Below are 57,671 nucleotides of genomic sequence, written 5' to 3' on the forward strand. Positions count from 1 at the left end.
TCAGGATGACATGTCCGGTTTTACAAAGCTCCCTTGTAATTATCCAGCAACCATTTTTTTAACACCGAGTAGTCGTTCTCCAGAGCTACGCTCTTCTTATTCTTTTCTAAACACACCGCTAATCGCTCCGGTATTTCAACCTCCTCACCGATTACCGGTTCTATGACATCCCCAAACTTGGCGGGGTGTGCGGTTGAAAGCATTACGAAAGGAGTATCTTTCTGTTCTCCGAAATAGCCATTAGCTGTTTCCCGGTACTCTTCAACCGCTAAATGTGCAACAGCGGTATGAGGATCCATCACATAATCTGTTTTCTCATATACCTTTTTTAAAGCCGCCCGGGTTTCATCATCCGAAAAAGAGGTCCCCCATATCGTCTTTTCCATTTTATGATGATTTCCATTAAAAAGATAATGCATCCGCTCAAAATTACTGGGCCTCCCCACGTCCATAGCATTGGATATTGTCTGTTTTGAGTCTCGGGGATTAAAAGAACCTGTTTCCAAGTACTCAGGAACAATATCATTGGCATTTGTGGCAGCTATAAAACCTGCTGCAGGCATACCCAGCTTTGCTGCCATTAATCCGGCTGTCAGATTTCCAAAATTCCCGCTAGGTACACACAATATAGGTGCGCTGTTACCCCGCAACTGCGCAAGTGCATATCCATAATAGAACATCTGGGGAACAAGACGGGCAATGTTAATCGAATTAGCAGAGCTCAACAGCAACTGTTCATTTAACGAACTATCAGAAAAAGCTTGTTTTACCATCCGCTGGCAATCATCAAAAGTACCGTCCACTTCGAGTGCCGTTACATTTTGTCCGGCCGTTGTAAGCTGCTGTTCTTGAATATGGCTGACTTTACCAGCGGGATACAACAGACACACCTTTATCCCTTCTACACCTAGAAATCCCTGTGCCACTGCACTCCCGGTATCCCCGGATGTGGCAGCAATTATCACCAAATCCTGCTCGCTCTGTTCTCGCAGAGCAGCAAAAGCACGAGCCATAAACCGGGCACCAAAATCTTTAAATGCCAGTGTTGGCCCGTGGAAAAGCTCCAGCACATAACGTTTTTCATCCAGTTGAACCAGGGGAGCTTCAAAATTGATGGCATCATTAATAATATTATGCAACGCATTATCGCTCAGCTCATCAATAAAAGGCCGGGCCATTGCATAGCTTATTTCCTGCAGGCTTTTGGTTTTAATACTATCCCAAAATGACCCCGGAAATGAAGGCCACGCTCCGGGTATGTATAAACCACCATCCGGGGCGAGACCTCGTAATGCTGCTTGTGCAAATGAAACCGGTTCAGCCTCTCCCTTTGTACTAACAAACTTCATACTCACTTCTCCTCCAGTATTTGAGGTCCTTGCTCATTCACTTTTGAAATATAGCACTCATTCTCTAACCCTATCTTGTCAAAAGCACCTTGCATTCTTTTCCCCGCCCTAACTGCTGTTCCTCTTGTCGATGAAAGAGCAAAAACAGAGGGGCCGGAACCGGAAATCCCGCTCCCCAAGACATCGGCATTTATTGCAGCCTCTTTAACCTTGTCAAAACCCGGTATTAATACCGAGCGTACCGGTTCAATAATCTCATCATGCAGAGAACGGGAAATCAATCCGTAGTCTCCTTTTAATAAGCCTGCGACCAATCCCCCTACATTTCCCCATTGGGTAACCGCCTTTTTAAGGGGAATATCTCTGCGCAGTATTTTACGTGTATCTTCCGTCTTAATTTCAATTTGGGGATGCACTACCGTGGCAAAAAGAGGTTTTGGACATTCGAGAGCAAAAACGTCAGCTGACTCTTGATCCCGGATAAATACCACGCCGCCCAGCAGCGAAGGAGCTACATTATCGAGATGTGCTGTTCCACAAGCCACCCGCTCTCCTTCGGCCGCGAATTGCAGCAATTCCTTATCCTCGAGTGGTGATCCCAATAATCTATTTACCGCTACTACCGCCCCAACAGAGCTTGCGGCACTCGATCCCAATCCACTGCCAAGGGGCATTTTTTTGTGGATCTCCAGTTCTATACCAAACTCACATTCCAAATAATCCAGCAACATCTGGGCAGCCACACCTGCAGTATTTTTCTCTACCGAGGTAGGTAGCATCCCGTTAGCCCCGGTAACGGTGACAATTTCGAGTTTTGAGGAGCTCTCAACGCGCCGTGCAATAATTTCGTCGCCGGGACTTTGCAAAGCAAACCCCAATACATCAAAGCCACAGCTCACATTTGCTACAGAAGCTGGTGCAAAAACTTTTACTTGTTCTAAACCTTTTTTCGAATCCATGTTACCACTCTTTTCTAAATGAAGGGGCGTTACTGATGCGTAAGATATCGGCAATAATACCACTGGCCGTTACATCAGCTCCCGCACCGGGGCCTTTCACTACAATGGGACTATCCTGATAATGGCGTGTCTTAAAAGCCACAATATTATCACTGCCGCTTAAGCCATAGAAAGGATGGTTAGGCCCAATCTGTTCAAGCTTTACCGTAGCCTCTCCATCCTCGTACCGGGCGATATAACAGAGTTTATTGTTGTTTGATGCCGCTTCCTCATAGAGATTGGAAAAATCGTCATCATGTTTTTCAAGGACCTCAAAAAACTGCTCTACCGTCTCAACAGAACGGGCATCTTTAGGAACAAGGTTTTCAATATCTATATTCTCAAACTCGAGCTTAAACCCTGCTTCCCGGGTTAGAATAAGCAGCTTCCGGCCTACATCCTGTCCATTAAGATCTTCGCGGGGATCGGGTTCGGTAAATCCTTTTTCACGGGCCGTACGGACAACCTCGCTAAAAGGAGTACTTCCATCATAGGTATTGAAAATATAGCTCAACGTACCCGAGAGAACTCCTTCAATACGCATCACATCATCACCGGTCAGGATCTGCTCTTTGAGTGTTGCCACAACCGGCAATCCCGCTCCTACATTCGTCTCATAGAGGTAGGCTACATTATGTTTAAAAGCCAGCTCTTGCAGCTTTTCATACGTCGCCAGCGAACTGGAGTTCGCCTTCTTATTTGCCGTGACAATTGAGATATTAGATTTCAGTACCTTATCGTAGGCTGCAGCGATTTCCTCACTGGCAGTACAATCGATAAAAATACTGTTCGATAAATTCAATCCGGCCATCTCCTCAATAAAGTGATCGATATCAGCCTCTTCTCCCTCGGCCGTCAATCGATCTTCCCATTCATCAATTGCAAGACCTTCGGCGTCAATCAGAAACTTTTTACTGTTTGAGATTCCCGTGATTTTAAGCTCCAGGTGATATTCATCCAACAGCTGTTTCATCTGTCTTTGCATGAGATCCAGCAGCTTACCGCCGATAAGCCCCACCCCGATAAGAAAGAGGTTAACTGTTTTAACATCTGCCATAAAGAAGGCATCATGGAGCGTATTCAACGTTTTTCTCTCATTCTTACGATCAACAACAATAGAGATATTACGCTCCGAGGAACCTTGAGCCGTTGCTACAACATTTATACCATTTTGGCCCAGCGCCTGGAACACACGCCCCGATATCCCCGGCACATGGCGCATATCATCACTGACGACCGCCACAATAGAGAGATCCTTTTCTACCCTTACCTCATCAATAATATCATCCCGAAGCTCATATTTGAATTCCGCTTCGATAGCCTGTTGGGCAGTTCCTGCCTGATCCGGCAAAACAGCCACACAGATCGTATGCTCTGATGAAGCCTGGGTGATCATAATAATATTGATACCGGCATCGGCCAGTGCACTAAACAGCCGAGCTGAAATACCGGTTACCCCAATCATTCCGCTCCCGCGAACCGTGAGTAAGGTAATGTTATCAATTGAAGAGATACCCTTTATCACCGATGGACCGGGATGCGACTCATTACTAATGGTTGTGCCTTCCTCTTCTGGCTTAAAGGTATTTTTTATTTTGATAGGGATGGAAGCCTTCATCGCGGGCTGTAGCGTAGGCGGATATACTACCTTTGCACCGAAATGTGAGAGCTCCATCGCCTCTTCATAGGATAGGTGCGGTATCACAAAGTAACGCTCCACTTTCCCCGGATCGGCCGTCATGAGCCCTTCAACATCAGTCCAAAGTTCTATCGCATCTGCGTTTAAGGCGGCACTGATTAACGATGCCGTATAATCCGATCCTCCCCGTCCCAAAGTAGTAGATACCCCGGATGAGGTAGATGCCACAAAACCGGTAACTATTTGTACAGAATCCGGGGTTGATTTATCAAAATAGGTGCGGATATTCTCGTACGTTTCTTCAAACAGCACTCGCGCCGACCCAAACTGCTGATCGGTTTTAATAATCTCTCGGGCATCCACATAATCCGAGGAGATACCGGAATCTTTCAGATAGTCGCTAATGATAAATGCGGAGAAACGCTCTCCAAAGCCAAGCACAAAATCGCGCGTACGATCCGTTAACTCCCGCGTCAACGATACTCCATGCAGCACATCAGCCAGTTCGTTAAACATCATCTTGAACTGGGCCAGCGTAGCACTCTGGTTTTGAATACCAATAAGCTCTTTGATTACGCTATTGTGCCGTTTCTCAAGCTCTTTAATAATTTCCTGGTACTTTTCTCCCTTTGATGCTTTTGTAATTGCTTCCTCAAGCAGATCGGTCACTCCTCCAAAAGCAGAAACCACCACTACCAAGTGATGGTTTTGCTTCTTCTTAGAGATGATACTCTCTACTTGTTGTATAGCATCAGCGGATCCTACTGAGGATCCACCAAACTTTAGTACTCGCATATTTTTCAGTTAATAATTTAATAGATATTTAACGGAGTGCATCTTCCAGTTCCAATGAGGCATCACTATCGGCGTCACGATACTTGACGATCATCGGACATGCAACATTTAATCCTTGTTCTTGAGCCCAGTCTCCGCTCATTGGTCGGGTCCCCGGTACTACTACTGCTCGTTCAGGGATGTCGGCCCCTTTGCCCAGCACTTCTTCGTTTACGCAATCATACACGGGAATAGATTTTGAAAGGGTTACGCCGGGAGCTATTACTGCTCCCTTTTTTACCAAAATACCTTCAACTACAACTGAGCCCGCCCCAATAAAGCAGTCATCTTCAATAACTACAGGAGATAAGCCAACCGGTTCAAGTACGCCGCCCAGCTGCACCCCAGCCGACAGGTGTACATTCTTACCAACCTGGGCACAGGAACCAACCAAGGCATGGCTGTCGATCATAGATCCTTCATCTACATATCCCCCAACATTGATGTAAGCCGGAGGCATAATAATAACACCGGGAGCTACATAAGCCCCTCGCCGTACCGACGACCCGCCCGGCACCAGTCGCACTTCTTGGTTAGCTGAAAATCGGCGTGGCGGCAGATTATGTTTATCAACAAAGCCATCATAAATACCAGAATATTCGGTATTCTTTCCATCTCCAAAGGAAGCCAAAATAGCTTCTTTCACTTCTCGGTTCGCTTCCCAACCATCTCCTTTGGGTTCTGCAGCCCGAACTTCACCGGTTTCCAGTTTATCTAATACGTCTTCCCAATTCTTATCACTCATGAGTTAATAAAATTTAAATCCAGGTTAAATATATTTTTAGGCAACTGCGGTACTTACAACATACCGTCAGATAGTAACAGTTAGTAATTATGAATTTTACTTATTTGTCTTAGTATACCACTGCTGAATCATGTTATCAGCATTTTTAAGCAGACTTATATCATCTACTTCTTCAGTGGTCAGTGGAGAGCGTAACCTCGCATTTTCAATCCATCCCTTTTCCTGCAGCAATACTTTTGCCGGTACAGGATTGGACCACTTGAATAAGGTATCCGTACACTCTTGCCATAAGGGTAACAGCTCCGGACCACGCCCATCAAGACACCAGTCTACATACTGATGGGTTTCTTTAGGCCATACATTGGCTGCTACCGAAACCAAGCCATTGCATCCTGCCATAGCAAAGAATGGCAGCAGACCGTCATCCCCGCTATAGAAGGCAATATCTTCCGCCGTTTTTCGGTACTGCTGAAAATCGTCGATGCTGCCGCTGGCTTCTTTTACGGCCTTAAAATTTGGATGTCCGGCCAGTTCTTTCAATACGAGCAGGCTCATCTCTGTGCCGGTGCGTGATGGCACATTATAAAGCATACAGGGGCGTTCGGCTGTATCCAAGAGTGACTTAAACCACTTCACCTGCCCCTTGGGACCGGGCTTAGCGTATAAGGGAGTAACCAATAAAAATGAATCCACTTCAAAGTCGTGGCAATACTCCATCCATGCGATCTGGTTTCGGAGATTGAATCCCCCTACTCCCACCATAATGGGTACTTCTATATTTAAGCTCGTTGCCGTTTTTACGACCTGCTTCTTATCCTCGAGACCAAGGGCAAGCCCTTCTCCGGTACTGCCAAGAACCAGCACACCGTTATCGGCTTCATCCTGGCGATGGATAAGGGAAGCAAGTCCATCAAGATCAACATCCCCATTTTCTTTCATAGGGGTAACAATTGCAGTATAAAGTTGCGTATCAGTTAGACTCATAATTGTTCCATTACATTATCAAAGATAGTTGAAAGACGGTGAAAGCCGGGCTCTACCTCCCCTTTCACCAATTGTTCAGCTGCCCAAACGGCACCTTCAGCAAAAATTTTTCGATCATGTGCTTTGTGTTCCAGTTTAATCGATTCGGTATCAGTAGAAACTTCCAGCTGATGAATTCCTTTGATATCCCCTTCACGCGCAGAGGTAATATCAGCTTCTTTACCCAGCCACTCTTCCCATGATATCGCAGTACCACTGGGAGCATCCTGTTTATGAACATGATGGACCTCATGGATATGAAAAGAGGGAGCGGTCAATACCGATGAACTCCGCCCTATAACATTAAGACATCGGCGCACAATATTCATCCCCAAACTAAAATTTGATGCCCGAAGCCATTTCACATTTTCCTGTTTCAACTTATCATCCAAATCGCTTGGCCACTCATATCCGGTTGTGCCCCATGCAGCAGGTATCCCCGACTCTAGCAGTGGCTCCATCAGGTCTTCCACGGCCGGACCCGGCACAAACAAAATTGCCGCATCTGCTTGTTTAAGCTTCTCGGCAGTAGGTTTGTTTGTAGAATCAAAGGGGCCCACAATTTGGTCTTTGGCCAATACATCCAACACTTTACCACCGGTTTTCCCGGTTCCAATAACAGCAAATTTCATATCTCGAATTCAGTTAATCTCAAAAATGAACAATAAGTATAACCTTTTGCAGATCGATTTTCATACCATTTGCGCATATCCCCCAATATAATGTAGATTCAGGCGTAATCATTTAACAAAATCAGCTTATGTTTAATATTCTTGCAACTCCGGTTTTTACAAACGACGCCGTTGTGCTGGGAATTCTCCTGGTAATTTTGGCCGCAATCTTTGTCACCTCCAACAGCGACAACCCCAAATGGCAAAAGTTCTATACCTTTGTCCCCTCATTGTTGCTCTGTTATTTTATCCCCTCAATATTAAACTCACTGGGACTGATATCCGGGGAAGAATCTAATTTATATTTTGTAGCTTCGCGATATCTACTGCCGGCCAGTCTGGTCCTGTTAACTATTAGTATTGATTTTAAAGGAATAATCAACCTTGGCCCTAAAGCTATTATCATGTTCCTTGCCGGAACTGTTGGGATTGTCATTGGCGGCCCACTTGCATTAATCACCGTAAGCTATTTTGCTCCTGAAATGACTGCCGGCGCCGGTCCCGAAGCTTTGTGGCGCGGACTTTCTACCGTTGCAGGAAGTTGGATTGGAGGTGGTGCCAACCAAACGGCCATGTTTGAAGTTTTTAACCCCAGCGCCGATCTATTTTCAGCCATGGTTACCGTCGATATTATTGTTGCCAATATCTGGCTGGCCTTTCTATTGTACGGTGCCGGAATCTCCGAACGTATTGATGCATGGTTTAATGCTGATGCTTCTCCCATTACGGAATTGCGTAAGAAAATTGAGGACTACAAAGACAGTATCGTAAAAATTCCAACCCTCGCTGACATTACTACCATTGTTGCCGTTGCTTTTGCAATTACTGCGGTGGGCCACCTCGGTGCTGATTTCATGGCCCCTTTAATAGGAGAAAACTTTCCTGAACTCAGCAAGCTCAGTCTTGACTCCCGGTTCTTTTGGATTATCGTCATAGCTACCACCGGTGGTTTGGTGCTCTCCTTTACTCGTGCGCGCAAACTGGAAGGTGCCGGAGCATCAAAAATTGGCAGCCTTTTCCTCTATGTTTTAGTCGCTACTATCGGAATGAAAATGAATGTGCTGGCAATTTTTGAAAATCCGGGCTTCTTCCTGATTGGCCTCTTCTGGATCATTATTCACGTCATAATTCTCTTTATAGTGGCAAAACTTATCAATGCCCCCTTCTTCTTTATAGCCGTTGGCAGTCAGGCCAACGTAGGAGGCGCTGCCTCTGCTCCCATTGTTGCTTCGGCCTTCCATCCGGCCCTCGCCCCCGTTGGTGTACTGCTGGCCGTACTGGGATACGCACTTGGAACCTATGCCGCCTGGCTCTGTGCGATATTAATGAAATATGCCAGTATGATATAGTATCAGAGGGAGAGTAGTGCCCAATTGCTTCTCTCCTTCCGTTTACAAATTCTGTACAATTCTTTACTGATTAAGGGGAAGAGAGTCCGTATATTTGGGACCTAATTGCAATACTAGTATTCCCCACACTGCTTCATGCGTATCCTCAAATTTATTGGTGCTTTTGTTGGCACTTTTGTGCTCATCTTTTTCTTGGCTTTCGGCTTTAATCTTGATGCTCTTACTACCCTCTTCAAAAACAGTGGGGACCTGCAGGAAGGTCAAGAGTGGGTAACCCAAGCGACATCCCTTCGTGGATTGACAGATTATATTGGCGAAAATCCACAGCATTCAGCTGTTGTCTCACAATCGGCTCTTAATCCTGACACTACTATTGCTTACAGTGAGGATGCGCCCCATACGATGGGAACCTTGTCCAACTTTTTTCTGATCACCACCTATGCCCGACTGGTAGAAGAAAGGAAAATTGATCCCGATTCGCTTATTTCAATAGATCACATTGATCGTTATCAGCTACCGTATATTGATGCCTCCAATCACGAAAATGCTAAAGCGGTATTATCTGATGAAGGATATATCAATGAACAAAACGAGGCCCCGCTGGAGGCCTTAATAAAAAAGGCCATTATTTATAATGACCTGGCTATTTCTGACTATCTCTATCAAAAGCTGGGTACTGAAGAGATAAACCGCACTATTTCGATGTTGGAGTTGCAACAGACTGATACCCCCGTACCTTTTTCCGGATTATATATCACCTTGCATCCCGGATTGCACGGAAATAGTTTCGAAACGCACTTCAAGAAATTAAAGAATCTCCCTGATAGTACTTTCCGCGATTCTGTACTGAATACTACACGAAAGTACATCGATAACACTGCTTTCCATGAAAAAGTAAACAGTCGGTTTTCTGAGCAACAAGGATTGGGCGTTGGTTTTACGGAACGACGTGATTTACTACACCTTTTCCCAAAATCAACAGCCACAGAACTTTCGCACTTGATGATAGAGCTCGAACAAGACAGCTTACTCTCCCCCGCTGTTTCAAAACGTGTAAAGGAGATTATGAGCTGGCCGTATAATGAGCAAAGTCTGAATAGCGATTTTAAGTATTACGGGGCCATTTATGACAATCGGCTCGGTCTCCTCAACGGTATCGATTACGGAGCTTCCGTTTACTCGGGCGAACCCTTTGGACAAGCGGTTTTCTTTGATTCGCTGCAAGTAGCCTTCTGGTTTCATATGAGCAGCAACCTGATGCACCAGGATTACCAGCAACGGCTAATGTGGGATCCGGCCCTGCGAACAGCTACGCTTCAGGAAATCAATAATTAGTTTATATTACTGCCATCAACATTCATATAAAACTATATTGGTTATGGCTAAATCTGGAAAAGTAAATGAAACCGTACGCGGTGGAATAACATTGGGAACGGCACTGGCTGTCACAATATCGTGGTCGCTTAACAAATCCATTTTATGGGCTATTATTCACGGTCTACTCAGCTGGTTCTATGTAATTTATTACGCATTTTTCTTATAACCTATTGGCAATATCTCCTAGATGAACAGTTACAAGTTTCTTTACCTTTTTTGGCTTCTTCCCCTGTCATTTCTTTTTCTAATTGGGCAACAGAGCTTGGTCTATTATGGCATTAATGATACCTTTGAAAATGGTACCAGCTATACCGCAGAGGTTGTAGACTTCGACCTCAAACAAATTGCTGCCCAAACAAATGGCTATATTATTCTTCGGTTCGAAACCAACAAGGGTGAAGAAATTGAAAGAAAACTTTCTCTGCCTGTAGAAATGGCTGGAGAACTTCAGCAAATTCGGGTCGTTCCGGTTCGTTACAATCCTGGAGGTTGGCAAGAGATTCTACTATTACCGACTATTGAGACCCAAAAGAGTTTGGTATGGACAAATGCCCTTATGGCTTTTGTAGCACTGCTTATAACATTTGGTATTTCCATAACCGCCCATCGCTTTGCTAACAAAAAGTTAACAGAAGAAGACCAAGAACTGGTTATTGAAAGAATTGATTAAGTTGTTATGACGACGGAACAGTCTCAGAAAGGCACCCTTTACCTTGTCCCCAATACCCTTGGTAAAACCCCCGAAAACAATACCATCCCCGATTATGTGTTAAATATCATCCGTCAGCTGGATGTGTTGATTGTCGAGAACGTTCAAACGGCCTCGCGCTATCTGCAATGGGTAGGAGATACCATTCCCGAATATGAAATTGATTTCTTTGTACTAAATAAAAAGACTCCAATACAGGAGATTATCTCTTTTATAAAACCACTCAAGCAGGGAAAAGATGCGGGATTAATTTCAGAAGCGGGATGTCCGGTTGTTGCCGATCCGGGATCAGAGCTTATTAAGTTAGCCCATGACAATGACATCACGGTTTCCCCATTAGTAGGTCCTTCTTCAATACTGCTGGCCCTGATGGGATCCGGGTTTAACGGCCAACAGTTCAGTTTTCACGGGTATCTGCCTATCGACAAAAACAAAAGACAGTCTGCTATTACCCAACTCGAAAAGGAATCCCAAAAAACAGGCAGCACCCAAATATTTATGGAGGCGCCCCATCGTAATGATGCAGTTAAAAAGGATGTAATAAGATTGTGTCAGCCGCAAACCCGATTTTGCACGGCAACAAATCTTACCCTGCCTGATGAGCTTATTATCTCTAAAAAGATTTCGGAATGGCGAAAAGATGCCGGTCTCTCTATACACAAAGAGCCTACCATCTTTTTGATCTATGCATAAAAAAGCCCACTCTGAAAAGAGCAGGCTTTCGTAATTAATTAACTACCAATACAGATCCTAAGCTCCGGCATCTTCAAGCACGTGAACGATATGATCATGATGTTTGACACTGGCCTGATCTTTAGCTGACCAACCTCGATTATCGACAACACTTACATCGCTGTGATGTTGAACTAACAGTTGGACAATCTCATCGTGGCCATTATTTGAAGCCCAATACAAGGCATTGGTTCCACGATTATCTCGAATATTAACATCGGCCCCATGCTCCAATAGCACCTGTACGACATTGAGATGCCCGTGTTTGGCTGCCTTCATTAATGCAGTGCGGTTGTGTTCGTCCGAAGTATCAACATCTTCTCCGTGTTGCAGACGTTGCTTAACGTCTATCATATCTCCACTCTCTGCTGCTTCTAGAAAAGCGTTTTCTTCCATATCTCATCTCCTTCATTAAGTTGAGGTGGGTGTTACTAGTATTGTAACCGATTCCATGATCAGAATCAACTTTTGAAGCAAAATCAAAGATCATTATCAAAAGAAAAAGGGGCACCGAACGGTCCCCCTTGTAACCCATAATTAATTACCACCCACTTACTCTAAGCCAAGCACCTCTTTGCCTTGTTCAAAGGTAACATCAACAGGAATAGACTGTTCAGAGAGACGATCTAATGATTTCTGAAGCTGACCTCCAACTTGTCCATACTTTTCTACAAAATCGGCAACGCCTTCGTAGTCTCCATCTCCCTGCATGGTCAATATCTTATTTGACAACGAGTCGGTGGCCTCGGCAATCTTATCAAAATTCACCCTATAGGTTTTAGATTGTTCATCATAGGTAAATGCTCCCATTTCTTTAAAATAATTAAACCGAATAAGGTTAGCTTTACCATGTGCACTGGATGATCCAAACCGAATAGACCGAAATATACTTGCCATAAAAGTCACATAATTATCTTCGATCGCCCCTTCGGTAACCATATCATCTTTTCGTAACTCCGATACCATATAAAGTCCCAGCACGTCGGCTTTCCCTTCTTCCAGGGCCGATGCATGCTCTTTAAGGGCCTCACGCACTGTTCCCTTCTCGTTAATAGTGTTTTTAATTCCCAATCCGTGGGCCACTTCGTGGAACATCGTGTTACCAAAGAAAGCATCGAAGGTAATGTACTGGCGCTGGTCTTCGGCGATCAATACTTCAGAAATAGGCTCTAAAATCTTATCGTATTTAGCACGCATTGCATTTTTCAACTGCAAACGACGGGTGCCTTTTTCGAGCTGTACCTCTTCGTCGTTGGGCAAGTTAATGGCAATGGTTTTAGATCCGGCATTTGCATCCCCGGCATAATAGATGGCATCATAGGCGTTGAGGTCAGAATCACGGCCCGGCGTCTCCTGCTTGTACTCCGCGTCTACCGGCAGGCCTTCCTGCAGATCAGGTAGCACTTTGGTATACTTTGATAACCGCTCACTCCACTCCTTATCTTTGATCAACACAAAGGTTTCGTGTGCAGCTTTATATCCAAACAGCTGATCTTCATAGGTTTCAATAGGCCCGATGACCACCTCAATGGTATTGTCTTTCATATCCATCCAGGCCATATCACTGGCACGGTAGTTATCGGTAAGCAAGGCTTCGGCACGAAGATTTAGATATTTTTTCAGCCCTTCGTCTTCGGCCAGCTTTGCGGCTTCTTTCAGCTTTTGGGCCGCTAACTCATGCTGTTCGGCAAATGCTTCATGGTAAGGTACCGTTTTCAGATCTCCTTCATCATCACGGCGAACCAGAGTGTACAGATCATCTTTTGTCTCAGAACCCCAATTATTAAATTCTTCCTTTGTCATATCGGCCGGATAAAAATTTGCTCCTTCCGGCTTGGGTCCTACTCCCTCAACAAAGGGCTCGTTGCCATTCAGCCGATCCCAGGGTCCATAATTTATTTCAGCAAAGCGTTTCTCTTTGGCATTATTCAGCCTTGCCATCAATTTTTCTTTATCCCCGTAGGCTTCCATCCAAAAGACTTCTTCCATCGCTTTAGCTGCATCAATAAGCAGAGGAATCATCTCTCGCTGATTCTCACTAAGCGTAGAAAGATCGGCTTCAAGGGTATATTCGGTATATTGGCCAAGCCTCTCGTCGATTGTCATTGAATCGGCAACCTGATCAGTTGAAGAGCTACATGCGACCAGAAAATACAGCGCACAAACAACACAAACATTAGAAATAGTATCCGAAGATATCATAGGTATTAAGGTAGTTTTAATGGTAATTAATCGCTTGTTTAGGTATTAGATTACGTTCTTTCAGCTCTCTCAATATTAATTCGGTCATATCACTTTTGAAAGGAAACTCGTACCGAATATCCAACACATAGGCCTTTACCCGGAGCTTGACTATAAAATTTTCTTCATGCACCTCGTTGAGCATAATCACAGAAACCGGCTTCTGCAGATAGACATACCGAGATGAAACTACGGCCTTGTAGGCAATACGCTTAACTGCCTCAACATCAACATCCATTGGCAAAAATATTTCGGCCACAACCATGCAATCCAGTGCACCGGCGTTCGCGTTTGAAACAGCTTTATTCATGAGCTCCCCATTGGGGATAGAAACAATAGAATCATCGGGTGTAACAACGCGACTCGAACGTAGCCCAATGGCTAACACCTCACCGTAATAATTTCCAACCTCAATCTTATCTCCCACCTGGAAGGGACGATCGAGGATAATCATAAACCCGCCAAAAATATTTTTAAGGATATCCTGTGCCGCAAACCCCACAGCAATACCTACAGATGCCAATACTGTAAGTACCGTACCAACCGGTGGGTTAATAACACCGGCAATAATCACATATAAAGCAAACACCCAGATAAAAAGTCGGAATACCGGCACTGTCCGTTTAATACCCAGTCGGTAATTCGTGAAACGTTCCGAAAGGTTATCCAGGATTATTACCACCAGTTTATTTGCAAAGTAGGTGATTATAAGTAAAATGATGATGCCCAAGATAGAACCGAAAGAAATTAGATTTTTGAATTCCTTAAGAGTGCTTTCTGCATCATCTGGTACAGAAGCTGTGGTATCATCTGTAGCCTTGCTTGTCCCTGCGGTATCAACCTGTATGGGACCAACAATTGTTACCGTATCTTGCTGCTGCTGAAATGATGCTATATTTTTTGCCGAAACACTGCCGAACGTTCCTAAAAGCAGCAGAAATAAACTCAATAATATTCGTTGCATATCCATAATCTTACACCAAGTGTATAATATTCCGTTCTTTAAGTACGCGTATAATCTGTCGGTACATCAGATGATTAATAGCATACATGCCTTCTTTTTCGACCAACAGCCCGCGTGATTGCAACCGATTAATCATTAACCTGCTCTTTTCTTTTGTGGTATGTGAAACCATAGATAACTGTTCATCGGTAAGTGTATCGTGCAGTACAAAAGCCGCCAGTGTAAATAGCACTTGTGGGTTCAAATCCTCAATCATTTCCAGCGAAGTCACCTCTAACGGCTGTATATAGCAACACCTATCATCGAACTTACGAATTGATCGAATCCAAAAAATCATTGCCACCGAAGCATTACCCTCGGCCAGTTCAGTCAACTTTTCAAAGTAATCTTCCTGTAAATACTTTTGCTCTTTATCTTCATCGTCCATTAGTTTTAGATAACTGCGTGACTTAGTTGTCTCATTGTCAGCTTCAAAATGCAAGGTGTAACCGCTGGAGCGATGACGATTCAAAATCACTCTTTTTATTTGTGTTGCATCAAGCACATCGGTGGTAGTAAAATGCGAAAAGTACTCACTCAACTGTACTGTTTTATCCAAAAAACGCCACGCATAACGAGAACAACTGGCAATCCAGAACACCTGATTTTTTGTCTCAGAAATTAAATAGCAAAACTTTTCAATTGCTTCGTATCCATTTAAATTACGTACAAAGCAGTTTTGTATATTTTCAATGCACACAACTTTGTGATCCGACCATCCAGTAATTTTTTCAACAATCTCTTGAATAGATTTCACTCCACTGATATCAAGTTCATCAGCCAACAGTTCTACCAGCTGTTGTTCGCTCCAAATTGTGTCTTGCAGGGTAATATGGATCGTCTTGCTACCAGTTATTTCAGACTCAATCGTTAAATTTAGAAAGGTAGATTTTCCACTACCCTTTTCCCCCACTACAGCTAATGTAGCCGGAAACGACTGCTGCCATTTCTCATAGGCCTTCTTAATAATACCCGATGAATCCAGTAGCTGTACATAAAACCGTTGATCGGCGACCGCATCAAAGTTAAAAAGCCGCTGATAAATATAAGGCAGCTCTCTCATTTTCTGATCAGTATCCGATAAGTATGTAGCAATATCAGCGCGCTTAGTTTCCTGGATCTCTTTTTTCATAAACCCAAGAAATAAGGCCACGGTCTCTACTACTGTCTTAATCTTGCGCCATCCAAACCGACTCCATAAGGCCAATTGATCCTGGACACGCGCCATCCGAGACTGAACTACTGTCTGCCAACCCTTTGTCGTTTCTTTGGCTTTGTACTTGGCATTCAATAATTGCAGCTCATTGCGGTCACCTTCATGTACTATTCCCAGCAACAGCTGGGTAAACGAGGTATGTCCTTCCGCGATGGTATTCATAATTTCGCGATGTTTCTCAACTGACCTACTTTGTATATCCTCGACGATTTTATTCAGCCTTTGTAAAGCCTCCGAAGCTGCCTCTTGGGCCTCAGCTTTCTGTTCTTTCTGACTGTTTTCTTCTACAGGTATTGCCGAATCTAAATTTACATCGATCACACTTGAAATATCATGGATATCCTCCAACAGCTCCGATATGAATTCAGCATATTGTTCTTTTAGCGGTTCAACAGCATTTACCACCTGCTCTCGTATCGATCGAACCACCAAGAGGCGCCAATCTATTGATTGATGATCTAGTTTCGGAGGGTTTTCCTGCAGGTCTATATCATACAGCAACGTACCTTGCTGCGATGTCTGGTTGGCTCTCAATAATAAATCATCAAAAAAGTGTTCAACCTTTCTCGCAAACACCTGCTGTTCAATCTCCTTTCTTAAACGGTTACTCATCTGTTCATCCACCAGCTTCATCAGCTTTGGCTTAAGCTGGCTGACCTGCTTTGCAGACGTTTCTTGTTTATCCCCCTGTAAAAGCTCTTGCAATTCATTAAGCGGATTAATGATAACATCTGCAAAATAAGATTGCAGGTCATCAGAAAACGTTGAACAACGATCAACAATATCTTGGTGCAGGTTATAGAACTCGGAAATCAACTCAGTACGTCCATACAACAATTTTTGTGCCTGACTCCATGAGTCCCCTTGCGATTGCAACTTCTGATCCACCTCTTTGCTACGGTATCCGATGCGAGCTTCACGATAATAGGCAGATCGGCGTTCTATGGTACCTGTCCGTTCGGCAGCTTCTTTAATTTCGGATTCCAGCCGATCGATGTCATCAGCTACTGTTTGCGTAACCTGCTCCTTTCCTTCTTTAAGTTTTTTCTCCAGCTTTTCTGCCAAGGCTACCCACTCTTCTACCATTATTTCTTCTTCAGCAGATGTCCGAGCAACCAGCTGATCTTCAACTTCTGAAATCATCTGCAGCTGTATCCGTTGTAACTGTTGATGCCACCCCACAATTATATCTGCTTCCAGCAAGTGATACCTTACTATCCCCTGTAAAGGAACAGCCTGCTGCCAATTTTCCGGGACGGACTGTACTGCGTGTTTCACTCTTTTAGCCATAGCTACGTACAGTGAATCCCCATCTTGTACCACAAACCGCTCTTTGCCCTGCTGCCATTTTATATTGGCAGGAAATTGTTCAGCCACCTCATCAACAGCCGACTGATATTTTTGGGTTAGTTGCTTTGCCGATTCCTCAGCCAACAGCTTTTGCAAAGCTCTTAAGGTACTAGACAAACTTTCTCGGAAATTTTGCTCCTTTTTCTCCAGAGCAGAAATATATTGAACTATCTGCTGGCGGCTATCATACCATTGCTCAACATGAGCATCAATTTCAGATAATAAATTATCACTCAGAACGCGCTGTAACTCTTCGTGAAACGCTTGTTTATTCAATAGTTTTGCCCATTTATTTTTTAGTTTTATATAATGTCAGCAAAAAATGAGGAAATACAAACTATTACCGATAGTCTCAATATATATTCTGCTATTTATTCTTGCGCAAATATTAGTTAATTTCGATCATAGCTTTCAGCACGTAATATGCAATCAAAGGTGTCAGTCAAACTTATCTTACATAAACTGCGAATGAATAACTACGGTCAGTTATTATTGCTGCCATTATTGAGCTGTCTTTTTTTCTTATTCCCAGAATCCCCTCTCCATGCCCAAGAAAACTCGCTCGATCGTGTCTCTATAGCTGAACGCAGTGATGGTAAAGGGCATGTGCTGCGCTTTCATATGACTCAATCAGTCGATTCTTTTGACGTATATCAGCCCAGCGTTGACCTCGTTCAAATGACCTTGTACAGCAGCTCAATAGACACTACGAATATAACCCTCCCCGAGCAGTCAGATGTTTTTGATGAAATTAGTTTCTATGATATCCCAAATGGAATAGGGGTCGATCTTTATATCACCAAAAATAAATATTTTAGCAGCAAGGCATATCCTGATGGTCACAGCGATGATCTTCTGCTGGGCCTCACAAAGACCAATAAGATTGATCTTGAATATGTAACCCGAGATATGGAACCGCTTATATGGTCGCGCCTGACAATGAATGCCGAAAGCCTGCTGGTTGAGGATACTGAAATTTCATCTGCTGAACTTCCCAAAGACTCCAACTATAGTAAATTCAAAGACAAGCTAAAGTTTGATGTGGTTGTCATTGATCCGGGGCACGGCGGGCATGATCCGGGATCGATAGGGTATAGAAATGTTAAAGAGAAAGACATTGTGCTCGATATTGCAAAAAAGGTTGGGGACTATATCAAAGAGTATCTGCCTGATGTAAAAGTTGTGTATACTCGCGACGATGATACCTTTGTGGGACTTCAAGAACGTGGCAGCATCGCAAACAAAGCTGAAGGCGACCTTTTTGTTTCGCTGCACTGCAACTCCTTTTCATCGCGACAGCCGCATGGTACCGAAGTTTATTTCCTGGGACTTGAAAAAAGTGAGACCGCACTCGAGGTCATGAAACGAGAGAACAGATTGGTCCGAGCCGACAACGATACGGAACAGAAAGAACTTACCCAGGAAGAGTTATTAATTTATGAACTTGCCAACAGTGGCTATATAGCCAGCAGTGAACGTATTGCCGGCATGCTTGAACACCAGCTTGATGATCGTGCCCAACGTCGCTCTCGCGGGGTAAAACAAGCTCGGTTTGTGGTTTTATACCATGCATCAATGCCAGCCGTTTTAGTTGAATCCGGATTTATTAGCAACCCCAGTGAAGCCCGCTACCTTACTTCTGACTATGGACAAAGCATTATCGCATCGGCAATTTTTCGGTCGATACGCAATTACAAAAAGAAATACGAAAAGAGTCAGCATTTTAACACTAAATAGAATTACCAGTTGGAACCATTAATTATTGGCGTTGCAGGTGGCAGCGGATCAGGGAAAACAACCGTAGTAAAACATATTATTGAAGCAGTTGGCGAAGAAAATATATTACTATTGCAGCATGATTCGTACTACCGCGACTTAAAGCATTTACCCTTTGAGGAACGCACAAAACACAATTTCGATCATCCTTCCTCCCTGGAAACGGAACTGATGATCCGTCATCTTAAGGCACTTAAAGAAGGTTACCAGGTAGAAGTACCGATTTATGATTTCACCAAACATATCCGCAAAGAGAAAACGAATCTTGTAGAGCCCAAGAAAATAATCTTAATTGATGGTATCCTCATTTTCACGGAAAAGGAGCTACGTAACCAAATGAATATAAAGCTCTATGTGGATACCGATGATGATATACGATTACTTCGTCGGATACAGCGCGATATTGTAGAACGGGATCGCAAGCTGGAAAATGTACTCTCACAATATCAAAAGTTTGTACGGCCCATGCATCTTGAATTTGTTGAACCTACCAAACGTTATGCCGATATCATTATCCCCCGCGGTGGCGAAAATCAGGTGGCACTGGATATGGTCAATGCGCTAATTCATGATCGGCTAAAAAACAAGTAAAAATGGGGAATGAAAATGCATGCGCTATTGCTTCTGTTCGTAGATCATTAGAACACAATTAACAGTATCTATTATGGATATTAATACAAAAACCGCCATTATTACCGGAGCCAGCAGTGGAATTGGAACTGCCTTTAGTAGCGCGCTCATTGAACAGGGAGCAACAGTTTATGGTTTGGCTCGCAGTACCAATAAGCTGAAAAAGATCCAAGAAAAGCTGGGAAAGCAATTTATTCCGGTTACGCTGGATATTACTGATTACAAAGCGGTAGAGCAGTGGATCGATAATACCTTCTCTGAACAGAATCTGCCTGATATTCTCATAAATAATGCCGGCCTTGGTCGATTCGGAGAAGTAGATAAGCTTTCTGTCGAAGATTGGGAAAGTATGATAAAAACCAATCTCTCGGGCACTTTTTATATGACCAGACAGTTAGTTCCCTTGATGAAGGAAAATGAATCCGTTTGCCATATTATTAATATTGCATCTATAGCAGGAAAAATCGGGAATCCCCAACTCACTGGTTATAATGCCTCAAAGTTTGGGGTGCGGGGTTTTAGCGAAGCTTTATTTAAAGAAGTTAGGTATGATGGTATTAAAGTAACGTGTTTTTACCCCGGATCTATTGCTACCGATTTCTTTAAGCAAGTTGATATGGATACCCACCCCAACATGATGCAACCCGGTGATGTTGCGGATGTTTTGGTGAATATCCTACAAACGCCCGATAACTTCCTGATTAATGATATCACGATGCGACCTCTCAATCCCAAACCCCCATCGGAGCAATAAAATGTTTAAAAATATTTTTTTACTGCTCCTTCTTCTAAGTTTTGTTGGCTGTAATGATGAGGAAAAGCCAGAAAACCTTATCCCGGAAGAAAAGTATACGCCCATGTTGGTTGAAATGCAGCTGCTGAAATCCTATAGTGAAAATTCTAAAGTTGATACTACCACTGTGGACTCACTAACCTCTGAGGTGTTCAAAAAATATGAGGTGACCCAAAATCAATTCCATAAAAGTCATACTTACTATCAACAGTTTCCTGCGGAACAGAAAAAGCGCGTCGAACAGGCTATTGAAAAACTCAAAATGGAGCTGGTAACAAAAAACGATTCCACTTCTACCCCATCCCCCGATGAGAAACCCGCTCCTACCAAGCAATAGAAATTATGCTTCCCAGTGAAACATTTTAGCCTTAGAAACAACCTTTTGCTCTCTCATCAAATAACTTAGGGACTGCTTGATTCGTGCTTCGCTCCACTCAAATTCAGACTGTATTTGTTCAAATGATTTTGGCCCTTCACTCAAGATCTCTTTGAGACGGCGAAGATCACTATCCGAAACGGCAGACTCCTGCCGTTGTTTAGACAAACAATTATCACAATGCCCACAATCGGGCACCTTTTCTTCTCCAAAATAATGCCGAATATATTTTTCGCGGCAGCTTTCAGTTTTTATGTACCCAATCATATAATCCAGCTTTTCCAAGAGGGTATCTCTATGTTGTTCCAATTCTTGCTTACTCAACTGTAGAGATGCTTGCCGTTCATCGATAAGCTGAACAAGGGGGAGTTCTCCTGTAGCTTCAAACAGCAACATTTGATCATGATCTTGCAGAACCTGTAGTCCTTTTTTCAGCGCATTGGGCGAGACACTTAGTTTTTCCTGTATGTAATCGAACTTCATATATTTCATCTCACCAAAGGCTTCTCCACCGAACTGCCGAAACAGCGTATCCAGGAAATCAGCCTTTCTTCTATTGTCCATCTCTTCAATTTGTTGTCGGATATAATCCGGATTAACAACAAACTGAATCCCTATTTGGGGATGCAAGTGTTCAATAAGCTGAATAATCCCCAACTGATTTAATACATCAAGTGTTGCTTGCACAATACGCCTGGAATTCCCGGCCCGCTTTTTAAGCGCTTCAATGGATACCTGCTCTGCTTCCTCCATTTCGGAGCCCACAGCAAGATTAAGATGATCACAAAGCACATCATAGATGTGTTGGAGTTGTTCCCTTCCCGGGTAGGAATCTTTAATTCGCCTTTCAGCTACTATAGCATCAGCAGGCTTAAACAATAATAGTGGAAAGCTTTCCTCACCATCTCTACCGGCCCGACCGGCCTCCTGGTAATACGACTCCAGGGAATAAGGCATTTCGTAGTGAATTACATACCGACAATCGGACTTATCAATCCCCATCCCAAAAGCATTTGTAGCTACAACCAAAGGCGTTTCTCCACTAATCCATTCGCGTTGTATCTGCTCGCGTTCAACAGATTCATATCCGGCGTGATATGCCCGTGCCTTTATTCCCAATTTCTGTTGAATCGCTTTGGATAACTCTTCACAGTTTCTTCGGGTACCTCCATAAATCAACCCTGAACCCTTTGGTGCTGCTTGTGCAACAGCTTGCAGTAGCTTCTTTTTCTTCTGCTCTGTTACAGCCACCCACCATTTTAAATTCGGTCGCTCGAATCCTTTAGAGACCACCGTAGACTCTTCAAACGACAACGTTTGAAGGATATCCTCACGAACTTCCGGCGTGGCTGTAGCGGTTAAGGCGATCCAAGTTACTTCGTCTGCAATATCCTCAAGAGACGGCTTTATTTCGCGATAACTGGGCCTAAAATCGTGTCCCCATTCCGAAATACAATGAGCCTCATCGATAGCAATCAGCCGAATATTCAGCTTGGGCATCTCTGCCTTCCACAAGTCGGTCTTTAAGCGTTCCGGTGAGCAGTATAACAGATCGTACATTCCGTTTCTGGCATTCGCAAAACGCTGCTCTATCTCCCATTTCGATATCGAACTGTTCACAAATGTGGCAGCAATACCACGATCATTGAGCTGCTGCACCTGGTCCTGCATCAGGGCCACCAATGGTGATATTACAACTGTAAGCCCCTCCAATACGGTAGCCGGCACTTGGTAACAGAGTGATTTCCCGCCCCCGGTAGGCAGCAACACCAACGTATTATTCCCCTTTAATACCGATCGAATAGCCTCTTTCTGGCCGGACCGAAAGTCGGGAAACCCCCAGTACTCCTGCAGTGATTGTTGTGCCTGTTGGTATAATTCTGAACTCATAACCGTCTTATAATGCGGGTCAATGTTTGAGACAACATCAGCATTATCCACCAAATAAAAAAGTGCGACGGCAACTGAATTTTGCTCGTAGAATTTATTTTAAAAACACTTCTACGCTCATCTTCCCGCACAATAGCAAACTGTATCACATCATAAATCAGATAACACAACTAAAATATTAATACATTCAGACACCTGCTTTAAAATGCTCTAAATTGTTGTCATATATTAATTTAGAGCATCTACCAATCGCCCTGCCATTTACGATGAAATTTTTCCTTGCCTTTTATCTAAGAAGACGAGAGTTTATACCATTCAATGAAAGCAAACGGAACACATATCACTTTTTCTAGCGACAGTCCATCTGTTGCAGCCATTTCTACGTTCCGCTTTCACGTACGGCCACGGCCCGTTCGGGTCTAAATAAACTCTCCTTTTTGGAGGGGACATGGTATTGTACTCCTCCATTCGACAACCCAACTCTTTTTCAAATCACCCATTAATTATTAGCGAATAATTTTTTCGTTGATAGAAATAACATCGCCGTACGATGGATATTACAATCACTGTAGCCGATACCCAGCATCTGAGCTATGCCGAAGAAATCTGTGCCCTGATGGAAGAAGCCGCCAAGCAGCGTGGCACCGGAATTGCCAAAAGAGCTCCGGAGTATATTCAGGCCAAGATTGAGGAAGGCAAAGCCGTTATTGCTGTCGACCAAGACAACGGGCAGCTCGCCGGTTTTTGCTACATCGAAAGCTGGGACCATGACAACTACATAGCCAACTCAGGGCTTATTGTCCACCCACATTACCGAAAGATGGGGCTGGGAAGAAAAATCAAGAACAAGATCTTTGAACTCTCAAGAGAAAAATATCCCGAAGCCAAAATTTTTGGTATCACCACCAGTATGGCCGTCATGAAAATTAATTCAGATATGGGCTACAAGCCCGTCACTTTTGAGGAATTAACCCAAGACAAGGAGTTCTGGAAAGGATGCCAAAGCTGCCCCAACTACGATATTCTAACCAGTAAAGAGCGAAAAGGCTGTCTTTGCACGGGGATGTTATATGATCCTGAAAAAGAGGAATCTCAATCTTCGCAAGATGAAGATTCACAAAAAGCTAAGCGGTGGGAATCATTCAAACGTTTCCTGCGGCTACACAAATATAACATCCAGCGCAAAACAAAATCCCTTTTCACTTTTAATACTGATTGCAATGAATAATAGTAACAAAATTGTCCTTGCCTTTAGCGGCGGACTCGATACCTCGTACTGTGTTCCGTACCTCAAACAAACCTATGGCGCAGAAATTCACACTGTTCTGGTTAATACCGGAGGTTTCTCGAAAGAAGAACTCACCGAAACCGAAAAACACGCTTATAACCTGGGGGCGGATACACATAACACCCTGGAACAAACTGAGAAGTTTTACCAAAAAATCATCAAATATCTCATTTTCGGGAATATCTTGAAAAATGATACCTATCCCCTTTCAGTGAGTTCTGAGCGTGTGTTCCAGGCGGTAGCTATTGCTAACTACGCCAAACAGATCGGGGCCGATGCCATTGCCCATGGAAGTACAGGAGCCGGCAATGACCAAGTTCGATTCGATCTGGTGTTTAATGTCATTGCCCCGGAATTGGAGATTATCACGCCCATACGTGATCAGAAACTAAGCAGGGAACAAGAAGTGGAATTCCTACAGCAACAGGGCTACGATTTTGAGTGGGCCGAGGCAAAGTACTCTATCAACAAAGGTTTGTGGGGCACCAGCGTAGGCGGTGCCGAAACGCTGACCTCCGACAAGCCCCTGCCCGAAGAAGCCTGGCCGAGCCAGCTTAAAAAAACGGACCAACAAACCATCACCCTTGAATTTGAAAAGGGCGAGCCTGTAGCACTCGACGGCAAAAAACTACCCCCCGTTGAACTTATTCAGCAACTCAACGAACTGGCCTCCGACTATGCCGTAGGTCGAGATGTCCACGTAGGCGATACTATTATTGGTATCAAAGGTCGAGTGGGATTTGAAGCTGCGGCACCGATGATTCTCATCAAGGCACACAAACAGCTCGAGAAACACGTACTTACCAAGTGGCAGCTCTACTGGAAAAAACAGCTGGCCGAGTGGTATGGCATGATGCTACACGAGGGCCAGTACCTGGATCCCGTAATGCGAAATATCGAGCAGTTTCTGGCAGATACGCAAAGTAATGTTACCGGTTCCGTAACGGTCAACCTTGCCCCCTACCAGTTTACAATTGAGGGAATTACCTCAGACAACGACCTAATGGACGCCAAGTTTGGGGATTACGGGGAGATGAACAAGAGTTGGAGTGGCGAAGACGTCAAAGGGTTTGCAAAAATTCTATCTAACCAGATTAACATCCACAAATCGGTGAACAGTCATGATTAATGCAGGCATTGTAGGCGGTTCGGGCTACACGGGCGGTGAGCTTATTCGATTGCTTTTGAATCATCCGAAAGTAACTATAGATTTCGTCTTTAGTACCAGTAAAGCGGGTGAAGCAGTAACCGCTGTTCATAAGGATCTAATTGGAGAAACAACGCTTGCATTTTCTTCCAAGATAAATCCATCGGTTGATGTCCTTTTTTTGTGCACCGGCCATGGAAACTCCACCAAAGTCCTCGAACAGCACACGATATCGGAGCAGACTAAAATCATCGATCTGAGTCGTGATTTCAGGCTTTCGAATCAAAATACTTTTGAACAACGCAGCTTTACTTATGGATTGCCTGAATTACAGAAGGCCAAAATCACCCAGAGCAAAAACATCGCCAATCCCGGCTGCTTTGCCACGGCTATACAGTTGGCTCTGCTTCCACTAGCTCAAGAATCAGCTCTCAACGATGATGTACACATTCACGGGATTACCGGGGCCACAGGAGCGGGCAGCTCATTGAGCGATACCACCCATTTTAGCTGGCGAGACAACAACATTTCCATATATAAGGGACTTAATCACCAGCATATCGATGAAATTCAGCAGAGCATAACCCAACTGTCGCCCTCGTATAAGGGCAAACTCAATTTTATTCCTGTCAGAGGAAACTTCAGCAGGGGAATTTTCATCTCCGCTTATACCAACTATGCACCCTCTCTGGAGGAGACCCAAGCCCTGTATCGTGAATTCTATAAAGAGTCCCCTTTTGTATACCTAAGCCAGGAATCGATCTACCTGAAGCAGGTCGTTAATACCAATAAGTGTCTGCTACACCTGAAAAAGGAAGATGGGCAACTGCTCATTACGGCAGCCATTGATAACCTGCTGAAAGGAGCCTCAGGACAAGCCCTGCAAAATATGAACCTCATGTTTGACTTTGATGAAGAAACCGGACTTCACCTTAAACCCACACATTTTTAAGATGAATATTTTTGACGTATATCCCCTACTCGATCTTGAACCAGTTAAAGCCGAAGGCAACTATATCTTCTGCAGTAACGGGAAGAAGTACCTGGATTTCTATGGCGGTCATGCAGTGATCTCCATCGGTCACAGTAACCCGCACTATATTTCCAAGATTAGCGAACAGCTGAACAACATCGGCTTTTATTCTAACTCGGTACAAAATCCCCTGCAGGCCGAACTAGCACAGAAACTGGGAGCACTCTCCGGTTATGAAGATTACCAACTATTTCTCTGTAACTCGGGAGCCGAAGCCATAGAAAACGCCCTTAAGATGGCGTCTTTCCACACCGGCAAATCAAAAGTCATTGCTTTTAACAAGGCCTTCCACGGACGCACCACTTCGGCACTAAGTGTCACCGACAATGATAAATATACCGCACCGATTAATGAGAGCAATAATGCAATCTTCCTGGAGATAAATGACCTGGAAGCCTTTAAACAGGAGATCTCCAAAGGTGATACATGCGCTGTACTACTTGAAGGCATTCAAGGTATTGGTGGTATTCGCCTTTTTGAGGATTCCTTTCTTCAAGAAGTAGAATCGCTCTGTGAAAAACATAATGTGGTATTTATATGTGACGAAATACAATCCGGCTACGGACGAACCGGAGCCTTTTTTGCTCACCAACACGCCGGCATCACCCCTGATATTATCACCGTAGCTAAAGGTATGGGCAACGGCTTCCCGGTAGCGGGCACCATATTGAGTCCCAATTTTGAAGCCGTTCACGGGCAACTGGGATCTACCTTCGGCGGCAACCAACTGGCCTGTGCCGCAGCCACTGCGGTACTGGAAATTATTGAAGAGGAACAGCTTATTGATAATGCAGCTATCCACGGCAATGCCCTCTTTAAAAAACTAAACACCCTGCCCAGAATTATGGAAGTACGCGGCAAGGGCTTGATGATCGGGCTGGAATTCCCATTTCCCATAAAAGAGTTGCGACAGCAGCTGATTAACCAAGAACAGGTTGTGACCGGCGTAGCCTCCAACCCAAATGTGCTACGGCTATTGCCGCCACTGACTATTACCAAAGCCGAAATCGATCATCTTTTCACTGCACTACAAAACGTCTTAACACAGCACGTATACCAATGACCAATTTTACATCCATACACGATACTGATAATCCACAAGCACTTGTACAGCAAGTACTTGAACTGAAACAAAATAGCTCCCCTTCCACTCTCGGAATGGGTAAAACCCTGGGACTCATCTTCTTTAATCCCAGCTTGCGAACCCGCCTGAGTACTCAAAAAGCCGCTACTAACCTCGGCATGAATGTGATCGTCATGAATATTAACGGCGATGCCTGGAATATCGAGTTTGAAGATGGGACCGTGATGAATGGTTCTACCCAGGAACATATCAAAGATGCTGTGCAAGTCATTAGTGGCTACTGCGACGTGATGGGCGTCAGAACCTTTGCCAAGCTCGAGGATCCTCAAGAAGATTACCAGGAAAAGGTTTTGAACAACTTCATAAAGCATTCCTCGGTACCGCTTGTCAGCCTGGAATCAGCCACCTTGCATCCCCTGCAATCACTAACCGACCTGGCCACTATCACCGAAACCGGAAATAGCACACCCAAAGTAGTGTTAAGCTGGGCTCCTCATCCCAAAAAATTGCCGCAGGCCGTGGCGAACTCATTTTTACAATGGATAACTGCAACCGATGCCCAAACTACGGTTGTGCATCCCAAGGGATATGAACTCAGCGATGAGTTTACAGATGGAGTTGAAGTCAGTCATGATCAGGAAACCGCGCTAAAAGACGCCGATTTCGTCTATACCAAGAACTGGTGCAGCTATGCCCAATACGGGCAGACGCCCCCGGTGGAGAAAGACTGGACAATCAACCAACAGAAAATGAAACTGACCAATAACGGCAAGTTTATGCACTGCCTGCCAATTCGAAGAAATGTGGTAGCAACTGATGAAGTAATTGATAACTCATTAGTGTACGAACAGGCTAAAAATCGCGAGTATGCCGCCCAGGCCGTACTTCAAAATATATTGGAGGAACTATAATGCAGAAATTACAGATTATTAAAATTGGCGGAAAGATCGTCAATGACGGACAAAAATTAGATAGGTTTATAGATCACTTTACCCAGCTTGACCATCCCAAAATACTGGTTCATGGTGGCGGAAACTCGGCTTCCAGGCTTTGCAAAAATCTGGATATCCCTATCCAAATGAATAACGGGCGTCGTATTACCGATACACTCACTCTGGATGTAGCTGTAATGGTATATGCGGGCCTCATCAATAAAACCATTGTAGCTAAACTACAGGAGCACCCATGCAACGCATTGGGACTTTCGGGTGCGGACCTAAATATCATCCCTGCCACCAAGAGAAGTGGCACTGAGATAGATTATGGATTTGTGGGTGATATTCAAGCGGATGAGATCAATACCTACTTTATAAAGCGACTTTTGGATGAGCAGATTATCCCGGTTTTCTCGGCGATCACCCATGATGAACAAGGGCAACTGCTCAACACCAATGCTGATACCATAGCTTCTGTGCTGGCAGTGGCTCTTGCCAAAAATTACGAGATAACCCTGACCTACTGTTTTGAAAAAGTTGGCGTTTTGCACGATGAAGAAGATGAGGGTTCACTCATAAAGCATATGACAATGGATTATTTTTCAGAGTTGAAAGATGATGGCACCATCCACGATGGAATGATCCCAAAACTGGATACCGCTTTTGAGGCTCTTAAACGAGATATCGACAAGGTATACATCAAACATGCTCAAAATCTGACGACCAAAATAGGAACGGAGCTGGCACTATGACTCAACTGCTAACTGAAGCCACAGATTTATTAAAACAACTGATTGCAACCCGGTCAGTTTCAGGCGATGAGGGAGCTACCGCCGACCTAATCCAACAGTATTTGGAGGCAAAAGGTGTTCCCGTCAAGCGACAGCTGAATAACGTTTGGGCAATGAACACAGCTTTTGAACCCGACCGCCCCACCCTGTTGCTGAATTCACATCATGATACCGTGAAACCCAACTCCGACTACAGCCGTGATCCTTTTCAGCCGACCGTTGAGGACGGCAAGGTCTTTGGCCTGGGATCTAATGATGCTGGTGGAGCGTTGGTCTCACTTATTTCCACATTCCTCTATTTTTACGAGCAGCAAAACCTGAACTATAACTTAGTATTGGCCGCCACCGCCGAAGAGGAAATTTCCGGGGATAAAGGCATTAGTGCTATCTGGGATCAATTGCCTGAAATTGATAGTGCCATCGTCGGTGAACCTACGCAAATGCGCATGGCTGTAGCTGAAAAGGGGCTGATGGTGCTGGATTGTACTGCCAACGGGAAAAGTGGCCATGCCGCCCGTGGTGAAGGCAATAACGCCATCTACACCGCTATGGATGATATCGCGTGGATTAAAAACCACCAGTTTGAGAAAATCTCTAACTTCCTGGGGCCTATAAAGATGACGACAACCATCATTAAAAGTGGGAGCAAACATAATGTGGTCCCCAACAGCTGCCTATTTACTGTGGATGTGCGTACTACCGATGCCCACAGTAATGAAGAAACACTGGATATTATTAAGCAGCATCTTAAGTCGGAGGTCACACCACGATCTACAAGACTCAATCCTTCATCCATTCCGCCGGATCATCCACTCGTACAAGCCGGGCAAAAGCTGGGGATTACGACCTTTGGGTCGCCCACCCTTTCTGACCAGGCGCTGATGCCGGTACCGTCCCTAAAGATGGGGCCGGGGAAGTCAGCTCGTTCTCATACGGACAATGAGTTTATCTGTCTGTCGGAGATTGAGGAGGGTATAAATGGATACATTACACTATTGAAACAGGTAGTCCATTGAAAAATGGCGATAAAGAACTATAGCTTTTATCAAATAATCAGCAACTATTAAACGGCTACAGTAAAAACAAAGATTTCTCTCCGCCAAAAGGCGGATCGAAATGACAACCGAAGTTAATAAATAACTAATAACCAATACACCATTAACAATTAACTAAGAACAAATCATGAAGCTCTGGGATAAAGGACAACAATCGACAAGCGATATCATTGATCAGTTTACCGTGGGTGAAGACCGGGTGTTGGATCTGCAAATAGCAGCATATGACCTGCAAGCTTCCAAAGCGCATGCCCAGATGTTAACCAGCATCGATATACTTTCGGAAGAACAGTTGGAAGCGCTCACTCACGAACTGGATCAACTCTTGGAACAGGTTAACGACGGCAGTTTCATTATCGAAGAAGATTTTGAGGATGTGCATTCCAAGATCGAATATGAGCTCACTGAAGCACTCGGCGACATTGGCAAGAAGATCCATACAGGACGTTCACGAAACGACCAGGTGTTGGTCTGCTTGCATATGTATGTGAAGGAGCAGATCCAGGAGATCAAAAGCTTAATCAAAGGGCTATTTGAGCAGCTCATCGATCTGAGTGAAGAGCATAAAGAGGTGTTGATTCCCGGCTATACGCACATGCAGGTAGCTATGCCCTCTTCTTTTGGCTTGTGGTTTGGAGCCTATGCCGAATCGCTGGCAGATGACCTGCAACTATTGAATGCAGCCTACCAAATTGCGGATCAAAATCCTTTGGGATCAGCGGCCGGCTATGGAAGCTCTCTTCCCCTGGATCGCGAAATGACCACTAAATTATTGGGATTTAGCACACTAAGATACAATTCTGTGGCGGCCCAGATGAGTCGTGGCAGACTTGAGAAACAAACAGCATTTGCGCTCAGTACCGTGGCAGGAACTCTTTCCAAGATGGCGATGGATATATGTCTGTATTGTAGTCAAAATTATGAGTTTTTATCTTTTCCCGATGAGTTGACTACCGGCTCCAGCATTATGCCCCATAAAAAGAACCCGGATGTGTTCGAACTAATTCGTGCCAAATGTAATGATATCCAATCGTTGCCCAATCAGTTAACACTGGTAACCAATAACCTGCCCAGCGGCTACCACAGGGATTATCAACTTCTAAAAGAAAAGCTCTTCCCCGCTGTAGAAACGCTTAAATCGTGCCTGGAAATGAGTCACTTTATGTTTCAGTACGTACATATTAAAACAGATGTTATTGATGACGACAGGTACAATTATATCTTCAGTGTGGAGTCTGTGAATGAAAAAGTAGAGGCAGGCGTGCCTTTTAGAAAGGCATACCAAGAGATAGGACAAAACATTGCCGAAGGGACATTTTCTCCTGTAAAGGAGGTGAATCATTCCCATGAAGGTAGTATTGGCAATCTTTGTAATGAAGAGATCAAGATTAAATTTGAACAAGCATTTAACTCATAAAATCCATTACTATGAAAACAGAAGTCGCTATTCTAGGAGGCGGAAATCTTGGAGCATGCCTGGCACAGGGATTTAAACAATCTTCTGAAGCAATTGATAAATACCATATTACTGTTACCCGAAGGAATGTAGAATTGATCAACCACCTGGAGGGTGAAAACATTGATGTTTCTGCTGATAATATTGCAGCTGTAGAAGGTGCTGACATCGTTATTTTTGCTGTTCAGCCTACTCAAATAAAACCCTTGGTAGAGGAGATAAAGCCGGTATTGGATCCTGAAAGACATATCCTCGCTTCTACTATGGCGGGGGTCAGTAGTGATGACATTGCGGAACTTACCGGTACGGAGTTTGCAATTCTTCGCATTATGCCCAATACCGCGGCAGCTGTTAACCGGGCAATGACCTGCGTAGAACAGACCCAAAACAAAAAAGCAGAGGCTGAAATTATTGAACTATTCGAAACGATTGGACGAACACTGGTTCTCCAATCTGAGCTGATGGAAGCAACCACCGTACTGGGAGCTTGTGGCATCGCCTTCTTTTTGCGATACATCCGTGCAGCATCGCAAGGTGGGATTGAAGTGGGATTCCATGCTGAAGAAGCACAACTTATTGCAGCCCAAACAGCATTAGGAGCCTCTGCCCTGCTGTTGGATTCCAACAATCACCCGGAGCATGAAATTGACAAGGTAACCACGCCCAAAGGCTGTACCATTGCCGGACTTAATGAGATGGAACATAACGGACTCAGCTCTGCCCTGATTAAAGGTATCAAGACCTCTTTTGAGAAGATTGAGGACATTGGATGAGAATGGGATTAAGTAACTGGCTTTTAAGGGGTAAACATCAAATTCTCTTCCGGGGCAGAGCACCGGAAGGAGAAAGGATAAATATCAAGAGTAGTAGTGACACAGCGCCCCGTGTCACTACTATCCCATCCTAGAAAATAAAAGCTCCGTAGCAGAGCTACGGAGCCAGATCACAAAATAACAGTAAATGCCTCAAAGCTAGGCTTCAGACCCTTTTAATGCGGCTTTCATATAATTGCGACGCATCTCGGCGATAGCAGAAATGGAAATTCCTTTCGGGCAAACGGCTTCACATTCAGCGTAGTTAGAACAATCTCCAAAACCTTCTTCTTCCATCTGTTCAACCATAGCCACCGTACGTTCAGCACGCTCAGGCTCCCCTTGCGGCAAGCGATTGAGATGTGCAAGCTTAGCACCGGTAAACAGCGAGGCCGAAGAGTTCGGACATGCTGCCACACAAGCACCGCAACCAATGCAAGTAGCATAATCAAAAGCCGTATCGGCTACCGACTTATCTACCGGAATAGAGTTGGCATCCGGAGCAGAACCTGTTTTAACCGATACGTACCCCCCGGCTTCAATAATACGGTCGAAAGCACTTCGGTCGACCACCAGATCTTTAATAACCGGGAATCCTTTAGCGCGAAACGGTTCAATAACGATAGTGTCGCCATCGCTGTAGTTACGCATATGTAACTGGCACGAACAGGTCATCGCTTTGGGTCCGTGTGCCTGACCATTGATCATCAGGTTACAAGAGCCGCAAATACCTTCACGGCAATCGTAATCAAACTCAATGGGTACACCGCCCTCTTTTACGATCTCCTCATTGAGAACGTCGAGCATCTCCAAAAACGACATATGCTCGTTAACTTTATCGAGGGTATAATCGACTAACTCACCGGGTTCATTGGGACCTTCTTGTCGCCAAATCTTAAGGTGAACGGTAAATGTATCAGCCATAATATCTTAATTTATCTGTTAGTTGGTCACTCCGAGGAAAAAACAACGAGGAATCTTAAGTAAGAATCAGTTCCAATCTTTAAGATCCTTCGTTCTGCTCAGGATGACTGCGTCACTTATAACTTCTCTGCTTCAGTTCTACAAAATCAAATTCGAGATCTTCTTTGTGGAGCTCTTCCTGCAACTCTCCGTTCACGCCCTGGAATTCCCAGGCAGCTACGTAAGAGTATTCTTTATCATTACGGAGTGCTTCCCCTTCATCAGACTGGTGCTCAGCCCGGAGGTGGCAACCGCAAGATTCGTCACGATGTAGGGCATCTTTCGCCATCAGCTCACCAAGTTCAAGGAAATCAGCAACACGACCGGCAAACTCCAAATACTTATTATAGTTGGCAGCCTCACCCGGTACGCGAACATTATTCCAGAACTCTTCGCGGAGCTCCTGTATCTCTTTAATTGCTTCTTTCAGTCCTTCTTCGCTACGAGAAATTCCTACTTTGTCCCACATAATCTGTCCCAACTCACGGTGGAACTCAACTACACTTTTGTCCCCGTCAACCTCAAAGAGCTTGTCGATATGCCCTTGAGCATTATCAGCAGCCTCATCAAAAGCATCATGATCTTTGCTAACATCAGGCAGCTCTTCGCCGGCAATGTAATTACCGATTGTATACGGGATAATAAAGTATCCGTCAGAAAGTCCCTGCATTAAAGCACTGGCTCCCAGTCGGTTTGCGCCGTGGTCCGAGAAGTTTGCTTCTCCGGCCACGAAAAGACCAGGAATATTACTCATCAGGTTATAATCGACCCAGAGCCCACCCATCGTATAGTGAACGGCGGGGAAGATACGCATTGGCTCCTCATAGGGATTATTGTCCGTAATATTTTCGTACATCTCAAAGAGGTTGCCATATTTGTCGGCTATTGCCTGCTTCCCTTCACGCTCAATGGCGTCATTAAAATCGAGATATACTGCACGGCCTGTTGGCCCTACGCCCATCCCTTCATCACAAACAATCTTAGCATTGCGAGAAGCGACATCTCGCGGAACCAGGTTACCGAATGCCGGATATTTTTCTTCGAGATAATAATACCGCTCATCTTCCGGAATATCATTTGGATGACGATCGTCGCCTTTCTCTTTGGGTACCCAAACACGTCCGTCATTACGGAGACTCTCACTCATCAGCGTCAGCTTAGACTGGTAATCACCGGAAACAGGAATACATGTTGGGTGAATCTGCACATAACATGGATTCGCAAAAGCAGCTCCACGCTTGTGGCATCGCCATGCAGCCGTTACGTTCGAGTTAATAGCATTTGTGGACAAATAAAAAGCATTACCATAACCGCCGCTGGCCAGAACAACTGCATCGGCCATCCAGCGCTTTATCTCACCGGAAACCAGATCACGGGTAATAATACCGCGCGCTTTTCCGTCAACAATTACCACGTCTAACATCTCCTGGCGGGTATGCAAATCAATTCTGCCTTCGTGCACTTGGCGCATCATTGCCTGGTAAGCACCGAGCAATAACTGCTGGCCCGTTTGCCCACGGGCATAAAAAGTTCGTGATACCTGCGCACCACCGAAGGATCGGTTGGCAAGCAGTCCGCCATATTCACGGGCAAAAGGCACGCCCTGTGCTACAGCCTGGTCAATAATTTCATTTGATATCTGGGCCAACCGATAGGTGTTAGACTCCCGTGAGCGATAATCGCCTCCTTTAATCGTATCGTAAAACAGGCGCCAGATTGTATCCCCATCATTGGGATAGTTTTTGGCGGCATTTATTCCACCCTGCGCCGCAATACTGTGTGCTCGTCGGGCCGAATCCTGAATACAAAAACTTTTAACATTGTATCCCAACTCAGCCAAACTTGCGGCTGCGGATCCACCGGCCAACCCGGTACCCACTACAATAACGTCATGTTTACGCTTATTGTTGGGCGCTACCAATTGAATGTCGTTAAGATGCTTGGACCATTTTTCTTCAAGCGGTCCGGAGGGAACTTTTGAATCTAAGTTCATAATCGAATCATGTTAGAATTAGGGAACACGGATGAATTGCTGTTCAGAATCATCTCGGTTCTAATCAGTAAGAAATTAATGCTGCATCAGGTCCTGCGAAATAGATATACAGCGGGATAAAAAGAAATCCGACGGCCATCAAAATTGCAAAAATGATACCCACGGTATAAATGAGGGCAGAATATTCGTTGTGCTTCATTGTCAACGATGTAAAAGCACTCCAAAAGCCGTGCCCAAGATGCAGTCCTAATAAGATCATCACCACCGTATATCCGAAAGCGTATATCGGTTGTTGAAAAGTAGCAATAACGAGTGATTTCAGATCTCGTGCCTCATGCCCATTAAGCATAATGGTTTCCGTGGCACCAAACTTAAACGTATCGATGTGAATCACTAAGAACACCAACAATACGATGCCGGTAAAAATCATCGATTTTGCCGCCCATGTCTGGTGGCTTGACCCACCTTTGCTTTGATACTTTTTGTAGCCTTGCGGACGGGCCTTTCGACGATTCCACCAAATAGAAATTCCGATATAGGCGTGAAGCAAAAATGCTACAGCTAAACCCGCTTCAAGGACATAAAGTATAAAACCTAAATTTTCTAAGGCATAGGTATACTCATTAAAGGCTTGTGGATCCCCGAAAAGAGTCAGGTTTCCAATCAGGTGAAAAATTATGAAAAGAATGAGGCCAACTCCTGTTATCCCTGTTAAAATCTTGCGGCCAACCTGAGATTTTAGCGCGTCTAGAAATGATGGCATCGTAGTATAATAATTTGATCTATTATGTTTAATCCATTGCGTTAACGCCAACGTATGGATCCTCGTTCCGAGGGGTGGAAGATGTGGCGAAATGGATAAAAAGGCAAGGTTATAAGCTCATATTTAAACCAAAATTCTTATTCAGAAATGTTCTAAATTGGAAATTATTTTCACGAATAAAAATCCTTAGTTTCCGAGTGATGAAAAATATTTTAATTCTAATATTACCTCTCTGCAAAATTTGAAAACTGTCAGCAGCTTAACGCGAACCAGTTTCCGCGAAAAGGGATCAAAATTTATAGGGTACCTGTTTTCTGTTGCTTCAACTGATGAGTTTGACGAACAGCTTCAACAGATAAAGGCGAAATATCCCGATGCGACACACCATTGCTACGGATGGCGTATTGATCCTAATAACCTGGAAGAGTTTGCACAGGATGACGGAGAACCAAGCGGAACGGCGGGACTGCCTATCCTCAACAAACTTAAATCGTATGAAGTGGTAAATTGTGGCTGCATTGTTGTTCGCTACTATGGCGGTACCAAGCTTGGAAAATCCGGACTTATTGAAGCATATGGCCGATCGGCAGAACACTGTTTGCAAAAAGCATCACTGGCCACGCTTATTGCCACTCAGAACTTTAAAATTCAATATCCCTATTCGGGGCAGTCTCATATCGACCGCCTTAAAAACCAGTTCGACCTCAAAGAACTGAATGCAGAATACCTCGAAGAAGTGACCGTTACGCTTGCATGCCGAACTTCACAGTCAGAACAGTTTGGAGATGCCCTGCACAAGCTGGAGCACAAAGGGTTTGAGATCGAACTGCTTGGACCAAGCTTTGTAACAATGAGTAGTTAACAGCATTTATATTTGACCTGAAAGTGTGCTCGCCACTCCGTACTTTAGCCTGTCAAATTTATATTAAAAGAATGTCATGAAGATATACACAAAAAGAGGCGACTCCGGAGATACTTCACTCTTTGGCGGAGAACGGATCTCGAAGTCTGCAGAACGCATTAAAGCATACGGAAATGTTGATGAATTGAATTCTTTTGTTGGATTAGCTGCCAGTTATGATCTTTCTGAGCAAGGCACTGAGCTTCTTAGCACTGTGCAGGAGATGTTGTTCAAGCTGGGTGCCGACCTTGCTACCCCTCCTTCATCAAAAACACGTATCGATCGTATCAGTGAACAGGACATCACTTTTTTAGAAGATGCTATTGATGAGTTGGAAGAAAATCTGGAACCTTTGAAAAACTTTATTCTTCCCGGTGGATCCCAACCCGGTGCTACCTTACATGTCGCACGAACTGTATGTCGACGGGCCGAACGCGCTACCGTTGCCTGCCAGGAAACTGATGAGATCTCGGACAATTGCGTCAAATTTTTAAATCGACTTTCTGACTTTTTGTTTGTTATTGCACGCTATGAAAATAAACATGCCGGTGTCCGCGAAGAAAGCTGGCAACCTGAGCGGAATGATCAGTAGTCAGTAGTCAGTAGTCAGTAGTCAGTTACAGGCTGAGTCATTTTTTCGGACATATAAAATTAAAAATTCAGATATCGCTTATTCTTTTGATATCTCAGCTAGATTCTATCTAATAATCCACACATAAGATATTCTATATATGAGTTTAATGATTTCAGTCTCGGGTATCCGGGGCATTTTCGGAACGGACTTAACCCCAGAAAACCTTAGCCAATTTACTGCTGCTTTTGGGAGTTGGACAGGTAGTGGAAAAGTAATTATAGGTCGTGATACAAGAGTAACAGGACAGATTTGTGAAGATATTGTCTCTGCCACCTTACAATCGGTGGGGTGCGATGTTATTAAAGTTGGTGTAGTGCCCACTCCTACTGTGGCAATGTCGGTTTTAAAGCATAATGCGGATGGAGCTATTATTATTTCGGCCAGCCACAACCCGGCCGACTGGAATGCCTTAAAACTGCTAAATGGGAAAAGTGAATTTCTGGATGCCGAGCAAGGCAAGGAAGTCATCCGTATAAGCGAAGAGCAATCGTACTCTTATAAAAGCTATAATGATATTGGAACTGTTACAACCGATACAGATGCGCTGGACCAGCACGTACAAACCATTTTGGACCTGCCGTATATCGATCCAAAACTTATAGCATCAAAAGACTTTTCGGTAGGTATTGATCCCGTTAACGGTACTGGAGCTATTGGCATCCCGACTATTCTTAGAGCCCTCGGAGTTGAAACGATCCATATGATCAACGAAGAAACGAATGGAAGGTTTGCTCATAATCCGGAACCCCTGCCCGAGCATTTACAAGATGTGTGCGAACTGGTTAAAGACAAAAAATGTGATCTAGGTGTTGTTACCGATCCTGATGCCGATCGCCTGGCCCTTGTCACCAACAAAGGTAATTTATTCGGAGAAGAGTATACGCAAGCAACCGCTTTCGACTTTATGCTAGAAAAAAAGGACGGAGCCTGTGCCACCAACCTCTCTTCTTCCAGGGTAGCTGAAGATGTAGCAAAAAAACATGGACAAAAATGTCACCGATCTGCAGTAGGAGAAATTAATGTTGTCAAAAAGATGCAAGAGGTCGGAGCCGTCATAGGCGGTGAAGGCAACGGTGGTGTTATTAATCCCGATCTCCATTACGGACGTGATGCTCTTGTTGGGGTAGCGATGGTATTGCAACTTTTAGCAGAACGGGACATCACTTCTGATGAGTACCGGCAAACCCTTCCCGACTACTCGATGCGTAAGAGCAAAATGCAGCTGGCCGATGTGGATGGGGATGCCATCCTTGAAAAGGCGAAATCAATTTATTCCGATTATGACCCGGATACTACGGATGGGGTGAAAATTGACTTCGAGGATGGATGGGTACATTTGAGAAAGTCTAATACAGAACCGATTATTCGTGTTTATTCGGAAGGTATATCTGCTGAAAAAGCTAAAAATCTAGCTGATAATGTAGTGGCTAAAGTTAGTAAGTAGCTGTCGATGTCAGTATTTTATCCCATTAGTTAGGGTATTCGATTGAAAGATCTTTCTAAAACTGGCACAAGTTTTAAACTTGCGCCAGTTAACAAAGGGTAAAAACGCAGGAATTTATTCGGAAGAGAAATCTGCTGAAAAGCCAAATCATTGGCAGAACAAGTTGTTCAAAAAGTTCAGGAATAGTTTCTCTTTGGAGGGTTTTGCAAACCCTGTTCCCGGCTGATTGTTTCATTGACAACCTATACTTTCAACGGGAGTATAATTCCCTGGGAACAGTTGCTTAATAGATTTTCAAAACCATACCTGTTGTTCGTTCTGGCATTCTATTACAGACATTTGTATATAAAAAAGGTGTAATAAGTAACAATTTTATAGAGAAGCATTCTTTCGTATCTTCTTTCGTCGCTTTTTAATTATTATCAGAAAATGTTGCTATGATCAAATCCATGACCGGTTTTGGCCGAGGTGAATCTTCTGCCAATGGCATCACTGTTACTGTTGAACTGAAAACAGTGAACAGTCGATATCTCGATATTTCATTTCGACTTCCTCAATCCCTGCAAAATAAGGAGCTGGAGCTCAAAGAGCTTCTGCAACAATATGTAGAGCGAGGCAAGGTAAATCTATCTATACGCGTTGATAAAGCAGATACCGGGATCCCCGAAGTTACCTTCAACGAAAACCTGGTCGAAGGCTATAAGCAACTGCTTAATGACCTTCGAGAAGCGGCCGGTATTGAAGAGCCTGTTCAACTGGAAACCCTGCTGGAGTTCAACGATATTTTTGAATCGCGTGAGCAAGATGCCGAAGAGATTGAACAGATCTGGCAACTTACACAGGATGCAACAAAATCAGCGGCGGATAAACTGGTAGAGATGCGCCTTCAAGAAGGTAGTCAACTGGAAGAAGATCTCAACAACCGGGTAGATCATATTGATGAGATGCTTTCTATTATTATGGATAAGTTGGAAGGACGTACCCAAGAGATTAGAGACGATCTTCTGGAACGCATCAATGATCTTATTGACAACGATAAAATTGATGAAGAACGTCTGGAGATGGAAGTGGCGGTATTGGTTGACAAGCAGGATATCACCGAAGAGATAGTACGCACACAATCTCATATTAAGTTTTTCAAGCAAGCAGTTAATAATGATGATGCGGTAGGCCGGCGCCTGAACTTTCTGAGTCAGGAAATTAACAGAGAGATAAATACCATCGGGTCTAAAGCTAATGACTCGGAGATCTCACAGTATGTAGTAAAGGCAAAAGAAAGTTTAGAACAGATAAGGGAGCAGGTACAAAACGTTGAATAACAAAGAAACAGGAAAGGTCATTGTCATTGTTGCGCCCAGCGGAGCCGGAAAAACAACCATTGCCCGGAAGCTGTTAGCCGATTACCCTGAAATTAAATTTTCAACTTCAGCTACTACCCGTCCTGCGCGCGAAGGCGAGAAGGATGGGCGCGAATACTATTTTCTCAGTGAAGAAGAGTTCAACCGTAAAGTCGAAAAAGGAGACTTTTTAGAGTGGGAATCATACAGTGGTAATAAATACGGGACTCTACAATCTGAAGTTGATAAACTGGTGGAATCTGGGTATTTTCCTCTGCTTGATATCGAAGTGAAGGGTGCACTCAACGTTCAGCGCATCTATGACAGTAACCTCGTTTCGATCTTCATCAAACCACCCTCGTTGGAAGTTCTTGAAGAACGATTGACCAATCGCGGAAGTGAAACGGATGAAACGCTCTCGAAACGATTGAAACGAGCTGAAATGGAAATGCAACATGCTGATGACTTCGATTATTCCGTTGTTAATGACGATTTGGAAACTGCGTATGCAGAAGTCAAGGAAATTATAGAATCTTTTATCACCGACTAAAAAGCTGGATTACAACATGGGTATTAAAACACTAGATATTGAAAAGCTTAATAAAGACACCGGTAATCAGTATGAATTGATTACCATTATGTCTAAGCGGGCACGTCAAATTGCCGCTAATGAAAAGCTTCAGCTCGACGAAAAACTGAAGTATTTCGAAGGCTTTGACGATGATGATGATTTTTCTTTCAACGAAGAGCAAGAAAACATCTCAAAAGAATTTGAAAAGCTCCCACATGCTACTCAGCGAGCTATTGATGAGATGCGACGTGGCGAAGTTTATTTCCGCTATCCAGAAAAAGAAGATTAATTTATGTTATCCGGAAAACGGATAATACTCGGTGTTACCGGAGGAATTGCAGCCTACAAGGCTGCTTTTCTTTTACGGGCCTACCAAAAAGCCGGGGCAGACGTTCGCGTAGCTATGACTCCCGCTGCAACCCGGTTTGTGGGAGTAGAAACGTTCTCTTCCCTTTCGAAACATGAAGTAGCTGTCGAGGTTTTCCCTGAAAACCGGGCTAATACCGAATCGTGGACCCAGCATATCTCATGGGCCGAATGGGCCGACCTTTTTGTCATTGCCCCCTGTACAGCCAACACTTTGGCTAAAATTGCCCATGGCATTTCTGACAATATGCTCACTGCTACCGTGCTGGCTGCCCGTTGTCCGCTGCTTATCTGTCCCACAATGGACGGAGAGATGTATGAAGCTCCTGCTGTTCAAACTAACTTAGAAACCGTCAAAGAACGTGGCTATCATCTGCTGGAACCTGAGGAGGGGTACCTTGCAAGCGGACTTGAAGGGAAAGGACGATTACCGGAAATAGCATCCATTCTGAAAGAAAGCAGTCGAATCATCCCAACAAACAATACCGAAGGCCCCTTAACCGGCCAAAAGGTTGTAGTAACAGCCGGCCCTACGCGTGAGTATATCGATCCCGTTCGATATATCTCCAATCCCAGCTCCGGGAAAATGGGCTTTGCCATGGCCGAAGCCGCTCAACAACTGGGAGCAGAAGTAACCCTTATTCACGGTCCGGTCTCTATTCCAAAACCCAGAGGTATTGAAACTGTTGAAATTGAATCAGCTGCCGATCTGTTTGAAGAAGTAAAAAAAGAAGCTGATGCCGATATCGTTATTATGGCTGCTGCAGTAGCTGACTTCAGCCCGCAAGAGACAAGCCGTCAAAAAATTAAAAAGAAAGGGGCAAAAACAGAGCTCTCGCTCACACAAACGCAGGATATTTTACGTTGGTTGGGTAAACACAAACAAGATGGACAACAGCTGATCGGCTTTGCAATGGAAACCGAAGAACTGATTAAAAATGCTCAAACTAAATTAGAGAAAAAAAATGCCGATTGGATTGTGGCAAATTCAATCTCAGAACCTGATGCCGGTTTCCAATCTGATACCAACAGCGTATACCTTTTGGATGGAAAATCTCAACAGCAGTTTAAAGGCAGTAAAAAAGAGGTGGCCTTAACCATCTTACAAACGATCTTCGGTTAAGCTACTCCAGCCGGCTCTGTTTTACTTTATTCCTCTTCCGCAATTTCGGCAAGTTGATGCTCTTCGTTCCTATTTGTCTTCTGGAAACAAACTTTAAAACTGCTTCCATCTTTACTGTCTACAGAGAGGTTACCGTCGAGCTGTTGAGTCAATGTTTGAATTAAATTCATTCCGATCGAATTTTGATCAGATATATTGAAATCATCGGGTAACCCAACTCCATCATCCCTAACTTCTAAATTGATCAGATCTGCATTTTGCTCCAGACTTATCCAAATTTTGCCTGTCTTTCTTCCTTTAAAAGCATGTTTATACGCATTAGTAACCAATTCATTAATTAAGATGGCACATGGGATGGCTTGGTTGATGTCAAGTGCTACATCGGGGGCACTAATCTCAATATCAATATGCTGATAGTCTAACGGCAGCGTTTGTTCCACCGTTTTAATCAATCGTTTCACATAGGTTTCAAATGATATATCAGCAAAATCATCCGATTGGTAAAGCATTTCATGAACAATCGCAATCGATTGAATACGCAGCTGACTATCACTGAGCACCTCTTTGGTTTTAGTATCCTCAATTTCAAAAGCCTGCAGCTGTAAGAAGCCGGAGATAATAGCAAGGTTATTTTTTACTCGATGGTGTATCTCTTCGAGCAGCACCTGCTTTTCTTTTACCGACTGTTGAAGCTTTCGCTCATTTTCTTTTCGCTCTGTCATATCGATGTAGATCCCAAAACCGGCAATAGGTTCACCGTCTAAAATCACCGGTATAGCAGCCAGTAAAATATCTTTGGCTTCTCCCCCTTTGGTATACCGGATAACATCTTCAAAGAAACGTCCCTCTACAAATCGTTTTCCCGGGAATCGAGGCACTTCTGAGTCCCCTTCAGGAACAATAATTGCGTCAATGTCGCGTCCCAAAAGCTCTTCTTCTTTAAAACCAAACAGCTTTTCAAAGCTCTGGTTCGTCATTTTTACCCGATTTTCACTATCTACCATCACCATTGCACTGGGAGCATTGAGAAATAGCTTGTGGAACATCTCTTCGTGCCGGCGTATCTTTTCTTTGGCTTTCTTTTGTTCCGTCAGATCTCGTACAATAGCCTGCACATATTTTTCTCCCCCCAGCTCCATTTTATTCAAACTCACTTCTGTTGATACCAGTGAACCGTCTTTCTTTTGATGTTGCCATTCAAACACCTGGGGATGCCCGGCAAGAGCTTCGTTTACCTTATTTCGGGCTTGTACTTTGGACTTTTGATTATCGGGCTGTCTATCCGGAGAAAACTGCTCCAATGATTTACCCAGCACTTCTTCTTTTGTAGAACAACCATAAATATTGAGTATCTCCTTATTACATTCTATAAACTCTTCACCGGACAACAGTAAAAAACCGTCATTGGCATTTTCAAATAGCCGCTGATATTTATGTTTTGTCTTCATCACTTCGGTGATATTCTCCATAAAGGTAAGCACAGAAACCAATTCTCCCTCCTCATCACGTAGTGCGGACCCATGAACCCGTAAATAAATCACCTCTCCCTCATTATTTAACATGCGAGTATTAAAAACGACCTTATCAGTTTTCGCTGACTTTATTTCTTCTATTTTTTGCTCAACAACCGCTCTATCTTCAGCATCTTTATAACGAAAGAATAAGGGCGTTTTCCCTATCACCTGCTCCTCGGTATAGCCCATAATTTCTCGGGACCGCTGCGACCATTTGATGACTTTAAAGTCTGCATCCCACTTAATCATTGCCAGGGGACTCTCCTTAACATGGTGATTAAGCTCATCGAAAGCACTTTTTGCCCTATTTTCGGCAATAACCCTATCTGTTACGTCATGGATAAAAACCATACGAGCTTCTTTATCCTCGTAGTTAAAATCATGGGAAGATAGGTTAACATAGAAAGACTCACCATTCTTTGACTGATGGTGTACAGACTTAGGTTCCCTGTTGTTATTTTCTAAAGCTTTATACAGTTCCTCTTTTCGATCAGCCAGTCGAATATCCTCGATTGTTAATGATGTTAATTCGTCTCGAGAATACTCATATTTTTTCTGAAAACTTTTGTTAGCGCTCAGAATTTGAAGAGTCCCTTTCTCATATATTAATATGGGATTGGGGTTTACATCAAATAAAAATTGATCCATATCCTAAATACATGTCTTCCAATTATTACCCTAAAAAGGGTAACTAAATTTATTTTTGCAAATATAAAACCAGAGATAGATTCTAGAACTCCCATTTATAAGTACGATGTGTCTTATGGTGATGACAGCCCAATGCTTCGAGGCTTCGTTGCATCAACCAGTTCTTTTCACTAACCCAGGCTCCTTCCAAATATTCGAGACTGGGAGCAGCCTCCTTCGTATATTGTATCCCGCGAGTAAATGTTAAGGCCTCTAGTCCCATTTTACGGTACTCCGGTCGAGTTCCGTAAACCAGTGTTCGAAGGTGTTTCGCCCTGCGTTTAAACCAAAACAGCTTGGGATAATGCCACCATCGCAACCTGCCACCGGTTTCTCTGGATATTTCATTTAAATCGGGCACACAAACAATGAAAGAGGCAGGATCACCGTCTACAAAAGCGATCAAGACGCTTTCCGGAATCAGCACCGGTTTTAATTTGTCGATCATATCCTCGATCGTATCCTGTGTTAACTCCGTAAACTCCTCTTCCCGCTCATCAATATCCTGTTCTCTCCATGCATCATTATAGATCTCCCGAATATATTCTGCATCCCGATAGATATTCTTCATATCAATCGGCCGCAGCTCTACATCATCACGGCTTTCAATACGATCGGTAATTCGCCGCATCCGCTCGGGGATGGGCTTATCAAAATTACGTTTATAACTCCAGTGATCATCGAACTTCTCTGCCCCTGTTTGTTCCAGCAGCTCCTTATAGTAAGGAGGATGATAATACATGCCATAGATGGGCGGTTCATCATAATTCTCAACTAATAACCCCCAGTAGGTATCATTTTCACCAAAATTGATGGGCCCTTGCATCGCATTGTACCCTCGCTTTTGATGCCATTCTGTAGCAAAATCAATTATTGCCTGAGCTAAATCGGGGTCGTTTTCCATCTCAATAAACCCCAGCCCTCCCATTGGCGGATCCAAAACCTCATCGCGTTTGGGAGTATTCATCACGGCAAAACGACCTACCACTGTACCATTATTTTTCACCAGAAAGCGTTCACACTCTCCTTTAGCAAAAAAGGCATTGGTATCACGATCAAAAATATTTTCAATCTCAAAACGGAAGGGCGGCCCCCACTGGGGATAATCCTCATAAATCCGAAATGGAAGATTGTGAAAGGCTTCTACCTGTTTATCGGAGCAAACCCGTTCAAAATCAAACGACATATATCTTATTATTTAGCCTTTTTACAATGTTATTATCAATGGAAGAAGAAGTTACATTCAGACATCAAATTCCAATAGATTTACACCAGAATAACACCTATTATTAGGTGGCTCAAATGCCAACTTAATATCTTGTATCTGGCTTGAAGGAACAAAAGAAAAAAAGAATAATTGCGCTACTTTTATTTGCTGCCTGTGTAATTAGCGGTTACATGTTTTTTGTTACTTTTGAGCATAGCCCTAAACACCTCAGCAGCCTTGCCCAGGCGGACTCATTAATTCAGACGGAACTCTCAAATTTCAATATTCGTCAGCAGCAGGTCCGCGTTTCAACCATCCCGGTAAATCCGGACTTTAAACGGAAGAAGTATCATCTGGGGGTCCCTTTCCAATTCTCAAAAACCCATTTTCATGCCGAACTGAATAATCGGCTGCATCCATACAATGTGGAAACCCCCGCTCACGTAACCTTTCCGCAAGAAGATATGAATATTCACCTGTTATACAAGGAAACTGTAATTCGCACCATATCGCTGCAAACCGACCCGGATTTGGCCTATAGCAGAGACCAGGCCAGCTTGATGATCGTTTTTGATGAAATGCCCGGTGAATCTACTATTGAACAAGTTCAACAATATGGAGAACCTATTCCGATAGTGTTAAAGATAAATAACCCCATGCAAGCCAACGAATGGCGAAAACGATTGGGCAGTAGGTACAACAGAATTATCTTTTGGCTGCAGAATAGTAACGGTACCGACCTGATTAAATCGAATCGTTCCAAAGCTATTGACAAACTCAATCAGCTACAACAGGTTCTTCCGCAAGCAATGATGTTGTATTTTAGCCGTTCAGATGAATCATCTGCTGATGTTAAAAAGGAAATCATTGCAAAAACGAAGATGACATTTGTCAACGGCAGTAATGCCCTTATTTTACACCACGAGATGGGGAAAGCCGTATTTTTTGATAAGCTTGAAAGTCTTCAATCACCGAAATCTCGCTCTATTGCGCTCATCTCCGGTAATACAACAACCTTGAACTGGCTAAATCAAAAATTGCCGGAACTGAAAAAATCCGGAATTAGTATAATACCACCGCCCAAAGCCAATTTATGATATGATAGATCGACTCGATACCGATAAATGGCTCAAACGATTTGAAATTAACGAGTTCCCGGAACCGGAAAGTATCACCCTTAAACACCCGGTGCTACTGTGCCACGGCTATGGTGCTATCGCTTCGCTGGTAAAGCCATCACCGCTTTATGATGTAGCCATGCTGCTTCGCACCCATAATGTGCCGGCTTTTGCCCCCAATATTGTACCCTATGCTAAAATTGAAACACGCGCCGAGGGTTGGGTTCAGCTTATCCAAGAACTTACAGAGGAGGTACCCAGCGGAAAAGTCAATATTATAGCCCACAGCATGGGTGGGCTAGACATGCGATATGCCCTGGCTAAACTTGATATTGCAGATCAGGTTGCATCATTTACTACGATCTGCACGCCTCACCGCGGTACCAGCCTGGCTGAACTCACCCTAAAAACACCGGATGCCATCCGTGATAAACTGGCTGATTTTTTGGATTGGATGGGCGACCGGATCTATCCCAAAACGAAAAGTGACTCAGTGGGTTCTGCCGAACAACTAACACGAAAATATGTAACCGAAGTATTCAATCCCCAGGTACCCAATGTTCCGGATATTCCCTACTATTCATATAGCTCGGCCGTAGGTAAGGGAACGAATGCTCCAATCCGGGTCATTGCCCGCTACCAGAATAAGCATATTTTTGATCTGGAAGGTATCAATGATGGCATGGTATCTGTCGCAAGCTCAAAATGGGGCGAACATATTAAAACGCTGAACCTCTCTCATTTGGAGCAGATGAACCTGCGCGTTAAAGATGACCGGCAGGAGATTTATCAACAGTTTTGGATAGATATTGTGAAAATGTTGCGCGAAAATGGACACTAATACCTTTTCGGCCTTCCTTTCTTCCACTGCCTGTCACTAATATCCCTTCCCCAAAGCCCACTCACAGCTGGCCAAGCGGCATGTTAGCCCTTATTGTTGAAAACTCCGCCTTTTTGTGGAAAAGTATTCGTTGACAATGAACGTGCCAGGCGTTTTCTTAAAAATAGATTTAAAGGTGTCCCGACAACTGTCGGGGTGAAAAGGGAATCCGGTGAAAAACCGGAACTGTTCCCGCAACTGTGATCCGAAATATTCTTTGTTTTTTAAGCCACTGTCTCAGCCCCAAAAAAGACGGGAAGGTGCGAAGAAATAATCGGTAAGTCAGGAGACCTGCCTTTAGGTCAAGTAAACGAGGCCTTCGGGAGTTAAGGTGTTGTTGAAAGGCAGGTGCCGTATACCCGATTTACTGTATATCAGCATTCCTTTTTCATTCCTGCCTTTGCAACGTTTTAGCCTCCTACCTCATAATTCAAAGCTAAAACAGATCATTATGATTACGCATAATCTTGGATACCCGCGGATAGGTATCAACAGAGATTTAAAAAAAGTAGTAGAACAATACTGGAAAGGAGAGATTGACAAGACAAAGTTGGACGAGTCGGTCTCGGCTCTCAAAGTGATGCACTGGACAACCCAGAAAAATGCCGGCATCGATATGGTGCCTTCAAATGATTTTTCCCTTTACGACCAAGTACTGGACACCGCTATGCTGGTAGGAGCTGTTCCTGAACGCTATGAACAGCTTTTCCGGGAAGAGGATGACAAAATATATAGCTACCCCATTGACACTTACTTTGCCATGGCCCGGGGTCTGCAAGACGGTGAGCACGATATTGCAGCCATGGAGATGACCAAATGGTTCAATACCAACTACCACTATATCGTCCCTGAGTTTACTCCCGATCAAGAATTTCAGTGTCTGTCATCTAAAATTTTTGACGAATACGAAGAAGCAAAATCTGTGGGTGTTGTCACCAAACCCGTACTGATTGGACCGGTAAGCTTTTTACTGCTGGGAAAAGAGAAAGATGCCCCGGATGATTTCCATCGACTGGATCTATTGGATAAGCTGTTGCCGGTTTATGAAGATATTTTGAGTAAGCTTCAAAATATGGGTGTAGAATGGGTACAAATTGAAGAGCCATTTCTGGGCCTGGATATTGATGATGACACTAAAATTGCCTTTCAAAAAGCCTATCAAAAGTTGGCAGAAGATCGATCAGAACTAAAGCTACTGCTCACTACCTACTTCGAAGGCTTGGAAGATAATATTGAACTGGCCGGTAACCTAGCTGTTGAGGGGCTCCATATCGACCTTATTGAAGCTCCCAACCAGTTGGATACTGTAATCGATCATCTTGACGAAAAGGTATCCCTTTCATTGGGTGTTATCAATGGTCGTAACATCTGGAAGACGGATCTGGAAAAAGCTGCCAAATCCATCCAGCATGCAGTCGAACAACTTGGTAGCGATAAGGTGATGATTGGTCCCTCCTGCTCATTACTCCACTGCCCTGTTGACCTCGAGCAAGAGACCGATGAAACAGCTCTGCCGGCCGAAGTAAAAAGATGGATGGCCTTTGCCAATCAAAAACTGGATGAACTTAGCCTGTTAAAAAGCTATGTCAGTAATTCGTTAAGTAGCGAAGACGAAAAGCTTTTCGAACAGCACCAGAACGATATTTCTGACAAAGGTAAATCAGAGCTGGTACACAACAGCAGTGTTCAAGAACGTATGCAGTCGCTCGACCATAAAATGCTGCAGCGTGATCATCTATACAGTGAGCGTAAAACGCAACAGGAAGAGCACCTCAATGTACCTAAGCTATTCCCCACAACTACCATCGGTTCTTTTCCGCAGACGTCTGAAGTGCGCAAATGGCGCTCTGATTACCGGAAAGGAAATATATCAAAGGAAGAATATGAAGGACGGATAGAAGGTGCAATAGATGAACTCATTGGCCGACAGGAAGAGATTGGATTAGACCTGCTGGTTCATGGTGAGTTCGAACGTAATGATATGGTGGAATACTTTGGCGAGCACTTTGCCGGCTTTGCCTTTACGCGTCACGGCTGGGTACAGAGCTACGGTACGCGCGGTGTCAAGCCTCCTGTTATTTATGGGGATGTCCACCGCCCTGATCCCGTAACCGTGCGCTGGTCTTCCTATGCCCAGTCCCAAACCGACAAGCCCGTCAAAGGAATGCTCACCGGTCCTGTGACTATACTGCAATGGTCTTTCGTACGCGACGATCAATCCCGCGAGGAGACCACCAAACAGATTGCCCTGGCTATTCGTGATGAGGTCAAAGATCTCGAAGAAGCAGGCATACAGGCCATTCAAATTGATGAGCCTGCATTTAGAGAAGGACTGCCGCTGCGCCGCAAAAACTGGGAGCACTACCTCGAATGGGCCGTTGATGCCTTTCGTCTGGCTTCAACAGTAGTAAAGGACCGCACCCAGATACATACCCATATGTGTTACTCAGAGTTCAATGATATCATCGAGCACATTGCCCGCCTGGATGCGGATGTAATTTCGATGGAGACCTCCCGCTCACAGATGGAGCTGCTGGAAGCCTTCGTGGAATTTGACTATCCCAATGAGATTGGGCCCGGTGTCTATGACATCCACTCTCCGCGCGTGCCCTCAAAAGAGGAAATGGTTACCCTGCTCAGAAAAGCTGCTGATGTGCTTGATGCTTCACAGCTGTGGGTAAATCCTGATTGTGGACTCAAGACCCGCGGGTGGGAAGAAACGGTACCCTCTCTTGAAAATATGGTTGCTGCAGCAAAGCAGATGCGAAAAAGCCAAAATGTAGAGGCGTAAAGTTCTTATCTGACCCAATGACTGGGAATTCAGAATTCTGAATCCTGAATTCCCAGTCCTCTTTCCTTCAGCCCAACGGACATAACTGGAATTAAACCATCTAACTTTTAAATAGTATATCATGTCAACAAAACTAATCGGACGTACTTCTGTACGAGATAATATTAAACTCAGCGAGGATCCCTCCTATCCTATTTTTAAGGAGCTCTATGAAAAGCAGAAAAAAGTGATTTGGTTCCCCGAGGAACTGAATATCCAGCAGGATGCCCTGGACTACCATTCGCTGACAGAGGATGAGAAGCGTTTGTTTGATACCGCGGTGGGATATTTTTGCTCTTCGGAGCTGCTGGTACAAAACGTGCTGGTTAACTCGTTCTTTCCGCTGCTGACTGATCCCCATGCTAAAATGAGCTTTAGCACGCAGCTGTTTATGGAAAACATCCACAGTGATTTCTTTGAGATCGTGCTGCAGTCGTTCGGCATGGATCGTGAACAGATGTATGATGTGGCATTTTCGGATCCCATCCTGCGCAAAAAACAATCGCTCATTGTTGACGAGATCGATAAGATAAGTCATGGCAAGATCGATCCCGAAAGCCTAGAAGGCCAGAAGCAGATACTACGGGCCATTTTACTGAATAACATCGTACTGGAAGGCATCTTCTTCTATTCCTCTTTTGCCCACTTCTTTGCTCTCAAAGATATGGCCAAAATGAAGAACGTAGTTTCAGGGGTAGAACTGGTGCTTATTGATGAATCGCTACACCTGCAAAACGGCATCGAAGCGATTCTCATCATGCTGGATGAAAACCCTGAGATCGTTGAGGATACCGAGTATGTACAGGATATACGGAATGTAATTTTAGAAGGAACCGCCCTCGAAATTGAATACGTCAAGCACCAGTTCGGCGACCGTACCATCCTAGGCATATCATCCGGCGAAATGGTGCGCTACCTGAAATATATTACCGACCGTCGCCTGCAGGAGCTCGGTTTCAGGCAGGAGTTCCATGTGAACGAGAACCCGCTGCGATTCCTCCAGAAAGAGGACGTGAAGAAGCTCATCAACTTCTTTGAGGTCTCCTCCACCGAATACACGAATTACTAGACCATCCCTTGTCATGCTGAACCATGTGCTGAGCTCGGCGAAGTATCTCTTTCAGCATCTCGATCCCAAAGAGATCTTTGTTAGGTACACATAGGGTCCAAAGATCTCTCATTTCATTCGAGATGACATCGAAGCCTAATTATACACATATAAACTCACTCAATATTATGAAACGAACAGTCATAAAGCGTGATGGCACAGAACAGCCATTTCGCACCCAAAAAATTATTAATGCCATCTTTAACATCATCCAGGGACTGGAAGTCGAAGACGACTATGAGCTCGTCTTCCTGATTATGAAAGAGCTGGACCTTAAAGTCCCGGAACGAGTCACCACCGAAGAGCTCGACCGGCTGGTGCTTAAGGCTATTGAACAGCTTATCCCCAAGCACCCGGTGTATGATACCCTGGCCACTCGACAGCTACTCAAAATTATCAATAAGGATATCGACCGGCGGCTGGACGGTTTCCGGGATTACCTGGACCAAGCATTTGAACAGGACTTACTTGATGAGCGCCTAAAAGAGTTTGATCTGGACCTGCTTGAAGATACGCTCGACTTTAGCCGTGATGGGCTGCTTGGCTACTTTGGGCTTACCACCCTCAACGACCGCTACCTGATGAAAAATCGGGACGATCAGACCATCGAAAAGCCCCAGTGGTTTTTTATGCGTGTGGCCATGGGCATCGGCAACTCCAATGAGGAGATTGTCAAGATGTATAATAAACTCTCCAACCTGGAATACCTACACTCAACGCCTACCCTCTTTAACTCCGGTACGACCACCTCGCAGTATTCCTCGTGCTATGTCAGTGTGATCGATGACTCACTGGATTCCATTATGGATAAGGCCCGGGAGACTGCCTTCTTAGCCAAGTATGCCGGAGGCGTAGGTACCGATGTCAGCCGTATCCGGGCCACAGGCTCTAATATAAAATCTCTGAACGCTCCCTCATCCGGAGCCATCCCATTTATTAAGATTTTTGATACGCTGGTCAATTCTATACAGCAGGGCGGCCGTCGCCGAAGCTCCCAAGTTATCTCTATGCAACCCTGGCACCTCGATATTGATGGTTTCCTGGATCTTCGCGAAACAACCGGCAACGCCTATTTCAGAACGCCCTCGCTCAATACCAGCATCTGGATGCCCGATGAGATGATGCGACGAATCCGGGAAGGTGAGCCTATTTATCTGTTTGATCCCGGTGAATGCCCGGAACTTGTTGATGCAGTGGGTGATGATTTCAAAAAGAAATATGAGAAGCGCATCGAACAGGCTGAAGCCGGTGAGTTAAAACAGTACGACAAACGCGACAGTAAAAACTTCTTCAAAAAGTACCTGTTTAAGCTGGCCAAAACCGGGCACCCGTGGTTGATCTTCAAAGATGAACACAATCGCCACAATCCATGCCCGCAGTATAGCGTCATTAATAGTTCTAACCTGTGTACAGAGATCTCCATCCCCAATCGGCCGGATTCAACGGCAGTATGTACATTAGCGTCTGTAAATCTTTCAAAGCATGTAAAAGATGATCACAGTGATATCGACTGGAATAAACTGGAAGACACGCTTGAAACGATGACGCGGGGACTCGATAATATCCTGGATAAAAATTTCTATCCATCCGAAGAAGCCCGAAAAAATACCATGGACCTGCGTCCACTGGGAATTGGGCTAATGGGTTTTGCTGAAGCTTTAGTAGATCTCGAAATCCCTTACGATTCGGAAGAAGCTGTACTGTTGGCCCGAAAGCTGGGTTCATTTATGCGCGAGATCACCTATCGCACCTCCCAAGAGCTGGCCGAAGAGCGAGGAGCTTTTGCTCATTACGAAGAAGTAAAAGAAGAAGGCAATGCCTATGATTACAAACCGCGCCGTAACGCCGTGCTACTTGCTATTGCCCCCACCGCTTCTATCTCTATTATCTCAGGGACTACTTCTTCTATCGACAGCTACTTCAGTAATCTCTATTCACGAGATACGCTTTCCGGTAAAAACATTGTTATCAACCGACAGCTCATTGAAGACCTGGAAGAAAAAGGCCAATGGAGCGACGATATGGCTCAGAAAATTAAGGCCAATAACGGATCAGTACAGCATATACCGGAACTGGATGGGGTTATTGATAAAGATCTGTATAAAACTGCTTACGAGATCCATCCCAACCGGCAGATCGATATTGCGGCGGCCTTCCAGGAATCGATCGACCAGTCGGTTTCTAAATCGCTCTATATCGATGAGCGGTACCGGGACGATATGGAAGAGATCTACCTCTATGCCTGGGAGAAAAAGCTAAAATCCACCTATTACTGCTTTATTGATAAGGTAGTAAAGGGCGAAAAATATACCGAAGAAGTCAACAAGCGAGGTTCTCGGAAAGGATTCGGGGCTGCAGGCGCCAGTAACGGTTCTACACCCAAGAAAAAAGGGGATCTTGAAAACATGGATACCAACGAGCTGGAGGCCAAGGCCCGGGAGAAATTCGGGGATGAGGCGGTAGAAGAAGCTCTTAATGCTGATGCCGACTCCTGCCCTACCGATCCTATGCTTCGCAAAATTTGTCCCAGCTGCGAATAGAAATAACTTCGAGCGATCCCATCACTTGGAGTGATGGGATCGCTACAAAAACAAGCAGGTATTATGAATTTTGAAAAAAGAATAGAATCATCTGCCACCAAAATGGTAAAGGCTGTGTTTCCTAACACAACGAATCACTATGATACGCTTTTTGGAGGGACGGCCCTGCAGTGGATGGATGAAACAGCTTTTATCACAGCTACGCGATTCAGTCGTCAGCAGATGGTTACTGTTTCTTCCGAACGGATCGACTTTACGGAAGCTATTCCGGCTGGTAAACTCGTAGAGCTGGAAGGCAGAGTCACTAATGTGGGAAATACCAGTTTAACGGTAACGGTCACCATGGTGATTGAAGATATGTACTCTGAGGAACGCTCAGAAGCGATCAAAGGTAATTTTAATATGGTTGCCCTCGATGAAAACCGAAACCCAACTGCTATAAAAATTTGATTTATGCACATTCGAAAAATAATCTTATTCCGATGCTCTGCTACGGAATAAGATTATTTTTTAAAAGGCTGCCAGCCCGAAAAAACCTTTCCTTATCAAACCTTAGGCAACCACTATACCAATACCTTAAGCAAGGGACAGGCATAGTATAAAATATTGGTACTATCGTAGTGCTCTACCGTGCTTTGAGCAGCGACGAGCGGGCCCCATAGTAAAAACCATGTGCTAATTTTTCATTAACAAACGACCCGATACTTACAAGAATTTCTCACTGCGTTCGAAATGACTTGTTGTTTTATAGAAGTTACTTTTAATCAGTATCGCACAAGCATCTCGTTCTTAAGAAGCGATGCCATCACTCCAAGTGATGGCATCGCTTTTGCTTTTAAAGCCGTTGGCTAATCGGTAAGCTTCCTTGAAGGACACTTGGGGAACAGCGAGATACTTCTATCCAACCCCCTTTCCCACCCCGAGAAACTACAGCTCGATATCCTCAAGGTTTTTGAGTAACGAGTAAGCCGTCATATCATACTGGATGGGTGTTAGTGAGGCATACCCTTTTTCCAGCACGTTAACATCCAGATCTTCCCCTTCATCAAGCAGCTGCAGGCGCCCGGTTAACCAGTAATAATCTCGGTCGTTGGGATCAACCCGGCCCTCGAACTCCTCTACATAGCGACTGTTGGCTTGTCGCGCCCATTTAATTCCTTTTAAAGGACCGGTCGGTACATTCAGATTCATTGTTACTCCCCGGGGAAGTCCTTCACTTAATACATAACCTATAACCTTACGCGCCGCATCTTTTGCTCCTGAAAGGTCTGCTTCTTCATCAAAATCGGTACAACTGACGGCAATAGAAGGATATCCAAGAATGGTACCTTCGGTAGCGGCACTCACCGTACCCGAATACAAAATATTTACCCCTGCATTACTCCCGTGATTAATGCCGCTGACAACCAGGTCGGGCTTTCGTTTCATCAGCTGATCGTGCCCCAGCTTTACAGAATCGGCTGGTGTTCCGGTAACTGCCTGCCCGGTAAAACGTCCGTCAAGCTGAAATGATCGAGAACGCAATGGCGTATTTACGGTCACTGCATGCCCAACCGCACTCTGTTGGCGATCCGGGGCAATGATTTCCACATCCCCAAACTCATCGGCTACCTCGGCCAGGGCTTTAATACCCGGTGAGAAAATCCCATCATCATTACAAACTAAAATTACCGGCTTGTCGTCACTGTTACTCATATGATTTATATTTAATCAATTACTAAAAATTGAATCTACTTAATTCTGTGAAGGGGATAAGGAAATAAGTATATGAGGACATTCTCTCAATATACGAGCAGATCATTTTTCCCTTATTTCCCTATACCTCTTTTTCCTCTTTACCTAATCAATCGTATTGCTCATTCTCATTCGGAAAATCGCCCGACTTTATATCGGTAATAAACTGTTGAACGGCCTTTGTCATGGTACTGTGCATATCTGCATAACGGCGCAGAAATCGAGGGTTAAACTCCTTATTAAGGCCAAGCATATCGTGCGTTACGAGCACTTGTCCGTCACACTCTTCCCCAGCCCCAATACCGATAGTCGGGATAGAAATTGACTCTGTAACCCGTGCCGCCAATTCTGCAGGAATTTTTTCAAGTACCAGCGAAAAGCAGCCTGCTTCCTCCAATGCCTTGGCATCTTCAACCAGCTGTTCTGCCTCGGCATCTTCTTTTGCCCTTACCTTGTATGTACCAAACTGGTAAATACTCTGCGGGGTAAGTCCCAGGTGTCCCATCACGGGAATTCCGGCATTCACGATCTTTTCAACAGTATCGACAACAAATCGTCCGCCCTCCAGCTTCACCCCATGCACACCGGCCTCTTTCATCATGCGTCCGGCATTGGTTAATGCTTCGTTAGCAGTAACCTGGTAACTCATAAAAGGCAGGTCTGCAATAACCAAGGCTTTATCTACCCCTCTAACCACACAAGAGGCGTGATAGATCATCTGCTCCATCGTCATCGGTACCGTTGTTTCGTGACCGGCCATCACGTTACTGGCCGAATCTCCTACTAAGATCACCTCGATACCCGCCTGATCGATAATACGGGCCATGGTAAAGTCATAGGCTGTGAGCATGCTAATTTTTTCGCCCTGCTCTTTCATCTCTACGACCGTCTGGGTCGTAACTTTTTTGGGCCTGCTTGAAGATTGTTCAGTACTCATTATTCCTCTTCTTTAGGTACGATAGCTGCCGAAGCTTCAAGTTCACAAACAACTTCATCACCTACGGTGGCTGTTCCTTCCATATTGATGAAATTGCGACGCTGATTTACCAATGTGACTTCCATAATAAGTTGGTCACCCGGCACAACGGACTTACGAAACTTTGCTTTGTTAATACCGGTAAATACCATTAATGATTCTTCAGGATCATCAATATGAGAGTGCATCATCATAAGGCATCCACTCTGGGCCATCGCCTCTACCTGCAACACGCCCGGCATCATAGGGCGGTCTGGAAAGTGGCCGTTGAAAAACTCTTCATTTACAGTCAAGTTTTTTAATGACAAGATACGTCCCTCTTCAACTTCCAATACACGATCCACCAATAAAAAGGGATAACGGTGAGGGATTAACTTTTTAATATCAGCAATGTTCAACTCATCCATAAAAAAATTGGTTTCCTTTTAGAATAATATTTTAGGTATAGGCGATCTATTTCACGGTACCCACATAAACGTAAGCGATACCGCCGGTAAGTTTTTCAAACATTTGTGATGTAAAACAATCGGCCTCTTTCATCAGTGTAATAAAACGATTTCCAGCCGGAAATTCTGCACTTGTTCGGGGTAAGTAGGCATAGGCTTCTCTGTTACCGCTTATCCAGCCACCCAAGGTGGGCATAATATACTGGCTATATAGCTCATAGGGGTATTTAAGCA

General features: G+C 44.3%; 51 protein-coding genes and 1 riboswitch (1 of these 52 running past the window's edge). Of the genes, 31 read left to right on the forward strand and 20 right to left on the reverse strand.

Features of this window, described 5'->3' with window-relative positions; translation table 11 throughout:
* Nucleotides 1-20 precede the first annotated feature (20 nt).
* From thrC to G3569_RS07410, 6 genes are all read right to left on the reverse strand, one after another.
* Nucleotides 21-1,349 (reverse strand): threonine synthase, encoded by a 1,329-nt coding sequence (gene thrC, locus G3569_RS07385; RefSeq protein WP_165267636.1) that lies wholly within the window; start codon nucleotides 1,347-1,349, stop codon nucleotides 21-23.
* A gap of 2 nt (nucleotides 1,350-1,351) precedes the next feature.
* Nucleotides 1,352-2,308 (reverse strand): homoserine kinase, encoded by a 957-nt coding sequence (locus G3569_RS07390; RefSeq protein WP_165267638.1) that lies wholly within the window; start codon nucleotides 2,306-2,308, stop codon nucleotides 1,352-1,354.
* 1 nt (nucleotide 2,309) lies between these two features.
* On the reverse strand, nucleotides 2,310-4,781 hold the full coding sequence (gene thrA, locus G3569_RS07395) for a bifunctional aspartate kinase/homoserine dehydrogenase I (protein WP_165267640.1): 2,472 nt from the start codon (nucleotides 4,779-4,781) through the stop codon (nucleotides 2,310-2,312).
* Between the two features lie 28 nt (nucleotides 4,782-4,809).
* Nucleotides 4,810-5,565, reverse strand: a complete 756-nt coding sequence (locus G3569_RS07400) for a 2,3,4,5-tetrahydropyridine-2,6-dicarboxylate N-succinyltransferase (RefSeq protein WP_165267642.1) — start codon at nucleotides 5,563-5,565, stop codon at nucleotides 4,810-4,812.
* 96 nt (nucleotides 5,566-5,661) lie between these two features.
* Nucleotides 5,662-6,549, reverse strand: coding sequence for a 4-hydroxy-tetrahydrodipicolinate synthase (gene dapA / locus G3569_RS07405; protein WP_165267644.1), 888 nt, complete (start codon nucleotides 6,547-6,549; stop codon nucleotides 5,662-5,664).
* Entirely contained in the window at nucleotides 6,546-7,220 is a 675-nt protein-coding gene (locus G3569_RS07410; protein WP_165267646.1) for a dihydrodipicolinate reductase C-terminal domain-containing protein, read from the reverse strand. Before G3569_RS07410 ends, dapA begins: the two co-directional genes overlap by 4 nt.
* Before the next feature lie 128 nt (nucleotides 7,221-7,348).
* Between G3569_RS07410 and G3569_RS07415 the strand changes: the two genes are divergently transcribed.
* The 5 genes from G3569_RS07415 to G3569_RS07435 all read left to right on the forward strand — a co-directional run bounded on the left by G3569_RS07415 (nucleotide 7,349) and on the right by G3569_RS07435 (nucleotide 11,387).
* Nucleotides 7,349-8,608, forward strand: a complete 1,260-nt coding sequence (locus G3569_RS07415; protein WP_165267648.1) for a DUF819 family protein — start codon at nucleotides 7,349-7,351, stop codon at nucleotides 8,606-8,608.
* Nucleotides 8,609-8,743: 135 nt separating this feature from the next.
* On the forward strand, nucleotides 8,744-9,943 hold the full coding sequence (locus G3569_RS07420; RefSeq protein WP_165267650.1) for a serine hydrolase: 1,200 nt from the start codon (nucleotides 8,744-8,746) through the stop codon (nucleotides 9,941-9,943).
* Nucleotides 9,944-9,986: 43 nt separating this feature from the next.
* Nucleotides 9,987-10,151: a hypothetical protein gene (locus G3569_RS07425; RefSeq protein WP_165267652.1), complete on the forward strand. Its 165-nt coding sequence runs from the start codon at nucleotides 9,987-9,989 to the stop codon at nucleotides 10,149-10,151.
* A gap of 21 nt (nucleotides 10,152-10,172) precedes the next feature.
* Entirely contained in the window at nucleotides 10,173-10,655 is a 483-nt protein-coding gene (locus tag G3569_RS07430; protein ID WP_165267654.1) for a hypothetical protein, read from the forward strand.
* 6 nt (nucleotides 10,656-10,661) lie between these two features.
* Nucleotides 10,662-11,387, forward strand: a complete 726-nt coding sequence (locus G3569_RS07435; protein ID WP_165267656.1) for an SAM-dependent methyltransferase — start codon at nucleotides 10,662-10,664, stop codon at nucleotides 11,385-11,387.
* Nucleotides 11,388-11,444: 57 nt separating this feature from the next.
* Here the strand turns inward: G3569_RS07435 and G3569_RS07440 are convergent, their stop codons facing one another.
* The 4 genes from G3569_RS07440 to G3569_RS07455 all read right to left on the reverse strand — a co-directional run bounded on the left by G3569_RS07440 (nucleotide 11,445) and on the right by G3569_RS07455 (nucleotide 17,512).
* Entirely contained in the window at nucleotides 11,445-11,822 is a 378-nt protein-coding gene (locus tag G3569_RS07440; protein WP_165267658.1) for an ankyrin repeat domain-containing protein, read from the reverse strand.
* A 156-nt stretch (nucleotides 11,823-11,978) separates the two neighbouring features.
* Nucleotides 11,979-13,628, reverse strand: coding sequence for a DUF8614 domain-containing protein (locus tag G3569_RS07445; protein ID WP_165267660.1), 1,650 nt, complete (start codon nucleotides 13,626-13,628; stop codon nucleotides 11,979-11,981).
* 16 nt (nucleotides 13,629-13,644) lie between these two features.
* Nucleotides 13,645-14,631 carry a mechanosensitive ion channel family protein gene (locus G3569_RS07450; protein WP_165267662.1) on the reverse strand — a complete coding sequence of 329 codons (987 nt, stop codon included), beginning with the start codon at nucleotides 14,629-14,631 and terminating at the stop codon, nucleotides 13,645-13,647.
* Nucleotides 14,632-14,641: 10 nt separating this feature from the next.
* Nucleotides 14,642-17,512, reverse strand: coding sequence for a hypothetical protein (locus tag G3569_RS07455; protein ID WP_165267664.1), 2,871 nt, complete (start codon nucleotides 17,510-17,512; stop codon nucleotides 14,642-14,644).
* A gap of 192 nt (nucleotides 17,513-17,704) precedes the next feature.
* Between G3569_RS07455 and G3569_RS18365 the strand changes: the two genes are divergently transcribed.
* The 4 genes from G3569_RS18365 to G3569_RS07475 all read left to right on the forward strand — a co-directional run bounded on the left by G3569_RS18365 (nucleotide 17,705) and on the right by G3569_RS07475 (nucleotide 20,772).
* Nucleotides 17,705-18,973: an N-acetylmuramoyl-L-alanine amidase family protein gene (locus G3569_RS18365; protein WP_205720079.1), complete on the forward strand. Its 1,269-nt coding sequence runs from the start codon at nucleotides 17,705-17,707 to the stop codon at nucleotides 18,971-18,973.
* A gap of 9 nt (nucleotides 18,974-18,982) precedes the next feature.
* Nucleotides 18,983-19,603: a uridine kinase gene (gene udk / locus G3569_RS07465; protein WP_165267666.1), complete on the forward strand. Its 621-nt coding sequence runs from the start codon at nucleotides 18,983-18,985 to the stop codon at nucleotides 19,601-19,603.
* 73 nt (nucleotides 19,604-19,676) lie between these two features.
* On the forward strand, nucleotides 19,677-20,396 hold the full coding sequence (locus G3569_RS07470; RefSeq protein ID WP_165267668.1) for an SDR family oxidoreductase: 720 nt from the start codon (nucleotides 19,677-19,679) through the stop codon (nucleotides 20,394-20,396).
* A 1-nt stretch (nucleotide 20,397) separates the two neighbouring features.
* Nucleotides 20,398-20,772 (forward strand): DUF4296 domain-containing protein, encoded by a 375-nt coding sequence (locus G3569_RS07475; protein WP_165267670.1) that lies wholly within the window; start codon nucleotides 20,398-20,400, stop codon nucleotides 20,770-20,772.
* Between the two features lie 3 nt (nucleotides 20,773-20,775).
* Here the strand turns inward: G3569_RS07475 and G3569_RS07480 are convergent, their stop codons facing one another.
* Nucleotides 20,776-22,701, reverse strand: coding sequence for a RecQ family ATP-dependent DNA helicase (locus G3569_RS07480; RefSeq protein WP_165267672.1), 1,926 nt, complete (start codon nucleotides 22,699-22,701; stop codon nucleotides 20,776-20,778).
* A gap of 550 nt (nucleotides 22,702-23,251) precedes the next feature.
* Here G3569_RS07480 and G3569_RS07485 point away from each other — a divergent pair.
* The 9 genes from G3569_RS07485 to proC all read left to right on the forward strand — a co-directional run bounded on the left by G3569_RS07485 (nucleotide 23,252) and on the right by proC (nucleotide 32,263).
* A complete protein-coding gene (locus G3569_RS07485; RefSeq protein WP_165267674.1) occupies nucleotides 23,252-23,929 on the forward strand; it encodes a GNAT family N-acetyltransferase in 678 nt (225 codons plus the stop codon).
* Nucleotides 23,922-25,118, forward strand: coding sequence for an argininosuccinate synthase (argG, locus tag G3569_RS07490; protein ID WP_165267676.1), 1,197 nt, complete (start codon nucleotides 23,922-23,924; stop codon nucleotides 25,116-25,118). The genes G3569_RS07485 and argG overlap by 8 nt, the downstream gene beginning before the upstream one ends.
* Nucleotides 25,111-26,088 carry an N-acetyl-gamma-glutamyl-phosphate reductase gene (gene argC / locus G3569_RS07495; protein WP_165267678.1) on the forward strand — a complete coding sequence of 326 codons (978 nt, stop codon included), beginning with the start codon at nucleotides 25,111-25,113 and terminating at the stop codon, nucleotides 26,086-26,088. Before argG ends, argC begins: the two co-directional genes overlap by 8 nt.
* A gap of 1 nt (nucleotide 26,089) precedes the next feature.
* On the forward strand, nucleotides 26,090-27,232 hold the full coding sequence (locus G3569_RS07500; protein WP_165267680.1) for an aspartate aminotransferase family protein: 1,143 nt from the start codon (nucleotides 26,090-26,092) through the stop codon (nucleotides 27,230-27,232).
* Nucleotides 27,229-28,164, forward strand: a complete 936-nt coding sequence (locus G3569_RS07505) for an N-acetylornithine carbamoyltransferase (RefSeq protein ID WP_165267682.1) — start codon at nucleotides 27,229-27,231, stop codon at nucleotides 28,162-28,164. Before G3569_RS07500 ends, G3569_RS07505 begins: the two co-directional genes overlap by 4 nt.
* Nucleotides 28,164-28,940: an acetylglutamate kinase gene (argB, locus tag G3569_RS07510; protein WP_165267684.1), complete on the forward strand. Its 777-nt coding sequence runs from the start codon at nucleotides 28,164-28,166 to the stop codon at nucleotides 28,938-28,940. The genes G3569_RS07505 and argB overlap by 1 nt, the downstream gene beginning before the upstream one ends.
* Complete coding sequence (locus G3569_RS07515; RefSeq protein ID WP_165267686.1) at nucleotides 28,937-29,995, forward strand: M20 family metallo-hydrolase; 1,059 nt, start codon at nucleotides 28,937-28,939, stop codon at nucleotides 29,993-29,995. Before argB ends, G3569_RS07515 begins: the two co-directional genes overlap by 4 nt.
* A 166-nt stretch (nucleotides 29,996-30,161) precedes the next feature.
* On the forward strand, nucleotides 30,162-31,451 hold the full coding sequence (gene argH / locus G3569_RS07520) for an argininosuccinate lyase (protein ID WP_165267688.1): 1,290 nt from the start codon (nucleotides 30,162-30,164) through the stop codon (nucleotides 31,449-31,451).
* 11 nt (nucleotides 31,452-31,462) lie between these two features.
* The gene (gene proC / locus G3569_RS07525) at nucleotides 31,463-32,263 is read left to right on the forward strand and encodes a pyrroline-5-carboxylate reductase (RefSeq protein WP_165267690.1); all 801 of its coding nucleotides are present in this window, start codon (nucleotides 31,463-31,465) and stop codon (nucleotides 32,261-32,263) included.
* A gap of 198 nt (nucleotides 32,264-32,461) precedes the next feature.
* Here proC and G3569_RS07530 read toward each other — a convergent pair whose 3' ends face one another.
* From G3569_RS07530 to G3569_RS07540, 3 genes are all read right to left on the reverse strand, one after another.
* Complete coding sequence (locus G3569_RS07530; protein WP_165267692.1) at nucleotides 32,462-33,226, reverse strand: succinate dehydrogenase/fumarate reductase iron-sulfur subunit; 765 nt, start codon at nucleotides 33,224-33,226, stop codon at nucleotides 32,462-32,464.
* Nucleotides 33,227-33,338: 112 nt separating this feature from the next.
* Nucleotides 33,339-35,258 carry a fumarate reductase/succinate dehydrogenase flavoprotein subunit gene (locus G3569_RS07535; RefSeq protein ID WP_165267694.1) on the reverse strand — a complete coding sequence of 640 codons (1,920 nt, stop codon included), beginning with the start codon at nucleotides 35,256-35,258 and terminating at the stop codon, nucleotides 33,339-33,341.
* Between the two features lie 64 nt (nucleotides 35,259-35,322).
* On the reverse strand, nucleotides 35,323-36,021 hold the full coding sequence (locus G3569_RS07540; RefSeq protein ID WP_165267696.1) for a succinate dehydrogenase cytochrome b subunit: 699 nt from the start codon (nucleotides 36,019-36,021) through the stop codon (nucleotides 35,323-35,325).
* A 241-nt stretch (nucleotides 36,022-36,262) separates the two neighbouring features.
* Here G3569_RS07540 and G3569_RS07545 point away from each other — a divergent pair, with 241 nt between their 5' ends.
* The 7 genes from G3569_RS07545 (at nucleotide 36,263) to coaBC (ending at nucleotide 42,397) form a co-directional block, all read left to right on the forward strand.
* Nucleotides 36,263-36,883, forward strand: a complete 621-nt coding sequence (locus G3569_RS07545; protein ID WP_165267698.1) for an IMPACT family protein — start codon at nucleotides 36,263-36,265, stop codon at nucleotides 36,881-36,883.
* Between the two features lie 76 nt (nucleotides 36,884-36,959).
* Nucleotides 36,960-37,514, forward strand: a complete 555-nt coding sequence (locus G3569_RS07550) for a cob(I)yrinic acid a,c-diamide adenosyltransferase (RefSeq protein ID WP_165267700.1) — start codon at nucleotides 36,960-36,962, stop codon at nucleotides 37,512-37,514.
* 139 nt (nucleotides 37,515-37,653) lie between these two features.
* Nucleotides 37,654-39,000 carry a phosphoglucosamine mutase gene (glmM, locus tag G3569_RS07555; protein ID WP_165267702.1) on the forward strand — a complete coding sequence of 449 codons (1,347 nt, stop codon included), beginning with the start codon at nucleotides 37,654-37,656 and terminating at the stop codon, nucleotides 38,998-39,000.
* Nucleotides 39,001-39,437: 437 nt separating this feature from the next.
* A complete protein-coding gene (locus tag G3569_RS07560) occupies nucleotides 39,438-40,319 on the forward strand; it encodes a YicC/YloC family endoribonuclease (RefSeq protein WP_240894641.1) in 882 nt (293 codons plus the stop codon).
* Nucleotides 40,312-40,887, forward strand: a complete 576-nt coding sequence (gene gmk / locus G3569_RS07565) for a guanylate kinase (protein ID WP_165267704.1) — start codon at nucleotides 40,312-40,314, stop codon at nucleotides 40,885-40,887. Before G3569_RS07560 ends, gmk begins: the two co-directional genes overlap by 8 nt.
* A gap of 16 nt (nucleotides 40,888-40,903) precedes the next feature.
* Nucleotides 40,904-41,197, forward strand: coding sequence for a DNA-directed RNA polymerase subunit omega (locus G3569_RS07570; RefSeq protein WP_165267706.1), 294 nt, complete (start codon nucleotides 40,904-40,906; stop codon nucleotides 41,195-41,197).
* Between the two features lie 3 nt (nucleotides 41,198-41,200).
* Nucleotides 41,201-42,397 carry a bifunctional phosphopantothenoylcysteine decarboxylase/phosphopantothenate--cysteine ligase CoaBC gene (gene coaBC, locus G3569_RS07575; protein WP_165267708.1) on the forward strand — a complete coding sequence of 399 codons (1,197 nt, stop codon included), beginning with the start codon at nucleotides 41,201-41,203 and terminating at the stop codon, nucleotides 42,395-42,397.
* Nucleotides 42,398-42,423: 26 nt separating this feature from the next.
* Here coaBC and G3569_RS07580 read toward each other — a convergent pair whose 3' ends face one another.
* Nucleotides 42,424-44,559 (reverse strand): PAS domain S-box protein, encoded by a 2,136-nt coding sequence (locus G3569_RS07580; protein WP_165267710.1) that lies wholly within the window; start codon nucleotides 44,557-44,559, stop codon nucleotides 42,424-42,426.
* A gap of 82 nt (nucleotides 44,560-44,641) precedes the next feature.
* A complete protein-coding gene (locus tag G3569_RS07585; protein ID WP_165267712.1) occupies nucleotides 44,642-45,784 on the reverse strand; it encodes a hypothetical protein in 1,143 nt (380 codons plus the stop codon).
* Between the two features lie 212 nt (nucleotides 45,785-45,996).
* Here G3569_RS07585 and G3569_RS07590 point away from each other — a divergent pair, with 212 nt between their 5' ends.
* From G3569_RS07590 to G3569_RS07615, 6 genes are all read left to right on the forward strand, one after another.
* Nucleotides 45,997-46,902 carry a hypothetical protein gene (locus G3569_RS07590; protein ID WP_165267714.1) on the forward strand — a complete coding sequence of 302 codons (906 nt, stop codon included), beginning with the start codon at nucleotides 45,997-45,999 and terminating at the stop codon, nucleotides 46,900-46,902.
* 1 nt (nucleotide 46,903) lies between these two features.
* Nucleotides 46,904-47,764: an esterase/lipase family protein gene (locus G3569_RS07595; RefSeq protein ID WP_165267716.1), complete on the forward strand. Its 861-nt coding sequence runs from the start codon at nucleotides 46,904-46,906 to the stop codon at nucleotides 47,762-47,764.
* A 156-nt stretch (nucleotides 47,765-47,920) separates the two neighbouring features.
* Nucleotides 47,921-48,116: riboswitch (cobalamin riboswitch) on the forward strand.
* Nucleotides 48,117-48,254: 138 nt separating this feature from the next.
* The gene (gene metE, locus G3569_RS07600; RefSeq protein ID WP_165267718.1) at nucleotides 48,255-50,594 is read left to right on the forward strand and encodes a 5-methyltetrahydropteroyltriglutamate--homocysteine S-methyltransferase; all 2,340 of its coding nucleotides are present in this window, start codon (nucleotides 48,255-48,257) and stop codon (nucleotides 50,592-50,594) included.
* Nucleotides 50,595-50,715: 121 nt separating this feature from the next.
* Nucleotides 50,716-51,702 (forward strand): ribonucleotide-diphosphate reductase subunit beta, encoded by a 987-nt coding sequence (locus tag G3569_RS07605; RefSeq protein ID WP_165267720.1) that lies wholly within the window; start codon nucleotides 50,716-50,718, stop codon nucleotides 51,700-51,702.
* A gap of 167 nt (nucleotides 51,703-51,869) precedes the next feature.
* On the forward strand, nucleotides 51,870-54,281 hold the full coding sequence (locus G3569_RS07610) for a ribonucleoside-diphosphate reductase subunit alpha (RefSeq protein WP_165267722.1): 2,412 nt from the start codon (nucleotides 51,870-51,872) through the stop codon (nucleotides 54,279-54,281).
* A 63-nt stretch (nucleotides 54,282-54,344) separates the two neighbouring features.
* Entirely contained in the window at nucleotides 54,345-54,731 is a 387-nt protein-coding gene (locus tag G3569_RS07615; protein WP_165267724.1) for an acyl-CoA thioesterase, read from the forward strand.
* Nucleotides 54,732-55,208: 477 nt separating this feature from the next.
* Here G3569_RS07615 and surE read toward each other — a convergent pair whose 3' ends face one another.
* The 4 genes from surE to ubiE form a co-directional block, all read right to left on the reverse strand.
* Nucleotides 55,209-55,976 carry a 5'/3'-nucleotidase SurE gene (surE, locus tag G3569_RS07620; protein WP_165267726.1) on the reverse strand — a complete coding sequence of 256 codons (768 nt, stop codon included), beginning with the start codon at nucleotides 55,974-55,976 and terminating at the stop codon, nucleotides 55,209-55,211.
* Nucleotides 55,977-56,124: 148 nt separating this feature from the next.
* Nucleotides 56,125-56,952 carry a 3-methyl-2-oxobutanoate hydroxymethyltransferase gene (panB, locus tag G3569_RS07625; protein WP_165267728.1) on the reverse strand — a complete coding sequence of 276 codons (828 nt, stop codon included), beginning with the start codon at nucleotides 56,950-56,952 and terminating at the stop codon, nucleotides 56,125-56,127.
* Entirely contained in the window at nucleotides 56,952-57,398 is a 447-nt protein-coding gene (gene fabZ, locus G3569_RS07630) for a 3-hydroxyacyl-ACP dehydratase FabZ (RefSeq protein WP_240894643.1), read from the reverse strand. The genes panB and fabZ overlap by 1 nt, the downstream gene beginning before the upstream one ends.
* Nucleotides 57,399-57,444: 46 nt before the next feature.
* On the reverse strand, nucleotides 57,445-57,671 hold the final stretch of the coding sequence (ubiE, locus tag G3569_RS07635) for a bifunctional demethylmenaquinone methyltransferase/2-methoxy-6-polyprenyl-1,4-benzoquinol methylase UbiE (protein ID WP_165267730.1). 463 nt of this gene lie beyond the right edge of the window; only the last 227 of its 690 coding nucleotides appear in the window; the start codon falls outside the window, past its right edge; its stop codon occupies nucleotides 57,445-57,447.

It is taken from the genome of Fodinibius halophilus, assembly GCF_011059105.1.
Lineage (GTDB): Bacteria > Bacteroidota > Rhodothermia > Balneolales > Balneolaceae > Fodinibius > Fodinibius halophilus.

Bases quoted from the DNA above. Each gene is read 5' to 3' on its own strand.
- thrC (WP_165267636.1), bottom strand. From the start codon at position 1,349: ATGAAGTTTGTTAGTACAAAGGGAGAGGCTGAACCGGTTTCATTTGCA.
- G3569_RS07390 (WP_165267638.1), bottom strand. From the start codon at position 2,308: ATGGATTCGAAAAAAGGTTTAGAACAAGTAAAAGTTTTTGCACCAGCT.
- thrA (WP_165267640.1), bottom strand. From the start codon at position 4,781: ATGCGAGTACTAAAGTTTGGTGGATCCTCAGTAGGATCCGCTGATGCT.
- G3569_RS07400 (WP_165267642.1), bottom strand. From the start codon at position 5,565: ATGAGTGATAAGAATTGGGAAGACGTATTAGATAAACTGGAAACCGGT.
- dapA (WP_165267644.1), bottom strand. From the start codon at position 6,549: ATGAGTCTAACTGATACGCAACTTTATACTGCAATTGTTACCCCTATG.
- G3569_RS07410 (WP_165267646.1), bottom strand. From the start codon at position 7,220: ATGAAATTTGCTGTTATTGGAACCGGGAAAACCGGTGGTAAAGTGTTG.
- G3569_RS07415 (WP_165267648.1), top strand. From the start codon at position 7,349: ATGTTTAATATTCTTGCAACTCCGGTTTTTACAAACGACGCCGTTGTG.
- G3569_RS07420 (WP_165267650.1), top strand. From the start codon at position 8,744: ATGCGTATCCTCAAATTTATTGGTGCTTTTGTTGGCACTTTTGTGCTC.
- G3569_RS07425 (WP_165267652.1), top strand. From the start codon at position 9,987: ATGGCTAAATCTGGAAAAGTAAATGAAACCGTACGCGGTGGAATAACA.
- G3569_RS07430 (WP_165267654.1), top strand. From the start codon at position 10,173: ATGAACAGTTACAAGTTTCTTTACCTTTTTTGGCTTCTTCCCCTGTCA.
- G3569_RS07435 (WP_165267656.1), top strand. From the start codon at position 10,662: ATGACGACGGAACAGTCTCAGAAAGGCACCCTTTACCTTGTCCCCAAT.
- G3569_RS07440 (WP_165267658.1), bottom strand. From the start codon at position 11,822: ATGGAAGAAAACGCTTTTCTAGAAGCAGCAGAGAGTGGAGATATGATA.
- G3569_RS07445 (WP_165267660.1), bottom strand. From the start codon at position 13,628: ATGATATCTTCGGATACTATTTCTAATGTTTGTGTTGTTTGTGCGCTG.
- G3569_RS07450 (WP_165267662.1), bottom strand. From the start codon at position 14,631: ATGCAACGAATATTATTGAGTTTATTTCTGCTGCTTTTAGGAACGTTC.
- G3569_RS18365 (WP_205720079.1), top strand. From the start codon at position 17,705: ATGAATAACTACGGTCAGTTATTATTGCTGCCATTATTGAGCTGTCTT.
- G3569_RS07470 (WP_165267668.1), top strand. From the start codon at position 19,677: ATGGATATTAATACAAAAACCGCCATTATTACCGGAGCCAGCAGTGGA.
- G3569_RS07475 (WP_165267670.1), top strand. From the start codon at position 20,398: ATGTTTAAAAATATTTTTTTACTGCTCCTTCTTCTAAGTTTTGTTGGC.
- G3569_RS07480 (WP_165267672.1), bottom strand. From the start codon at position 22,701: ATGAGTTCAGAATTATACCAACAGGCACAACAATCACTGCAGGAGTAC.
- G3569_RS07485 (WP_165267674.1), top strand. From the start codon at position 23,252: ATGGATATTACAATCACTGTAGCCGATACCCAGCATCTGAGCTATGCC.
- argG (WP_165267676.1), top strand. From the start codon at position 23,922: ATGAATAATAGTAACAAAATTGTCCTTGCCTTTAGCGGCGGACTCGAT.
- argC (WP_165267678.1), top strand. From the start codon at position 25,111: ATGATTAATGCAGGCATTGTAGGCGGTTCGGGCTACACGGGCGGTGAG.
- G3569_RS07500 (WP_165267680.1), top strand. From the start codon at position 26,090: ATGAATATTTTTGACGTATATCCCCTACTCGATCTTGAACCAGTTAAA.
- G3569_RS07505 (WP_165267682.1), top strand. From the start codon at position 27,229: ATGACCAATTTTACATCCATACACGATACTGATAATCCACAAGCACTT.
- argB (WP_165267684.1), top strand. From the start codon at position 28,164: ATGCAGAAATTACAGATTATTAAAATTGGCGGAAAGATCGTCAATGAC.
- G3569_RS07515 (WP_165267686.1), top strand. From the start codon at position 28,937: ATGACTCAACTGCTAACTGAAGCCACAGATTTATTAAAACAACTGATT.
- argH (WP_165267688.1), top strand. From the start codon at position 30,162: ATGAAGCTCTGGGATAAAGGACAACAATCGACAAGCGATATCATTGAT.
- proC (WP_165267690.1), top strand. From the start codon at position 31,463: ATGAAAACAGAAGTCGCTATTCTAGGAGGCGGAAATCTTGGAGCATGC.
- G3569_RS07530 (WP_165267692.1), bottom strand. From the start codon at position 33,226: ATGGCTGATACATTTACCGTTCACCTTAAGATTTGGCGACAAGAAGGT.
- G3569_RS07535 (WP_165267694.1), bottom strand. From the start codon at position 35,258: ATGAACTTAGATTCAAAAGTTCCCTCCGGACCGCTTGAAGAAAAATGG.
- G3569_RS07540 (WP_165267696.1), bottom strand. From the start codon at position 36,021: ATGCCATCATTTCTAGACGCGCTAAAATCTCAGGTTGGCCGCAAGATT.
- G3569_RS07550 (WP_165267700.1), top strand. From the start codon at position 36,960: ATGAAGATATACACAAAAAGAGGCGACTCCGGAGATACTTCACTCTTT.
- glmM (WP_165267702.1), top strand. From the start codon at position 37,654: ATGAGTTTAATGATTTCAGTCTCGGGTATCCGGGGCATTTTCGGAACG.
- G3569_RS07560 (WP_240894641.1), top strand. From the start codon at position 39,438: ATGATCAAATCCATGACCGGTTTTGGCCGAGGTGAATCTTCTGCCAAT.
- G3569_RS07570 (WP_165267706.1), top strand. From the start codon at position 40,904: ATGGGTATTAAAACACTAGATATTGAAAAGCTTAATAAAGACACCGGT.
- coaBC (WP_165267708.1), top strand. From the start codon at position 41,201: ATGTTATCCGGAAAACGGATAATACTCGGTGTTACCGGAGGAATTGCA.
- G3569_RS07580 (WP_165267710.1), bottom strand. From the start codon at position 44,559: ATGGATCAATTTTTATTTGATGTAAACCCCAATCCCATATTAATATAT.
- G3569_RS07585 (WP_165267712.1), bottom strand. From the start codon at position 45,784: ATGTCGTTTGATTTTGAACGGGTTTGCTCCGATAAACAGGTAGAAGCC.
- G3569_RS07590 (WP_165267714.1), top strand. From the start codon at position 45,997: ATGTTTTTTGTTACTTTTGAGCATAGCCCTAAACACCTCAGCAGCCTT.
- G3569_RS07595 (WP_165267716.1), top strand. From the start codon at position 46,904: ATGATAGATCGACTCGATACCGATAAATGGCTCAAACGATTTGAAATT.
- metE (WP_165267718.1), top strand. From the start codon at position 48,255: ATGATTACGCATAATCTTGGATACCCGCGGATAGGTATCAACAGAGAT.
- G3569_RS07605 (WP_165267720.1), top strand. From the start codon at position 50,716: ATGTCAACAAAACTAATCGGACGTACTTCTGTACGAGATAATATTAAA.
- G3569_RS07610 (WP_165267722.1), top strand. From the start codon at position 51,870: ATGAAACGAACAGTCATAAAGCGTGATGGCACAGAACAGCCATTTCGC.
- G3569_RS07615 (WP_165267724.1), top strand. From the start codon at position 54,345: ATGAATTTTGAAAAAAGAATAGAATCATCTGCCACCAAAATGGTAAAG.
- surE (WP_165267726.1), bottom strand. From the start codon at position 55,976: ATGAGTAACAGTGACGACAAGCCGGTAATTTTAGTTTGTAATGATGAT.
- panB (WP_165267728.1), bottom strand. From the start codon at position 56,952: ATGAGTACTGAACAATCTTCAAGCAGGCCCAAAAAAGTTACGACCCAG.
- fabZ (WP_240894643.1), bottom strand. From the start codon at position 57,398: ATGGATGAGTTGAACATTGCTGATATTAAAAAGTTAATCCCTCACCGT.